Below are 57,671 nucleotides of genomic sequence, written 5' to 3' on the forward strand. Positions count from 1 at the left end.
GTTGCCCGAGCCAGTCGTCAATCTTCACGTAGAGTGCTGTGAGAAGGGTGTTGATGTCTGTCGTCACAAACAGATCATCGACACCCTTCTCCTAGTCACATGGGCTGTGGGAGTTGCTAGTTGTCGCGTGTATAGGGCCGCGAAACCAACTGAGCATCAGTTAGGACTTACTCGTCTAGGTATTCCCCGAAGCCGACGTCCGCTGCCAGCGCATCTATCAGGCGTTGATCGGGATTGTCGGAGCCGATCGTGTCTCGTTCCGCTGCGGTCAGGTGGTCGCTTACGGGCACCCGGCGCCATCCGCGGACGTACCGCAGCAGCTCTCGGCCGGCGGCTTCGATCGCGATGGTGACTGCGGAGCTGGATGCCGCGGCACGGCTTATGGCTCCGGATTGCTCAATCCGGGCAAGGACCTCGTCGCGGATGGTCGCCACGACGACGACATCGCTTCGGCCTTGCGGACAGAGCTGCTGAACGGTGGCCAGATCCACTCCGGCCGGGACGAGGTATTGTTCGAGATCATCGAGCCAGACGACGGCATCACGAACCTTGAAACCGGCGTCGAGAAGACGGCGAAGCGAGCCGGGACCGGCCGGAACCAGAACCTCATGCTGCGGCAGGACGCGTTGTACCGCTTCCAGCGCTGATCTGCTTTTGCCCGCTGCCGCCCGGCCGTGGAGCAGAACCATCCCGCCCTGCGAAAGTGCCCGGTCAAGGTCAGGATCGCAGGTCCGCGCGACATACTGCGGCAGGTCGGCGCCGTTGTTCCTCGTTCCGATGGCGGGCTTGACGCCGAGGTCAAGGGCGTCGAGGTCACTGGCACGCGGTGGGCGACCGTCGTTCAGGTGCAAAAGAAATCCGTGCAAGCTCGCCGGTCCGCCGTTCTTTTCGGTGACGGACCGGCTCGGAGGGCCGGCATCGAGTTCGTCTAGCCGGGCGATGGTTCGGGCAAGAACATCGCCCGGCGTCAGGAACTCGGAGAATCGGGCGCTGACGTTTGGATAGGCGTCTAGGTACATGGAGAGCTGATTCGCCTCCCACAGCGCCCACCCCTTGAGGCCGAGTGGACCGGCATACTCAGCGAGCAGATCCCGAATTCGATCGATACCCCCTCTGCCCGGCTTGCTGGAGAGCCTGACGTTGGTCGCGACGATCAAATACTCGGGCAGACGTCCCTTCGACACTCGTTGGCTGGCCGGATCCGACCACGCGTTCAGCTCCTGGGTGACCTGGCGGTGGAGCCAATCGACGTCTCGTTTGCCGACATCGGTCCTCCGGTATTTCGCCTGCAGCACGCCGTACCCGTTCCACAAGCCGTTCGTCGATGTCGACAGCAGCGTGGGGCCGTCGAAGGTGGCTTCCCGGCCGCCGTCCGGCCCGTCTCCGAACGCCTGCAAGCCCGGCCCAACCGCGTGAACCGCGAGGGCGCGACACAACTGTTCAAAGGGCCTTTCGCCGAGCCGGCCCCATTCATATGCCACCGAGCCATCATCCGCTACGCCCGCATCCCCAACATCGCCGCCAGCGACGCTGGGCCCAATGGCGGCACGACCGCGGTCGGCTGCGCGACTGGATCACGGCGAAACACAGCCGATGGAGTGTCTCGGATCGCGACGATGAAGCAAGGCCGCGACCGGGCTCGCCAGATTACTGTGCCTACCTCGACGGTGGCCTGGAAGACGACCTGAGGGAATACTGCTACTTCCTGGACAACGGGTTCAGCCCGCGAGTCGATGACCGCCTACTGCCCCTCTGAGACGCATACGGCTGACCGGGGCAGCACACGTTTCGGCCATGAGCGTGCGCCGCTACGCCGGCAGCCGAATCGACGAGATGGTCATCCACCGTTACCTGAGGTGCTGGATAGGATCTCCACATGAGGCCGACTGGGGCTGTCCCAATGCAGCCGGTTCGGCTCCGCTATGGCCCCGCCGCAACTCACTAACGACCCCCCACCACGAACGTCTTGCCAAAGTCCCTCGAGTGCAGAGCTGCGTACAGCGGCGAGTACACAGAAGCTATCGACACCCCTACGACCGCAGCCGCGGGTTCGCGGTGGAGCTGGCTCAGTGACGGTCGGCAACATTCGGTCATGGTGGCCGACTAGGCGGAGAGTCCGGATCTGCCGAGAAGAGTGTGTTTGAACTGGGTCGCAACCCAGCCTAAACCATACCTATGTTTCTAGCTAGCTAAGAGCCCGAGTAGCTGCCCGACGCAGGTTTTGATTATCCGAACCACTACGCCATGAAATGAATTCGATGCCTGTACCGAAACCGCCTCGGCGAATCAAGTCAACTACCTGAGTATCTAGCCGGCCGTTCGTGATACAGATCGCGTTCTCGGTTGCGGCAGCCGCCAAGACCTCACCCATGGCAGCGTAAGCATCCGACGCAGAAAAATTCCCGCTGCCCGCCTCGCGTAGAATCACGAAGGCGCTACGGTCCGACGTTGAAATCCTAAAATTGAATGGCTCACTCGCTGCCTGAACCGTTGCCCCCACCTCGGACAGGACTTCTTCAAGCGCTAAGCGGACCCGGCCTTCATAAGACGCCATCTGCACTAGGCGGACCGCACCTACTAAACTTTTGAGTAGGTAAGTCATATCGGATCGCCCGAGATCACTCTCCAGTGGCGAAGGCCCTTCCGCTAGATCTTCTGCCTGGTTAAGTGTCGCCTGACTTACGATTAGATCGTCGAAATACTCTGCTCCTCGCGAGAGGAAGCTACGCGTCGACATCATTATCAATTGAGCTCCCGCGCCCCTGAACGCCTCGTCAACAAGCTCTGGTCGCGGGCCGACATTCTGGCCCCCTACCTTCTGATACCAGTCTTCCTTGTTGTCGGACGTGACAAATACGAGGAAGTGTGGCTTCCTCTTGGATGCTTCGTCAAGGGTCTGTCGCCACACGAAGTAGTCACCGTGCCCAGGAGCATCCTTGTAGCCAGGCGGTATCTTGTCTCTGTTTCGCCTCTCAGATTCAGCTTTCGCCGCCTTCTCGCTCGCGTCATCAAACGGCTCGCCAACCCGTTGATCGAAAATGGCTTGGAGCCGTTCAAGGACGGGGTCAGCGTTGGGTTCCAACGGTTGGTGGTCATTTTGGTAGGAGGCGATGATCTCGCCGAGCGGTACTAACGACTGCGAGAGGGCGGTCAATGCTGCTTCTCGTTGCGCATCAGACAGCGCCGCCCTGTTCGCGAGATAATTAATCTTGTCACCTAGAGCCGAATGGCTACTTTCCGCCTGCGCATTGATCGATCGAATTACGTCGCCATACGGTGTCCTGTTGCTCAACAAAACTTCGTGTCGGCGCCGGTGGTACTCAAGTCCAACTTGATGCGGAAGCCACAAGTTGCTAGATACTTTGTCTAACAGCGCCAGCAGTTCCTCTCGCGCTTTCGGAGCGAACCTATAGGCATTCAAAAGAACGTTTGAGTCGACGACGATCAATCCGCTGGTTATAGCGGTCTTGATGTCTGAATCGGAAGGCAAGAGGAGGTGCTTAAACTGGTCACTGAATCCGCCGCCCGCCATTGCCCGCCCTCGCGATCCTCGCCAACTTATTGGCTCTTAGGCTAGTTGGCTTGAGTGCGGCATGCGGAAGATTCCGCTAACCCGGGAGCCTGCCGCCCAATTCCACGACGGCGATCGATGAGCCCAAGTGCAGCAGGCGACGTCAATCCAGAATCCAGCGCTGGCCGCTGGCCGCTGGCGCGCATGGTGTCACTCAACTGCCGCGGAGCGCGCGCCCGTCGTATTGCCGTCGCGAAAACGGTCGAGGCCGCAGTACGGTCCGCACGTGGACAGCACCCCGCTGCCCGTCGACCGGATCGACGTTTGGCAGACCGACAGCGAGCACACGCTGAGCCTCGCTGCTGCGGGCGTCCACGTCATGCTGATCCGGTTACGTTACGACGGCTGGGAAGATGAGGTAAGCAACGGCGCTGGCACGGTCGCGGCAGGTCCGGGTGCTTGGACCCTCATCGGCCACGAGTTGACCCTGGAGTTCGGCCCACGGGCCGCCGCAGCGCTCAGCTTCCCACGCGACTGCCGGCTGCATTTGGATGTGGACGCCGACGCGATCCGGGGAGTCCGGGCCGCGCTATTGGAATTCCCGGATGTGCGTGTCTCGTGGTGGACACCGCCGATGGCCGTCTGAGCAGCTAAATCCTCGCTCGGTCCGTCGTCCTGCGGCAACGTGCTGTCACTCTCATGCCGCCGCGAGCGAGACGCCGTAAGAGAAGAATAGAGGCCGAGCAGCGGTCATCGCGGGGAGAGATCCGCATGAAGGTGCACCGCTGCCCGGCACCTCAATAGGGTAGTCACCGCGCATCACGGACGGCCCAGACCGTCAGGGTCGGCGCCGGCCGGTCGAACCGAGCGGGATGAGTACCTCGACAGCACTCCAGCCCATCCTCCGATCCTACCGGCGATCTCCGCGCGATAAGCCTCTGAAACTCGTATGTTGATCACGCGTTGAACCTAGGACGTCACGATCGGTGTACTATCCGGCGAGCTCGTCGGACGATAGTCATCGATCTACGGGGGTCGGTCAAACGTGGGACAGCTAGCTGAGCGGCTCGAGCGGATACATGTCGAGGTTGCCTCGCCCGACGGAAGCATCCATGCTGCTGTGCACGGACGGCTGCACATGTCCTTGGAGTTCCGGCAGCGTTCGTACGGCAGCTACGACGATCCGGCGCTCGGACATCAACTGGGTCGTCTGGCGACGCTCGCCTGGGTCCGGTATCACCGGGAGTACACCGAAATCGAAACGGCCTACCTGGGCGGCTACGAACCCGATCGTGACCCGTCGGATCGACGTTTTGAGCAGGACGCCGACGAGTTGATCGTGACGGGAACCTCACCCGACGGTTGGGTTTCCATCACCAGCCGCGCGCTGGCGTCGTGGACTGTAACCGTCAGGTCCGGTGCCCAGCGGCAGTTAAGTCAGCAGCACTTCATCGGTGAGGCGCTGGCCGCCGCGGCCGCCACCGTCAGTGCGTATCGGTCCTCGCGGGCCCGGCTGCTGGATCAGTATTACGACCTGTCGGCCGGCCTGCCCGGGTGGCGGCGCGCCGACAGCCGATCTCTGGAGCGTCGATGAGTTCGCCTACCGTTTCGCCCAGTCGCCGCTGGTGGTGGATCGCGGTCGCCGCGATCGTCCTGGTCGCTGCCGGCGTGCTGTTCGCGGTGACAAATAGCGGCAGCACGGAACCCTCCGCTGACGATCCGACGCCCGCTGCTAGTTCGTCGGCGCAGCCGACCTCCAGCGGACCAGCATGTTTGCCTGTTGTCTCCGAGACTGGTTTCTCCGTCGTCCGGCAAACCGTGCAGTACGCCATCGTGGCCCGTAACGATTGTCCGGACGCTGTCATCAACGCCGCGGTGAAAGTGCGCATCCTCGACCCGTCGGGTGATCCCGTCGCCGGACGTGACGAACAACTGCCGGACGTCGTGGTCCTGCTGCCCGGTCAGGAACTTGCCGGCGCTGGCAGCTTCTTTCTCGACAAGCAGGGCAGCAAAGTCGGCAAGATCGAGGCCGCTTTCGTCGCCGCGACACCGGCCCCGGCTGACGCGTTCAGCGGCTGGCCCCGCGAGGTCCGCCTCTCCGACGTGACAGTGGGCGTCGCCGACAGTCATGGCCGTTCCGCCGTGACCGGCCGCATCGTCACCGACCCGCCCGGCGCCGCCCTGTGCTCGCCGGCGGCCAGTCTGGTCCTGCGCGACAAGAGCGGAGCAATTATCTACGGGATGACCGGGCAGATCCGCGACGACCAGGTCGCCTTCGAGCTCGCGCTACCCAAGGCCACCGACCGCAGCAATATCACGGTTGCGATCGCGCTGGGCCAGCCGGCGCTCACCCTCAATCCGGTACCGACCGCTGCCTGCACCGCCTGAGCCGCCACCGCTGACGACACGGGGAGATCAGCATGCCTGACCAGTTCACCGCAGACATCAACGACCTGTACATCATCGGCAGGATGGACCTGCCGACCCTCGGCATCACCTACGGCCAGGTCAACAACGCCGTAGCGGCGACTGCCGACAGCGAGCAGGCCGCCTTCGAGGTCACTGCGGGCGGGCCACCGAGTCAGATCACCACACTGTGGCAAGGCCTGCGCAACGACCTGCAGGACCTGCTCGGTCACAGCGCCGAAAACCTGTTCAGCGCCGGCCAGACGGTGATCCACATCGCCGAGGCGTACGAGCAGACCGACACCGAATCCGGTAAGGCCATCCTCAAGGCGTCGTGGGTCGACGGAACGCCGCCCGGCACTACAGGTCGCGAACATGTTCCCGTCGAGCAGCCGCCCGCGATCCGGCTCACCCGGTAAGGAAGGGAACGGTCATGGCCGACGGATACGTGTATCGCAGCTTCGCCGACCTGCACGCCCTGGGTCAGCGGGTGATCGACAAAGCCGCCGAAGTCGTGTTGTGGCAGGACGAGTCATACAGTCAGGCCCAGCAGGGGTCGATCGACGACTACACCAAGTCGCAGACGCCTGGCATGAATACCAGCAACCCGCACTACTCCGCGCCGAGCTCGGGTAATCCTGAGGACAACGGCAACGTGCAAGAGTACGTGCGGCAGGCACTCGCGGACGTTCCCACCTACTTCACCGCGTTCTCGGTGCCCGACCCCGACAGCATCAACGAGTCGCTGACCAGACCGCTCTACCGCACCGCCGGCACGCTGATCCCCAGCCTGAAACTCACCCGCAAAACCGGCGGGCAGCTGTCGGCAGACAGCCTGGCCGGCGACGCGCAGGCCGAATCCGTCAGCCAGCTCGTCGGTCACATCACGAACGTCCACATGAAGTATTGGACCGGCGATGCGGCCAACAAGTTCGCCGGGTATTGCGCCGCACTGACCGACGCCGCTGACCTGCAACACCAGTTCGCGACCAGTCTCGCCGAAGTGATGGACGCTCACCTGGAGCTGCGGCGCCGGCAGCTCACCGATGTCTGGAACATCGGCGAGACCACCATCAAAGTACTCGACTCACTCGACCAGTGGTGCATGAACCGCAAGAAAGGCACGCAGACCGCGCTTACCGTCGTCGGCGCGATCGCCGCGGTGGTAGTCGTCGCCGTCGCGCCCGAGACTTTGCCCGCAGGCTCGGCCGTCGCGGCAGAGACGATTCAGTCGCTGGGCGCCATCCTCGGCACGGTCCCGGACAAGAAGGAGGAAACCCTGTCGATCACCGGCGCAACCGTCCAGGCCGTGATCCAGTCGATGATCGACACCATAGGCAAGCTCAACGAGCAGGTTGACCATCAGGAACAGCTGCTGGCTCAGGCGCTCGGCGCTTTGCAGCAGGCAGTGGATCTGCACCGAGCACAACTACTGGTGCCGCCACCCGGCGAGTTCACCAAGCTGGCCGACGCGGACATCGGCACGTTGCGCGAAGTGTTCTATAACCGCTGACATCCCGACTGCTTGGCGTCACGGCGAACCTCAATAACGTCGTCGATCCATGGCACTCCTCCGGTTCACCGCATGCCAGATTGCTGCCGTTACAGCGATCCTGCACTGCGGCATACGTGGGTGATCCTGCCTGCATTGTGCTTGCGTCCTCGCCACCGACGCGTTCCTGACCAATGCCCACCTTACGACACGCGTCATTACTTGTCCATGGTTCACCATGGTTCCCCCTCAGCGACCACGGTGCTCCATGCGGTGGGACGGTCTTCATGTGATCGACCGTGAGGGGCCTACGCCGCTATATGTGCAGGTAGCGGATGCGGTTGAAGCTCGCATCAAGACGGGCGACCTTCCCGTCGACCGACCGATCCCCTCAGAGAATCAGCTCGTCCAGGAGTATGAAATTGCTCGCGGGACGGCACGTAAGACGATCCAGTTGCTGCGCGAGCGCGGGCTAGTCGTGACCATCGTCGGTCGCGGGACCTTCGTACGCCCCCACCCTGACTAGATCTTCCTCATCAGTCGCGAAGCAGCTGTTCAGCGCACCGCGAGGCGAGCGTCCAACCCGGCCGCGACAGAAGCCGTCACCTGCGCATTGGACTTGGCTGCGCTCTACGACTTCGTCGGCACGCCCAACGAGCGACCCTCCACGCTGGCCACCGCACGCCCCTGGGCGTTGCCACACCACACGCCCGCCGAATCTCCGCGATGTTTCGATCTCGCCACTTCAGCCGGCCACAGTGGTGATAACGTCTGTGCCGCCAGTCGAGGTGTCCCGTAGCGGACAACGCCAGCCTCAAGCCCATTCGGACGCGAGCAGCATGACCAACTGCGCTTCGCGAAAGGCACACCAAAGCAATCTCCGCACGGCTGAGCAACTTCGTCAGCATCGCCCCGACGACGTGGACAAGCCCGCCGTCGAGCGACGAATGACATTTCCAAACTCTTTAGTCGGTCCCACATACCGTCGACAGCACCCCGCTCTCACAGCCGCGGATCGTTATTTCCGTTCTCAGAACCATCGACAACTACGCTTGGAAAGCAGAACCACATGTCTAACCAGCCTCGAGAAAACGAATTTGACGAACTCGTCACAATCGAGGAGGTTGCCGAGATCCTCAAGGTTCCAGTGGCGACCATCAGGAAGTGGCGAAGCGAGGGCAGCGGACCCCAGGGATTCCGAGTCGGCAAATACGTCCGCTTCAGAAAATCAGCAGTCGAAGACTTCATCCGACAGAAAGAGACAGACTCGTAACAGAACAAATCTCACACAACCACCTACGCAAGAAGCGGACCACGCTTTTGCACCATGGCAGAAGAAGCAAGCCGGGCGGATGGAACGACAGATGACGTCATCGGCTGATACTAGTCACCGCAAGCTGACACTCCGCGACAGGTGAACCAATAACCTGCCGGGTCAAGTGTAGACGAGAGCAGGCGCTTTCCGGGCAGACCGACCCTTCATCGTACCTCTACTGTGGATTAGAGCTTACACCGCCCGCTGCCTGCAGACATGTCAACCTGCGCCGCCGGCCTCTTCGTTCACCCCAGCATCTGCGCATGGTTTCGCTCTAGGCGTTCCTGCAGTAGCGCCACAAAACGATTGAGCACTTCTTCGCGCCACTCGTCGTCGCCGTCTTCTCGATGCCCGTCACCGTCTTCGCTTATCGCAGCATGAGGCTGTTCCATCATTGCATCGAATGCCGCGTAGCAGGCACCTATTCCGGTAAGGCAGGCCTGCAGTAGTTCCCATGCCGGGTCCCGCGTCGGAAGCAGTAGCAAAGGTACCGTGATGTCGTCGGTGTCCGCGTTGCCGAAGTACCCCGTTACGGCCGTGTCAACACGGGTCTGAATCTCGGCCACAGTCATGAAAAGCCCGTCAGAAACGTCGAGTGCCTGCGCTACCAAATAGACGGCCGCCTCTGCCGCGCTACGGCCTTGGACTATTGACGAGACACCAGCCTGGAGTACGGCCACGCTCAGTTCTCTCTGGTCGTGTGCTCGCCAGACCGCGTCGTCGACACCGATACCCGCCGCGTCGGCAACGACATCGGCAGCGGCTTTGAACCACTGCAGTCCTGCAGCAGCGGCCGCTGACGGGTCGAGGCGGTCAAACACTCCGAGGGCGCTCAGTTCGGGAATCGCCACCGCGGTGGGCTCAGGGGTCAGGCACTTCCGTAGTAGACCGTCGGCGGTTCGGACTTGCGACATCACGATGAACGTCCTGCTGATCATCGTGGCTTGTCCTGCTCTGCCGGCGAAGAAGCCCCTGTCGGCACGGTCGACAGCGTCGGCCTCGGCTTCAACCTCGCGGATCAGTGCTTCTTGGACTTCGTCGTCGTCGAACTCCTTCAACCGGTCCGCAACCGCGCGAGCACGGTCGACGACCGCTTCGTATTCTGGAGTGAGCTGGCGTGGCGTGCCGGCCATGCTGGGCCGCACGACACCGACGACCTTGCCAAGAAGCTCGGTCAGCCGAGTCCGCCGGCCGCGCATGACGCGGCCGCTGGTCGGTATGCCGGAGCGTGCGTACGCCCGCCACAGCTGCTCGGACAGTTGGGTCAGCGCCATAACCATGGCCCGGCGCTGGTAGGCCGTGGCCTCCGCGGGGAACTGCACGACCACGCCTGCAAGACAGTCAGCACGGGTTCGCCAGGTGCGCACCAGAGAACCGTTCTCATTGTCGACGCTGTAGCTGGTCACAGGTCCCCTCGTCCGATCGTTGGCTCACCTCTGCCGGGCAAGGGTAGACAGCTCACCGACAACCGTCACGATGATGAGACGTCGATGACCCACCAGCCGACAGCCATGGCTTCATCGTCGAGGTCGCCCGGCTCGCCCGGCTAGTTGTCGCCGGTTGTCGCCGGTTGCCGCCTCCGAACTCTCCTCGATCCTTCGCCGCACAACACGGTCACACTCGACCACGCCAAACACACGAAACCGCGCCGAAGTCAACAGCAACAAAGCGCCGACACTCCTTTTGAGTGGTAAGTGTCGGCAGCCCTGGTTTGCCGACAACTACCGTCGCTACGTTGCGTCGCGTGAGCTTGACGTTGCCGCAACATGATCCTGTCGCCTCGTGGGACGAAGACATCCTGCATTTGGTGGCCAGTGGGCTGGCACGGCTGGCCGAGCGTGTCCAGGCCGACGGGATGGTCCGTATCCCGTACCCGGCTCCGCTGCAGAGGGCCGTCAACCGCATGACGGTGTCGTGCCGCGTCCGCGGCCTACGACCACCGTCAGGTGTCGCTGAACTACTCGAGCTGGCACACCAACCGCTGTCGAACTGGCCGCTGCGGCTATCCCCCGAACTCGCCGGCGACGGCGACGTATTACTGACCAGCGGCACTCCCACTCGGCTGTGCCAGGAATGGGCGCTGGACGTTGACGACGTCGAGGCGGAGCTGTCCGAACGGCGCGTGGTGCTCGACGTGCTGCACTGGTGCCGCGACATGCAGGACCAGCAGGCGTATGTGGCGTTTCGGCGGCTGATGGTCGAAGAGCCGGTCCTGACCGGCGATGAACTGCTCGATGTCCGCAGCCGCGACCGGCTTGCCCCGCTGGCAGCGTTCGTTCTGCAGGCTTATGAACGTCCCGGTCTGCATCTGGCAGCTGGTGGATTCTTCCAAGCGTGCGGCCGGTGCTGCACGTTGAGCGTGCCGACGCCGCACGGCTGGCGTTGCGTCGAGGACGACTGTGCCCGCCTGACATACCGGCCTGGCCGGCAGTTCCCGGCCGGTTCCGAGATCTGGACAGTCAGCCGCGGCCTGCGGACCTTTGTGACCGGGCCGGGACGGGCCGAGCTGCGTTTGCTGGGATGGCTGATCGACAAGAAGTACAACCCGGAGGCCTACCCTCAGTTCGATCTGTGCGACATCCGGATCCCAGTCCCGCAGCAGCCGGGCCGGTGGTGGGCCGTCGACGTCAAATCATGGCGCAATCCCGCATTGCTGGCCCGCCGATTGCGGCGACGTCTGCCACCGGTCCCGGCTTGGGCCGACAAGGTGTTCGTGGTCATCGACCGGGAACGGACCCGTGGCCGGCCCGGCTATGTGCAGCTGGTGACCAACCTGGTCCCGGAGCTCGCGGCCAACGGCATCGTCGTGCGCACCGAGAAGACGTTCCTGCGCGAAGATCTGCTCGCGTTGCGAGGTGAGCCGCAGTGAGGTCACGCACGAGTTGGCGCGCCGGGCTGGTATCCGACCTGCGCAACGCGCTCGCAGGCGACGATGACGACAAACTGGCCGAGGCTATCGCCGAAGTCGAGCTGGCGCTGGTGCTGCTCAAACGTGTAGCCCCGAGCGCACCGGTCGAGGCGGGATGGAGCCTACTCAACGGATACCCGGTGGCGCAGGCTTGCGGCGCCGACCTCAGCGACGAAGATCTGCGAGCAATATTAATTGCCCGGTTCCAGCTGACAGGCGTGAAGAGCCCCTACGACTTCACCCGGGTCCTGGCACTCTACGAGAAAGCACCATTAGAGATCCGGGGCTTTCGGATCAACTCGGACAGGTCGTTCGAACCACGTGACGTCACTATGGTCACCCGCCGGTGGAAAGACTACGACGACGCGCTGGCTCAGCCGCCCGTGCATGACCGTGACGCGATCACCGCCGCCGGAGCCGGCGAATACGTGATCGTTGCCAGCCGCAACCGCAGCAGTGTTCGCATCCCCCGCTGGCTACCGCTTGCCGCACCGGTGCGCGGCCACAACCTGGCGCTGCCCACAAGCCGCGCCCCCATCACCGTGACCCGCGATGAGTTGCTTGCCGCAGCACGCGCGATGGACGATGCCGAAGCCGATACCACGCCCGGCGAGCCCGGCAAGGACTGGGCATCGCTCATCGGCCGGCTGATCTTCGAGGTCCGGCAGTCGGACAACAGCTTCGCCGCCGGCGACGCGTTCACCATCGACGGACTGCTGCACATGGCCGGGATGCTCAGCGTCGGCAAGACCACTCTCGTCGCCGTGCTGGCTTGGCATCTCACGGTCATACAGGACAAGCGAGCCACCATCGTTGTCGGTGACGTCACGGCGGCTCTGCGGATGGTCGAGTTGTTCAACCGGCTCACCGGCACCGACCGCGACCAGGCCGCCGGCGCTGACCATGCCGCCCCGGTGCTGGGCGAATCGAACCGGCGCACCCACGTCGAGCGCATCCACCGGCTCGATGCCCGCACTGGGCACCCGCCGCTACGCCCGCAACACTCCGGCTATCGGTGGGTCAGCACCGTCTGCGCTCTCGACGGGCTACGCACCGACAGCGCGGTGCCGTGGCCGATCAATCAAGCCCCTTGCCGCAGCCTGCGTCGGCCACCCGATGAGCAGCAAGCCCAGCAGCGCACCGAAGGTGTTCGAGGATGTCCGCTGTGGGGCAACTGCCAGCGGTATGAGGCGCCGCGCGCGTTGGTCACCGCCCGCCTGTGGGTGGCCACGACCGCCAGCCTGATCCAGACCCGGGTGCCGCGGCAGCTCAACGCCGAGGGGATGCGATACCTGGAGGCCGTATGGCGTACCAGCGATCTGGTGATGGTCGACGAGGCCGACCAGGTGCAGGCACAGCTCGACTCGATGTTCAGCCCGTCGCAGACCCTCATCGGCGCCAACGAGTCCTGGCTGACCGACCTGTGGAGTCGCGTCGACCGGGAGCTGGGACGCAGCCAGCTCGCCCAACTGCAAGACAGCGCTGTGCTGGCATGGATCTCCAGCCTCAACCTGGTCCGGATCACCACCAACCTGCTGTACAACCTGCTCACCGGACGATCCGGCCCCTACCTGCGCGACTGGATGGGTGAGGACTACTTCACCGGCTTCACCCTGTCAGCGAAACTGCGCGACGAATGGAATCCCCGCCTGAGCGCCGGCACTAAAGATCAGCCTTCGCTGCTCGACGGCGGCACCGCTCTACCGGATGCGTTGCGTAAGGCGTTCGACCTATTCCTCGACGACCCACTCGGCCGGCGCAGCCGGACCACCGCCAACCGGGCTGCAGCCGCACTCGTAGAGCTCGTCAAAACCCTGCACCTGCCCGACGAAGCGACCCGGCAGCAGGCGATCCGCGCGTGGATGCGGCAAATACCGATGACCGCCCCAGACCCGCAACAGACCCCGGCCAACACCGCGACCCGCAACAAACGGACTCCTCGGCGCGCCGCCGACAGCATGCCCTCCGATATCGAAACCCGGCACGTTTTACGACTAGAGCTGCTGGTCGTCACCACGGTGCTCGCCGACCAGCTCGACACGGTCATCGAACGCTGGAGCACCGTCGAAGGACGTCTCGACCTGCGCGGCGCCAGCCCACTGATGTTCCACCGGCCGCCACAGGACTTCACCCCGGTCATCCCCGACTCCCCCATGGGCAACGTCCTCGGCTTCCGATACCGCGCCGACGACCGGTCCCAGCGGCCAGGCGAGGACAGCAGCGAATCCGGCGGTCAGCTGTCCTTCTTCCGCTACGCCGGCGTAGGCCGATTCATCCTGCTCGGCCTTCCCGACCTGTTCCGCGCCGACGGAGTACACGGCCCGAACGTGCTGCTGCTGTCAGGAACCAGCTGGGCCAAAAACTCCCCCCGCTATCACATCGACCATCCGGTCGACGTTGTCCTGCGGGGACCCAGCCGCGAAGTCGCCGCCATCGACGACAGCCGCTTCTTCACCATGCCGCTGTTCCCGCCGGACCGGCCCGGTGAACCGTACGTGGTCTCCGGAATCTCGAACCGGCAAGCCCGGCAACGCAACCTGCAAGGCATGGCCCGCGCCCTGGCCGCCCCGCGCCTGGGGGCCAGCCGGCTGGAAGCGGCGTTCAACCTCATTGATGACCCCACCCGCCGACGGGCGCTGCTGCTGGTCGGCAACTACGACGAAGCACGCGTCGTCGCCGAGATGGTCGCCCACACCAACGAACGACTACGCGCCCACGTGCGCTACCTCATCCCCGACGACCGGGACTTCGGCACCGACTGGCTCACCCCCACCGGAGCCACGGCACTACCCCGCGGCGAAGTCGAAACCTTGTACTCCACCGGCGCGACCGTGCTCGTCGCACCCTTGCTGGCCATGGAACGCGGCCACAACATCCTCACCGACGAGCACCGGGCCGCGATCGGCGCGGCATTCTTCCTCGTACGCCCCCACCCACGCCCCGACGACCTGGACTACGTCACCCAGACCATGAACGCCTGGGCGATCCGCCAGATCAACAACAACCTGCCTGCCGTCGGCGACGACAACCGCACCGACCTGGCCTGCTGTGCACGCGCGCTGCGGCACGAAGCCCAAGGCATGTGGCGAAGCTGGCTGCGCCGCCCCTTGGCCTACAGCGCTCTCAAAGGCGACACCAAGGACGCGATGACCTGGACGCAGCTCGTCGGGATCTGGCAAGTGATCGGCCGTCTCGTCCGCGGCGGCTGCCCCGCCCACGTCTACTTCTGCGACGCGAAATTCGCCCCGCAGCGGATGAAGCTCCGCCCCGACGCCGATGACGAGGCCGTCAGCCTCATCACCGGCATGCAATCCGTGCTCGCCCCGTACTTCACCGGCCCGCCCGGCACCGACCCCGACACACACCTGGTCAAGCTGCTCTACGAACCGCTGTACCAGGCACTGTCCGCCCTGGAAGAGGCCCCGCTATGACCACCTACCAGCACCTGCGCTCGACCAGTTTCCGCCTCAACCTCGACGAGGTCGAACCTGTCAGCTACCACGCCCTGCGCTACCCCGCCGCGTGGAAACAACCTCTGCTTGATGTGTTCCGCTCCAGCCAGCGCGGAGACCCGCAACGATACCGGCAGCTGCCCGTCAGATCCCTCAACGACGCCATAGCCCTACTCGCCCCGGATCTGATCCGCCCTGCCCCGGCCCGAGCCGACTGGAACGGCGAAGACTGGCTGTACGCGACAACACCGATCGACACCAACGGTATCGCCCGCATCATCCGCGCCTGGATCCACACACTCGGCAAAAACAGCGGCCACACCCCCGAGGATCACCGGTTGCTCCGCGAAGCGCTCGCCGCCGTGCAGCCCGGCGCACCCGGCTGGAACGAATTCGTCTGGGAGCCCCGCAAACTCGACATCGCCGAAGCCGCCACCACCATCGACGGCAACACCACCGCGAAACCAGCCACCATCCTGTACGACCTTCTCCCCCACCTGCTGGTCACTGAACTGTCCACCGTTACCGGCTGGGATCACGGCCCCGGCGCGCCCGTCGACTTCCGCCGGTCAGTGACCGACACCGGCGCCGACGCCGTCTCATGGCCACCCACCGCCGAAGACATCCCGTTCTCGTACAAGACGACGCTGACGGTGCAGACCGTCGCCGGCCGGCCCGACCCGGTTGTCTACGCCCATTTCGGGATCCGGCGCTGGGCATACCAGCGGGCGATGCTGCCGTCGACCAGCGACAGCAGCGTGTACCTGCTGCGCTCACACCCGCTGCTGGACGACACCGGCCGGTCCCGGGCCTTCGCCCGCATCGGCGTCCGCTGGCGCCCCGGCCGCGGAACCGACTGGACCGAGCGACTTCACCCTGTCCTCGACCACCTTGCGCTGCGGCCCGCACTACCCGACCCTGACGACCTAGCCCGGCAGCCACGCACCTACCTGTCCGCGTCCACCCGCGACAACTGCACCGCCATCGTGTTCCGCAACGACCTCGGCAGACACCAAGCCGAACCGGGCCTGTCGGTACGTGAACGGCGCGAACTGTTCGACTGGACCGCCACCACCCTTGCCCGCTGGATACGCCCCGACGAGCCGTTCCGTCGCGTCTTCGGCGTCCGAGCGTTCGCGACCTCACCGAAGATCGTCAAGAACACTCATGACCGGGCAGCGGCACAGCAACGCAAAAAGATCCGCGACGAAGCCGAAGCAACCGGCGCCGATCCGGCGCCCGCGCTGGCCGCACTCCCCGGCAAATATGCGCCGCTGATCCGAGCCGGGCTCACCAAACTCGCCGACGGCCTGTCTGGCACCACCACGATCGTCGTTGAAGTTCACCACTGGCAGGACTCACTCCTGCCAGCCAAGGTCACGGATGCGATCAGCCGCGACCTTGGCACGGCGACCAGCACAGCAACAGGCCCCACCTGGCAGATCGGCACCACAACGCTGCAGATGAGTAGCCGAACCATCATCGGCGAGCACGCCGACCGGATCGCCATCCCGGCCCAGGCAGCGGCACCGGCCGTCGAGGCGGCGCTGCTGCACCGCGCCGGGCACATCGAGCGCACCTTGACCAGCACACCGGGCACCGTTGTGGCCAGCATCGTCGAAGTTCACCACCGTGACTACTTCAAGCGCCGCCCCATCGAAGACGTCAAACCGGCTTTCCGGCTGGCACACGCCAACACCGGCCGCACCACCCAATTCGCCTACTCCCCCACCGGCGAACCCGCCGACCGGGAACGGATCAGCCGCACCTGGCATGACCTGCTGCGCCAGCTCGGTGTCCTGCTCGTGCCACCCCAGGTGAAGATCCGCCACATGTCGCTGCCGGAAAGGCTGCACTATCTGGCGATCTGGGTCGTGCGGGTCAACAAGACCCGGCGGCGAGCCATCAGCCGCAAAGTCCCCGTCATGGTGTACATCGATGCGACCGGCGAACAAGCACCCCAGCTGATCGCACCAAACTTCCCCGACTGGATGACCTACCGTGACGGCCTAGCCCAGCTAGCCCGCGACGGGCGCTTCGACATCGAGGCGCGAACCGACGAAAACCACGGCTACGTCCACAACTTCATCACCGAGCGCCTGCGTGACGTCACCGCCCTGCGCGGTGACACGCTACTGCTAACCGACACCGCCAACCTACGTCCCGACTGGCCGTTCATAGGCAACGGCAACCTAGCCTTCGACCAGATCGACGACCGCGCCGTGGCCGGCACCGGGCTACGGCACGTGCGGGTGCGTGACCTCGGGGAGCGCCTGGAAGTACCCGATGTCTGGGGAGTCGGCGCTGACGAGAAAGACGGATGGGGCCTGGCCGGCGGCCTGTGGCACATGCACGGCGACCGCGTCTTCGCCAGCACCACCGACAAACCAGCACAAGCCAGCAGCGCCCGGCACACCGTGTCCAAAGCCGACTCGACGACGTTCACGCCACGCCCTCGCAACGGCGAGCAACCCGAAACGGTGGAGGTTCCGCCGCTGCCGGGCGCCGAGGTCTGGAACGCCCGCATGATCGAAATGACCGTCGCCGCGATCCAACCCGGTGACGACCCCCGCGTCTGGGCTGGCATCGCTCATCAATTGCGCTGGGCCAACCTGCAATACGACGACGGAACCAGCCTGCCGATGCCACTGCATCTGGCCAGCCTGGCGGCCGAATACGTGCTGGGCACTCAGACACACCACGAATCGTCACCGGAGGCAGCCCGCTGAGACAGCGTCACCCCAGATGGTCCTCGGCTATACCCCGAACTGCCGTATCGTCTCGCTCCGATCGATAGTGCAGCCCCATGAAGGTGAGAACGTCTCACCTGACGCCACCCCTGCCGTTACATACAGCGAGCCCCGGCACCGCCCTGGTGCCTGGCTCCCAATCGTGAGAGGTCCGTCGACGCTGGGGCAGTAGCGGCCACGGCCTTCGCCGAGTCGGCCCTGGCGACCGTGACCCTGGTGACACGTTGCAGGGTGCCCTCGTAGGTAACGTCAGCGTCGGTAGAGGGGTAACCGGTCCTCGAATTCCTCGTCGGCGCGGCGCTCGCCGCATCCCTCGGGGGTGCTGCTTGGTGCGCGACTTCGCCGATGCGAGTGCGTCTCGCTGCGACCGCGCTGCCCCCTGTCAGGCGAGCGCCACAGCCGAGCTGTGGTGCGACACAGTGCCCGGTAGTATTCAACTTCGAAAGAGGAGGGGTCGAGCGCGTGGACGTAGTAGCCGACTCCTCTGCGGCATTGCTCAGGGCACCGAGGTTTGCGAGAGTTGGCGAACTTGTCCCTAATGATCAGGATCTCTTGACTGTATCCGTCGGCACCAAGGTGAGCGATGCCCTTGCAATCATGCAAGCGCACGATTACGACCAGTTACCGGTGGTTACGAGTCGCAACCGGGTGATTGGTGTTTTTACCTATAGGTCGTTGGCTGCTGGGCTGCCGCATCTCCGCAACCGCAGCCCCCTTACCTCGGTGGTCGAGGACCTTCTAGAGGACTTTCGCTTCTATCGAGCCTCGCAGGAGCTCGGGGAGGCGCTGGCTTTCGTCGAGTCTGGAAACTCTTTTCTGGTCGGCGACGAGGACCAACTTTTGGCGATCGTCACACCAGCCGACGTCAGTCGGTTTCTTTGGCGCAGGACCCAGCCCTTCGTCCTACTCCAGGACATCGAATTAGGTATACGTGATTTGATGCGTTCGGCTTGCACATCTGAAATATTGACGGAACTGATCGCGGCGTCATTTCCGGCAGGCGCGGACCGACCTAATGCCCGACTCGAAGATTTGACCATGGGCGAGTTGCTTTCCATTTTGCTCAACGGTGCCAATTTCGGACAGTATTTTCAGCTGCGGTTTGGCAAAAATCGCGACATCGTGCGCATCACATTCGAACCGGTACGTGAAATTAGAAACAAGGTTTTCCACTTCCGAGACGAGATATCCTCGGATGATATGGAGAAACTTGTCGGGGTCCTTGGGTGGGTTCGGCGTAGAGTAATGATCAGGGGCGGTACACAGTGATCCTCCTGCACGCATATCAACAGGAAATTCTGGACAAACTTCGCGATCCAGCGGGCCCTCGATTCGGCACCATCATCGCACCTCCAGGATCTGGCATTCGGCGCCCGCTTGAAATTTTATTGCGGGAGATCTCGGGCGAATCACTTGGACTCATTCTGGTTACGCGTCATGACCTTGCGGCGCAGTGGGCGGATCGGCTAACGGCTGCCGGAGTGAAGCCCGTGCTGGTGCTTACTGGCGCTAGTGCGGCACTAAGCCTCCTTGAGCGAGGATCCGCGCCCCCCAATGGGGTCATTGTTACTACTTACGCAGCGGCCCGGCACCGACTAAATCAGCGGGCGCTCATGGGGATAGAATTCGAATTGGTCATTCACGATCACCCGTTGAGTGCGTTCGCCGACCAGGCGGAAGAAGTAAATTTCCGGGCGCGGCGCGCCGTTGCTCTTATGGATCACCATGAAGATGCTTGGGCGGAATGGTCGACCATCTTTACTGTGCCAACGCAAAGCGACGCTGAAATCCATTCCATTCCCTTGGTGCGCTTCTATTACGAGGAGACCCGCCACGAGCGGCGGCTGCGCGACGCAGCCGTCGAAGCATTAGAGCAATACTCATCTCGCGCCGGCGCTGCTCTCGCTCTCGCAAGCGACAGCTTGCCCGTGCTGCATTCGCGACTATTGACCGCCGCGGCGCATCTTTCTGAGAAGGAAAACCTCTCTGAAGTGGTATGGAGCATTCTTGATCGCATGGACAACCTTGCCGTGTCAGACTCACGACTTGAGGCGTTAGACCAGGTCCTTGGGCGCCTTATTAAGGCAGGCAAGCGATGCGTCGTAGTTGCTGCCACTGTGACAGACGCCAACTACATAGCCGAACATCTCAGGGGCGCGGTCCAGAGCCCGGGTTCTCTAATCAGTGGATCAAATAGCTTCGAAGAACGTAAATTGACCTTAGAGGGACTAGGCAGGGGAGAGTACCTGGTGGCTACCAGTGTGCTGCTTACCGCTGATGTCCGCTGGCCGGCAAAGACGACATTAATCCTCTGGCCTTCACCGATTAACAAAAGACTGCTGACGGGCCTAGCTAACTTGGAGCCCGATATGGCGGTTATCGAGCTGACAGCGGCCCTAGATCACAATGGCCTCGGCGAATCTATCAGTTAGCGATCTATGCCCGAACGCACTCTGGTGCCGCAATCCTCGCCTTGCGGGTCAATCGCCCGGTGACACAGCGTGAAGCCAGACATCACCCCGTTCAACCGCCCTCAGCGTCGTGACAGCCGACCGGAACCGGTGTGGGCACCGCTGCGCGCCAAGAAGCGGTGGCAGTGCCGTCACCTTCGGTTCGCCACGGACGATGTTCAATCGCGCACGGACAGACTTCGTTGGCAGAACATTTGCTCGCCGACCCGGGCTCGGCCGGATCCCGCCGGGTCCGGCGATGGCGCACCGACTGCTTTAGACCAGCTCGGCCCGCGCCGCGTCGTCCGGTAGCCGGCGCACCTGATCAGCGGACGCCCGCCAGCAGGAGACCCGACACCGCGGCCCATTCAGGTGACACCATCGATCCCTCGCCCGAGGCGAGGAAGCCCGCGAACGGCATCCGACACGGTCACCCTCACGAACGGCGACCCCGATGGAGGTACACCGCGGTCAAGCACGCGAGAAACGCTCGACTCATGGCACACATGAGCAGACGTGGGAGTTCGTAGTGCCTGCGGTGGCGGTTCGCAGGGCGGCAGCCATGCTGCACGTTCCGCGGCCCCTCGGAACGCCAGGCGATGGCCGCGAAACTGTATATCGAAGCTCGGCAACATCAGGTCGACAGTGATCAGGTGTATGCAGCCATCGACCCGGACTCAGCCCGGGCGTCGGCGCGTAAGCAGACACCGCTTCTGCGGGACTGGATCGAGCGGTGGATCCGCCTCAAGATCGATCTGTCGCCGGCCACGCACGCCGAATATGCGCGGCTGCTGCGCTACCGGGTGGCACGCGACCTCGGCGATCTGCGGGTCGGGGACATCCACCCGGTACGACCACCTGGACCCGTGGAAAGCCGTCTTGGCCCGCGAGCTGGCGCCCGCGGGCGTGCGCAAGCCCTGGAAGGTGCTAAGCCAAGTGTTGCGCGATGCGGTCCCGGCATGGCGCGACGACAACCCTCTCTCGTGTCCGCACGGGCAGCGGGGCAACGGCCTGCCCCGACCGGCGCCGTATGAGGCAGCGTTCCTCACCGGCGAGCAGGCTCGCATTCTCGTCGACCACTGCGGTCCGCAGCTGCGCGGCCTGGTGCTGGCGGCACTGGGGACCGGGATGCGGCAGGGCGAGCTGCTGGGCTTACGGGCCAAAGATGTCGATCTTCATGCAGCGCGGCCAGTCGTCCGCCTGGAACGGGTGCTGCAACGCGCCGGCGGTTTCGGTGTGCCAAAGACAGCACGATCGCGGCGAACGATCGCCTTGGCGGCCTCGACACTGCGGCTGTTCGCGTGCTTGATCGAAGACAAACAGCCCGACGACCTGGTATTCGCAGCACCGCAGGGTGGGCCGTGGAACCCCAGCAATCTACGGCGGCGGTTCTGGGGGCCCGCGGTGACCGACGCACAGCGGTGTCAGGCACACCCACCGCGACCAGCACCGTCAGATCGGACCCATCGCAGGGCCGTCTCATCATGCGGATGCGCATCTCGGCTGCACACCGGGCTGCGGTTTCACGACCTGAGGCACTCACACGTGGCGTTCCTGATCACCGCGGGCTGGGACCTCTACGTGATCCAGCTGCGACTCGGGCACGCATCGATCAAAACAACGTTCGACATCTACGGACACCTGCTCGCGTACGGCGAGCAAGACCAGCTCGACAGCCTGGAACGGCTGCTACCACCGCTGGCGACGCGCCCCGACGTCCCGAGAGCACCGTTGCAAAACTGACGCGGCTGACGATCTCCCCTTCGTCGCCCGACTCCGCGTGCGAGCCTGGGCGACGAAGCGCGGATCGCCGTTTCGTCGGGCAGCCAGTGGCGAGTCGGCGGCGCATCACGGCGGCGACTCGGGCCAGCCGAAGAATAACGTCGAGCGCGTGGTATTCAGCTATGCCCACCGCAGCCGGATAACGTTCTTCCTGCGCTTGCTATGTAGACGCCCGGCCCAATTCTAGCGCCGACCTGTCAAGTGTTTGCAATCCCGGTAACTCATCGGCACAGTAGGTCGAGAAGGCCGACACTACGAACACCCATGACAGCAGAAACGTTTACTACGCTCTCAAACAGAGACGTCCAGTAAGGCCTTGACCCCCACGCTACCGAGGCCCTGACCCCCACACTGCCAGTCCCATAACGATTTGATTAAGTAAGGTCAAATTGTGTCATTCCATACACAGAACCGGACACAACGACAGCGCTATGCCGTCCGATTTCTACCAATCCCGGAGAAGCTGATCAATCCTGTGACCAGGCACGTGACCACGCTCTATCAAGTGCGGAGCCTGCCACCCCATCCAGTTTGACTCTCCAAGCCGCAAGGAGGGCCTGACCATGCAGAGCACGTGGCCATTTGCGGTTCATCGCATGGATTCGCCGAGAAAAGGATACTGGAGGCTCAATCTGAGCCACGGCGCCGGCCACTTGACAGCCCATGAGGATCGCAGCTATCCCCCGGCGGCGAAAGGCGAACCTAGCCTTAAGTCAGCTTGCCGAAAAAATCATACCGCCAGGCCTAAATTTAGGCCACGAGTCGCCCGGACGTAAAGATTTGGGAAGCCCTGCTTTGACGTTCGGCGGCGAGAATCGCGGCATCGGTGTACTTCCGCAGGGCGCGTAACTAATCTTTTCGGGCGTCAGTTCGTACTGATAGCGCTGATCACAGTTCGGACGGCCGGCTGTTCGAGGCCCTCGGGCAGGGTCCGGAACCGCAGCGGCTCGAGACGGGTGCGGCCGCCGGGTCTGCGCAGGATGGATCCGTCGGCACGTCGGTTGGGGTCGGGAAGATGTTCGATGAGGCCGAACGCGGCGAGTTGGCGGTGGCTTTCGTAGACGTCTCGGGTGACGGCGTACCAGCTGATGCGGTTGGGTTCGGTGACGAAGACGCCGCGCTTGGAGGAGTCGGGGTAACGGGTTTCAAGGTCTCGCAGCATCAGGTAGGTCAGGATTTCGGCAGCTGAGAGGACGTGAACCCAGCCCTGCAGGACGAATGATGCAGGCAGAGAGATCGTTTCGACCTGTCCGTCTTTTGCCGCTGGCGGGCGAAATGGGTCTGGTGACTCGTTGTCGTCCGTAGCGGGGACGCTGTAGCGGCCGGGTGTCCAGTCGCCGGGGTTCCAGACCTCGTAGGCGGTGCCGGCTTCGTTGCGTAGGCGAAAGCCTTCGTACCGGTCGGGAAGACCGGATTTGCCGGCCAGTTCGATGAGGTTGTGGCGGGCGAGCTGGGTTAGTGCGCGGGTGAGTTGGCGTCGCATGCCTGCCGCTGTGTTCTTGGTTGCCGTGACCGCGGGCAGTAAGTCGGCCCAGCCGCGCTGTTCTCCGGTGGTGTAGAGCGGGCGCGTGTTGCGGCTTTCAGCTCCGGTTGCGGTGCGGGTTTGGGCTTCGAAGATGGCGATGAGGTACAGGTGCAGCGCCCAGCCCTTCTGGGTGATGAGGGCCGACGCCGGCGACGCTGTTGGGCCGTGGGCGGTCTCCCAGCCGACGGCGCGCCTGACGAGGCTGCGGCGAATCAGGAGGCGGGCTCGTTGCCTGCGGCCTTCGCTGTAGACCTGGCGTAGCGCCAGTGTTGCGTCTCGGTATCGGTCGGCGTTGCGTTGGAGGTTGTTCGCTCGGGCTCGTTGGCGTTCGGTGTCTCGTGTGCTCACTGTCCCGCCTTGTCGAAGCTGCGAACTTTGTTGTCCAAAAAGATTGTGACCGATCGGCCCGCACAAGAAGTTCACTACCTGGGGAGGCAAAGGAGTCTTGCCTGGTAGGCGCAGGTTGAAGGCTTGCTTCGTTGGCTTCCTGTGCGGGTTGATCGGTCACGTGACGGTCTGACCATGGGGGGAAGGGCGTGTGAAGGTTCTCTGCGCTGAGGGCATTGGGCTCTGGGCGATCTGGTGAGAAAGGCTTCGTGGTGGGTTCGCACGAGTTAGTTGCCCTGTGGATCGTCGTCGTCGCTATCGGGGTGGTCTTCGTCGGAACGGTGGCGGGGTTGTTGTCTTGGCTCGAGGATCGCCGGCTTCCCCGAGCGGTGCTCGTGGGTGGTTCGGCTGCCGGGGGTGCGGTGGCCCTCGCGGTCGGTATCGCGTCGATTTTTTCCTGACGAGCCCATCGTCGCGCGCGGCGGGTCGCTCGCGGTCAGTGGCCGAGGGTTGCAGAGTGACTACGCGTTGTAGCGGGCATGGTGCGGCTCGGAAGGTGGCCGAGCTGCTCTGCCGTTGAGGTTCGGCACTGCCGCCGTGAGGTCTTCGCATCCCGTTTCCGGACGGGTTTGGAGTCTGAGTACCTCCTTTGCGGCTCGGCCGGGTCAACGGTCTGCATTCTGTGCCGTTCGGTTGATCGGCCCGGGTGGTAATCGCATCGCTATTGCTGTTGCGGGGTGCGATCCTGGGGCGGTGAAGCCGCGTCGCCTTGCAGCCATCCTCGAGATGCCGTACTCGCGGCGCCTCGACATCATCGCCGAGGGCCTTGAGCTGCTCGCAATCAACGTGCGGCGGTTGGCTGCCGACGCGAAGTATCTTGAGGATCTTGATCGACCGCGGGGTGCCAAGGTCATTGGCACCTTCGCGATCGAGGAGGCGGCGAAGGTGCTCATTCTTCTGGACCTCGTGCGGTTGGATGACAACGACCATGCGGGCCAGTCGAAGCAGGTCAAGCGGTTCTACCAGCATTTGGCGCGGTGTCTTTACGCGACGGCGTACAGCGGTAGTCCTGCCTCGCTGGGGGAGGTCCGTGTTCGGGTTGATCAGGCTCGCCGGTCGCACTATTTAGACGGGCCGAATGATGTGGACTGGATCTTCCGGAACGAGGTGCTCGCTGAGCGCGAGGACGCCTTGTACGTCGACCTGGTGGACGGCGAGGATGGTTTGATGTGGAGTAGTCCGTCAACTGACGGGGAGATTGCTTTCCTGTCGCCTCGGTTGCCGACGCTGGTTGCTTCCCTTCGGGCTACTGGGATCACGAGCCGCCAGGGTCTTAGCGCTGTGCGTGACGTGTGGTCGGGTGCATCGCTGCTAGATGACCCGCGCTGGGGCGATCTTGCCGCCCTCAATCATCGGGTGCTGAACAGGGCGTGGGAGCTTGAACTTCCGTCAGCGGATGTTACCCAGGATGATGTCAACGCGGTGTATAACTATTGGATTTTTCCTCTTACCTCGTTGGACATGAGCGAGGTAAAGGTAGACATCGTCGAATTGCAGACAACACGGCAAGCCGTGCTTGACGGCATAGCATTGGACTACTTCTGGTGACGTAGGTCGTTTCGATCCGCCCGACGGAATATCGTCTCGCTCACCCGTTTATTTTGAGCCGTTAGCCGACGCAGGACGCCACGCCTTGGCAGGTAATTCGCGAGCCTCGATTCCGGGCGTGAGCACCAAGGTTGCCGTTGATGCGGGTCCGGAATAGCATCAGGAATGCGGGACATGCGGCGGGTCCGTCATTTGGTAGCTCATGCGGTGCATGCTCCGTGCCAATGACCTCCATGCAGCGCTTTAACCGCTTAGAAATCACTGAGTTGCAGCGTTTGGCGTTAGCGCGCGCCAGGGAGCATCTGCGCCAGCCGGAGTGAGGATCATGAGATTTTGTGCCGCTCGTGACATTGCGACGTATATGATTCGTTTGGCTTCGCAGGTGGTCATTGGGTGCTGGAAAATCTTTCGCCAGGCCGCCGCAGATTCGGGGCAACCGCATGATCCTGCCGTTTTCTTCGTGACGAGTAGTACTGCATCGTGAGTCTCGCCCTTCGACGCATGGGCCGTGGCGAATGCTAATTGGACGTCAGAGTGGTGCTCGTGGCGCTTCCAATGGCGCGCTTCGCGGACACCAAATAGCGCCGATAGAAGCCTATCTTCTTTCGTCTTCGCCTCGCTTTTGAAGTCAGCACAGTCTCGCTTGAATTCCGCGACATGAGCGACGGTCACTGCCTTGAGATGAAGGTCGAGGATTTGTACGCAGTCCGAGATCCTGCCGAAGGGCCGGTCGAGCATTCTCTGCTTGATTTTTTCAAGGTCTTCGAAGAGCGCGATCCGGTATTCGGTGCTCGCGTCGTCGGCGATGTTCCATTCGGTGCGCACTGCGTTTCGCATCTCGCTGATTGTCGTGTGGCCGCCGATCTTTCGTAGTAGGTTTTCGTAGGCATCGAATGCGGCGTATTGATTGTGGAGGGAGAGATGGTAGATGACTTTCAAGAAGTCGCGGGTGAGTGGCTGCTTCCAGACGGTGCGATGTGATGGCGTGGTTGTTATGCCCGAGTAGTTGGCTTCGAGCTGGCGTGCGTGCTGTGATCCGCGGGTGAGGATCAGAAGGGATTTGACATTGTCGTGGTTGCCGTCGTGCGGGGTCTTGCCGGCGAGATTGGAGACTAATTGATCGATGGCCGCATTAACCTCCGCAGCTTCGTCGGTAGTTGTCATTGCCTGGATGATGACGGGTGCGGGATAGGTTTTGTTTTTCCCGTCGGAGGAGGGCACGAGTGATGATCCGTCTCCGGCGAGGGTGGTTATGGTTTCGCATATAGCGGGACTGCAACGGTAGCTCTGGGTGAGCGATGCGGACGTCCAGGGTGGTGTTGGCGTGGCTTTGGTGGTGAAGAGTTCGGGGCGGGCGGTGTTCCATTCGTAGATGGCTTGGTTTTCGTCGCCGACGAGGATGACGTGTCCGAGGCCGGCTGCGACGAGGAGGTCGACGATGGCGTGCTGGATTTCGGTGAGGTCCTGGGCTTCGTCGATGATGAGGACGGGGAAGCGTCGAGTGATGGCCCGGGCGAGCGCTGGTGAGGAGCTCAAGGTCTGGTAGGCGAGGTAGTTTGCGTCCGATTGGAGTGCGAGGCCGCGCTTCCAGACGTGTTGCTTCATGGCGAGGATTCGAGCGGTGCTAGTGGTGGTGACTTCTTTGGCGGGTCCGACGCCTGGGCGGGGTTCTTTGTCGATTCGGAAGGGTTGGCCGTGGAGTCCGACTGAGTAGCAGTCGAACCACATGGTCTTGTATGCGTTGTCGGGTCGGTTGTTGTCCAGGCCGGTTGGGCTCTTCCATTGCTGGTAGGGCTCGCCGACCAGTGTGGGGCGGTTGCTGTCCGTCGAGCTCATCGCTTTGGTGCCGTGGGGCAGGAAGATGTGTTGGTTGATGAAGGCGTCGACGGTGCCGACGAAGTGCGGGTTTTGCAGGAGCGTCGCGGCTTTGCCGATTTTGCGGATCTTGTCTTGCAATTCGTCTTTGGCGACGTTGGTGTAGGACAGCATGGCGATGCCTTGCCATGGCTGGTGGTGCGTGCCCCATCGTTGGGCGAGGTCGACGCAGTAGCTGGTCAGAGTTGTGGTTTTGCCGGTGCCTGGGCGTGCGGACAGGATGCGGTGTCCACCGATCGGATGTCCGTTGCGGTCCCAGAGTGCTGCGCGCTGTTCGTTGTTGAGCGGCATCATTGTGCCGTCGGCGTGGTGTTGGCGGTGGGTTGTCCGGTGACATATGCGATGGCGTCGCGGATGTAGCGGGGGACGGTAAAGGAGCGTGCTGCCTCGTTGTCGGGCAGGGCGGCTAGGGCTTCATACAGGTGGAAGGCGAACTCGGATTTGACCTTTTTGAAATAGGCGTTCGTCCGCCAGGTCGCGCGCCAGTCTTGCGGAGGGATGTCATTTTCGGCGCTGTTCGCCTTCATCTTCCGGTAGGCAAGTGATGGGCGGTCGGCGTCGAGGAAATCGTCGAGGTAGGCCTCCATATTTGTCGTGACGCTGCTGGGGGCGGCTTTTCTGAGTGCGTTTCGCAGCAGCGTGTGCATGGCGGTGTTTGGGCTGCCGGCGATGGCGGTGCGTAGTAGGCCGAACTCGAGGGTTCCGTATCCGCGGGCGATGGCGGTTTGACCGTCTGTGTCCAGGCCTTGGTCGAGGGAGGCGGTGGTGTCACTGAAGAAGTGGTGGTCGGCGGGAACGGTCTGGGGGTCTTCGTCGCCGTCGGTGATGAAGACGGCGCGGTGGTACGGGCCTTCCGTGCCGGCGAACAGGGGGCGGAAGTGGTCGAATCCCCATGCGGATCCGAGGACGACGATCTCGATGCCGCGGTCGCGGAGGTTGAGGTCGATCAGCTCGGAGAAGCGCTGCATGAGCATGGCTTCGGTGACGCCTTCGACGAAGACGGCGCCGGTGGCGAACAGCAGTTGGGAGCGGGAGACGTCGAGGAACTTGTGAAGGTAGCGCTTGTCGATGTCGCGGTTACGGAATTGGTCGGCGAGGTGTAGGGGTGTGGCGGGTCCGTTGTCGGTGCTGCGGCGCATCACGATGATCCGGTCGAGGTCGGTCTTTGCCGTGATGGTTGGCGAGTGGGAGGTGACGAAGATTTGGTGATCGGTGATCTTGTTGAGTGCGTGGAAGAAGGAGTCTTGGAGTTGGGGGTGTAGGTGAGCTTCGGGTTCTTCGATCAGGAAGAAGCGGTGCAGGTGTTTGTCGACGGGGGCGTCTCCGCGGCGTGACAGGACGATGCTGGCGTAGATCAGCTGGTTGATACCGAGGCCGTTGCTGCTGAGGGGTAGGCCGCTGTCGCCGTGTAGGGAGTGCGCGAAGACGGGTGCCATGGTGCGGAAGAGCTCGTCGGAGATGCCTTGGGGTTCAAAGGTCAGGCTGTCGTCGCCTAGTTGGTAGGGCTTGGCGTAGTCGGCGAGGTTTCGGCTGGCGGCGGCGTGGTGCTTGCCGTCGGTGACTTCCCCGACGAGTTGTTTGAGTAGCGTGCGGAGCTCGTCCGGGATGCCTTTGCGTTTGTCGACTTTTTCGTCGGTGGTGTGGCTGATGATGAGTCGTTCGATTTCGGCACCGACGCGGCTTCGGTCGTTGATCAGGTCGCGCAGTGGCGCCAGGTAGACGGCCTTCAGGGAGTCCATGACGTCGTACGGCACTGGGTTCATCAGGGTGGGTCCGCCGCGTAGCTCGCCGCGGCCGGGTTCGTACCGGCCTCGGATCGTGTTGTATTCGAAGGTCACCCGGTACAGGAGTTTGAAGGTGGTGTACTCGGTTGGCGGGCTTCCGAGCTTGATGGTCTCGTCGGGGGAGGCCATCTCGAGGAACTGGGCGGGCAGGTCGGAGTCACTGCGGCCGTAGAAGGCGGCGGTGAGGGTGACTTGGCGTGGTGCCGTGTCAGCGCTGCCGTCGAGGCATACGTCGGTTGAGCGTAGCCGGATGGTGTCTTCTCGCTTCTCGAAGCTGCCCAGGCCGAGCAGCAGGCGGAGCGCGTCGATGGCGGCGGTCTTGGCGGCGTTATTCGCGCCGATGATGACGTTGAGGCCCGGCTGGAAGGTGAATGTCGCGTCGCGGATCGCGCGGAAGTTGTTTATTCGCAGCGATCCGAGGAAGAAGGCCGGCGCCGAGTTGGGGGCGCTGCTGGCACTTTTATTCAGGCCATCTATGAGCGCGTCAGCTGGCACGTTCGTGGAGTTAGATGGTCCAGGCATGGGCCCTCGTCACTTCCATGCGCAAGCGCACCGATCTTCCGCCTTCCCCGCCTCGTTAGGAACTGATCTTCAGCGTGCGCCCTAGCCAGCGTGACCGTCAGACACCGAGTGCGATGGTTGCAGGGGTGACGGTCCGCTGGGCGCGTTTCGGGTGGATCGCTACCGAATCATACGGACGGCAGTGCCGGAAGCAGTCGTCCGGGAAGGTCAACGTCGCTCTCTGATCGGCTGATCGCGGCTGGTGGGGGCCGCTGCGCTGTCCCGGGTGTTGGTCTTCGAGGCCAGAACAGTTGAGCATCGATATGCGCATTGTCTGACAGGACGTTTGCGCCGATCTGGCTCATCAGTCTTGACCAAGCGGCCACCGGTACGTGAAGGCCGGAGGCCCGGCGGGCTGGCTGGTTCGACACGCAGCCCAAGTGAAGGAATCCTGCGATCAACTAAAGTGTCAGTGGTATGCTGCCGATCGTCTGTGAAGTGACCTTTGGAGGCGACAGTGGAGCGTGCGATCGGCGGCTGGGCTCAGCAGCGTTTCGGTGACCGTGCCCAGCATGTTCGCGAGGCTGTGGTCCAGGCATTGCGCTCGACGGTGACGGACGCGCAGGACGCACACAGGGAAGGCAAGAGCGACAAGCTGTACACGTTCGGCTGGACGCTCGCGGTGCGCAAATACGAGCGCCTTGTCGAGGCGCTGCGCGACATGGACGATGTTGAGCTGGTGCGTCCGCCGGGGTCGCCTCACAATCTCGTGCTGTTCGGCGAGAACTTGTTCTATCCGTTCCGGTACGCCAAGGACGGCGCTACGCCGCTCCGCGAGGCCCGCGTTACCGACGGCAGGGTCAGCGCGATGGTCGCGGAGTTGTTCCAGCGCTTCGGTCCGGAGCCCACCAATCAGGAAGTTACCTTCCCGCTGTTCGAGCCTGAAGCGAGCCCGGACGACGACGCGTTCCGGTCGGCGTTGGACCGTGTTCCGACACAGACGAAGCTGGTTTTGGTCGCTTTCGCTTGCAACGAGCGCAGTGGCCTGATCGATGCGGCGTGGGGTGAGGGAGAGCTGGTCGACAGCACCGGCCATCTGCGCTGGATTCCCGGTTGCTACGAGCCGCTGCCGATCGGCGCGGCGGCAGTCGAGTTGCGTGGTTCGATCCCCCAGCCTCGCGCGGCCGGGGCTGCTCCGGGCGAGGCCCGGTTCGACGAGGGAGCCATGCCGAGCGTTCCGCTGACGACGCGACCTCCGATCGAGCGGGCTAACAGCGACGCGTTCCCGCCGAGCATCGAGGCAACTCCAGAAACTCCGAAGGTCGATGAAGAGGACCGGTAGTCGCCAGCTGTCACTGCTGCCTGGCGCCGAGGCGAGCCTTGCCCCCACGCCGGGTGCAGTTGCCAAAGTGTTCGATCCGGCGAGGTTGACCCAGGCCCGTCATCTCGCCGGTAAGACAAAGAAGGAGGTCGCCGAGGCCGTCGGCGTCACGCCGGCCGCGGTGGGCCAGTACGAGGCCGGTGTCACCAGACCGCGTCCGGAACTGTTGCCCAGGCTCGCCGACGAACTCAATGTGCCGATCGCCTTTTTCGTCGCCGGTCGCCCGCACGCGCGTATCGACGCCTCGGGCGCGCACTTTCGCAGCTTGCGTACGGCTCGCGCCTGGCAGCGAGACAAGGCGATCGCTCATGTCACCCAGGTGGGTGAGCTGACGCTTGCGCTGGAGAAGCGGGTGCAGTTACCACTGGTAGATTTGCCAGGGTTTGCCGGAGGGGAAATGCATTCCGGCGTTGAGCTGCCTCAGTCCCCGGTCGAAGCCGCCCGGGCGCTCCGTTTGCACTGGGGCTTGGGGACGGGCCCGATTCCTCACCTGGTTAGGCACCTGGAGGCGCGCGGGCTTGTCGTCGATGCGCCCCCTCCGGACCACGCCGACCGGGAGGTCGACGCGTTCTCGATCGCCTATCTGCGGCCGATCATGGTGCTGACCGCGAACCGCACCGATGATGTCTACCGGTACAGGTTCACCGGCGCCCATGAGCTCGGCCACCTGGTGCTGCATGGCGATACCGCACCCGGTGACACGCAGCACGAACGAGAGGCGGACGCATTCGCGGCCGAGTTCCTGACTCCCCGCGACAGCATCCTGCCCGAGCTGCCGGCCCGAGCCGATTTTCGTCGCTTGGCCGAGCTGCAGCAGGTATGGGGCGTCTCGATCGACTCGTTGTTGTACCGCTGCCGAGAAGTCGGCCTTCTGTCTGATCAAGCCGCCGGCCGGGCATGGCGCCGCTTGGCGCAGCTGCGCCAAGAGACCGGTTTCGCCACGGAGTCCGTCGACCGGTATCCCGGGGAACAGCCCATCATGTTGCGCCAGGCGTTCGAACTGGCCGTCCGAGAAACTGGTCTCACTGACCACGCGCTGGCTCAAGAACTCGGCTGGTCAGTGGGTAGGACCCGCGAACTGCTCGGCCTGGCCCATCAGCGGCCAGTGCTACGGCTTGTTCCTTAGATGTTGGCGATGCAGGCGTGGCGGCTTACTTCTGCGGGCGGTTAATCCGCTCGGGGTTCCAGGTTTCGCATGCATACGGGCAACGGGGAACGCGTGGGCGTACCGGAGACTTTGACCTCGACCTGTCGCTGGGCGGTGAGGTTCGCTGGGCGGTTCGGGGCCGGTCGTCCCTGCGCAGCATGACGGTCCGAGGCCTGTCCGGTGTCCGCTTCGTGCTCTCTGACGCCCGCCGCGGGTTCTTCATGCGATCGGCGCGGGCGGTGTTTTGGTCAGGAAAGTTCTTTGATCATGTCGAGTGAGATCCATACGTCGGCAGCGTTCTGACGATTGTGTACCTGTGGAGGTGCCTGGCCTCGGCTGCCCAGCGATCATCGAATGCCGTCCGGGTGCCTGCGCAGTCGCCTGAGGCAGGGCAGATCCGCTTAAAAGTGACAGAAGTCGATTCATTCACGGTGTAGACATTGCGATCAGTAGCGAGTCAAATGCAGGCTGTTATGCCGGTGCTCGTTGAGGGGGTCGCATGTCCGATACGACGCTGCCGTCGGACCTTGATGCCAAGACTCTGACCGTCGGCCTCGTCTCGTATCTGCAGGAGTACCTTTCCACGCTGCGGCAGAACAAGGTCCGTGACGGCGTTGCGGACGCCGAGGTTGTCTGGCTTGCCGACGGCCGCAGCGACTTCGGTGATGCCGGGCTGGAGATTCCGCGGCCGCCGTCGGAGGCAGCGCCCGTGCCGCCGACCGAAGTGCGCACGCTGTTGACCGACGATGGCTGGCGCAGTCCGGACGAGCCGGGTCCGCGGTTGGTCGCCGACGCCGACGATCGCGTTCGTGAGCTGTATGACCGGTGGATTCAGCGGTGGCACGCGTGGGCTGCCGAGGAGAACGACAACGCTCAGGTGCGGGCTCAGTACGCGAAGCTGGACATGCTGCGTCGTGAGGCTGCGCATCGCAGCGACACTCACGAGCTGGTTCTGGGCGCTGGGCTGCTGACGCTTGCGGCGCAGGACCGGTGGGTCGTGCGCCGCCATCTGCTGGTCTGTGAAGTGACTGTCACCCTCGACACTGCGACCGAGACGTTGCACGTGGCGCTGCCGGGTACGCCGAGCTGGCGGCTGGAGGATCGGGACTTTCTCACGGCGAACGATGGGTTCGTCGCCGACCGGTCCAGCTTGGCGCCGCCGGAGGTACTGGCCCCGGACATGAGCATGCAGCAGTGGCTGGTGCGCTGGCGACAGCGCAGCTGGGGTACGGAGCTGGTGCGGGAGGAGAGCCGATGGGACCCGCCGCAGCAGCAGGCGGGCGGCGATGTCGCCGTGCTTCGGCTGGCACCTGCGGTGATGCTGCGTCCGCGTAGCCAAACAGGGGTGCTGCGCATGTATGAGGCCATCGCTGCGGATCTCAACCGTGCCGGGCGTCCGGTTCCTGTCGGCCTGGCGAATCTGGTTGTGGCAGCAGAGCCGGCCGGTGATCAGGATTTGCCGTCCAGTGGCTTGTTCCCGTTGGAGTCCAATCCGGAACAGCGGCGGGTGCTGGAGAAGCTGCGGACTGACCGTACGGTCGTCGTGCAGGGGCCGCCCGGGACCGGTAAGACCCACACGATCGCGAACCTCATCTGCGCGTTGCTGGCCGACGGTCAGCGGGTGTTGATCACCAGCCAGAAGGATCAGGCGCTGAAGGTTCTGCGGGACAAGATTCCGGAGAACATCCGGCAGCTGTGCGTGTTGATGACCGGCATGCAGCGCACCGGAACCGATGAGCTGACCGATAGTCTGGTAGCGCTGTCGGAGCTGCTGGCGACCGTTGACGAGTCCACGCTCGAGCAGCAGATCGACGCCCTGCGGCGCCAGCGGCGGGATCTGGCTGGCCAGATCCGCAACCTCACTGCGGAATTGCGGGCTGTCCGCGCCCGAGAATACCTACGTCATCCGGTGTTCGGGGCGGATCAGCCAGGGCTCACGCTCGCCGAGACAGCGCAGATGCTGGTCGACGGGCGTGACGAGCACGCATGGATCGAGGAGTTGCCGTTCGGGGCGTCCGCTCAGCCGCCGCTGACCGATGAGCAGGCGCTGGAGCTTCTACGGCTGTTGCGCAGCGACACTGCCGAACGTGCGCAAAGGCGCGAGCAGCAGATACCCGGTACTGATGAGCTGCCTGCTGCCGCACGAGTGGCGGCGGCCGTCGCCGCGTCGGCCGAGGGCTATCGCGTCCTGGGTGTTGATGCCGACGACCCTGTGTGGGCGGTGACCGAGATGGGGGACGCCGACCTTGCGGAGATTTGCCGGCAGGTTGATGTCGTCTCGCGGGCCATGGCCGGGTGCGGGCTGTCGGCGAGTGTCGCGGAATGGGACACCGACGATTGGCGCACGCGTGCGGTTGAGGCACTGGTGCGGCGCCGGGACGCGGCGTACTGGAACACCCTGTTCGACGATGCGGTCGCGGTAACCCGGCACGAGGCTGCGCTGGCCGCCATTGCTGATCGCGGCGTTGTGGTGCAGACAGGTCCGGGGATCACGGTGACGCCACGCCGGCTACTGCCGCAGGCGTTGCAGCTACGCCGATATCTGTCGACCGGCGGCCGGATCGCCCGCTTGATCCGGCCCCGGGCGGTGGCGCAGGCCGCCGACCTGCTGGCGGTCTGCACGGTCGAGGGTCTGCCGCCGGAGACCCGCGAGGACGTGGACGCCGTGATAATCACCTTGCGTGCTGAGATCGCGGTGGAGGAAGCGTTCCAGGCGTGGGCCGAGGTCGGTGCGCGGCTGGCGCCAGGGGCGCTACGGCGCCGGGTCGCGCAGCTGCATGACATCGCTGCCACGGTGACGGCCCTGCGCCAGATGCTGGCAGCAAGAGACATCATCGACGACCTGTTGCGCCGGCGAGGTGTCCGGTACGGGATCGGCGATGTCGGCCGGTGGGACCTCATCGTGCGCCTCGCCCGGGCCGTCGCCCAGTTGCGGCAGGCCCGGACTGCCAACCGGCTGCTCGCCGAATTCGAGGACACTGTTGCAGGGTGGGCGGCGCGGTTTCGGGCGGCGCCGGAGCTTGCGCGGCTGTCCAGGGCGCTACGGGAGCGGAACGTCGACGCGTTCACGGCCGTGTCCGGGGAACTTGAGCAGGCCCGCGGTGAGCAGGATGCCGGGCAGAGGTTGCTGGAGTTGATGCAGCAGCTGGAGAAGGCGCACCCGGGTCTTACCGAGCAGTTGCGATGCGACCCGCATGCCGAGCATTGGCCGACCAGGCTCGGCGATCTCAGCCGGGCCTGGCGGTGGGTTTACGCCCGACAGCTTTTCGACGAGAACCGCGACAACGGTACGGATCGGGAGCTGGAACGGCGGCTCGATGAGGCCGAACGGCGGCTGCTGATGGTGACCCGTGACCTCGGCGGCCGTCAGGCGGCGCTGCTGTGTAAGCGGCGGACCCAGCCTCATCAGCGCATCGCCTTGCAGGAGTTCCGGGCGGCGACCAATCGTCTCGGTAAGGGAACCAGTGACTACAAGGCCCGCTACCAGCAGGCCGTGCGTGAAGCGATGGACAAGGCCCGCGACGCTGTGCCGGCCTGGGTCATGCCGCTGAGCGAGGTCGCCGACAAGGTTCCGGCGCGGCCGGATGTGTTCGACGTGGTGATCGTCGACGAGGCCAGTCAGGTGCCGGTCGAGGCGTTGTATCTGGGCTGGCTGGCGCCGCGAATCGTGGTCGTCGGCGACGAGGAGCAATGCACGCCGCGGCCGAGCACCGCGACCGATCATCAGAGCACGTTCCGGATCCTGGACCGGCACCTCGGGGTCCTGGACATCGCCCACCGTAACGTGCTGGGCCCGAACTCGAACCTGTACGAGCTGATGTCGGCGAGGACACCGGAGACGATCCGGCTCACCGAGCATTTCCGGTCGATGCCGGAGATCATCGGCTGGTCGTCGAAGCTGTGCTACCAGCAGCGGCTGGTTCCGCTGCGGCAGTTCGGCGCCCAACGCCCGAAGCCGTTGCAGGTCGTGCACGTGCCGGATGCCGTCGAGGAGTCCAAGGAAACCGCGCTGCGCAACGAGGCAGAGGCCGATGCCATCGTCGACACCGTCGCGAAACTGATCGCTGACCCAGACAACCATCGTCGTTCCATCGGTGTGGTGGTCATGCAGGACTGCCGCCAGACCAAAATGATCGACGACAAGCTTCGCGACCGCATCGACGACAGCGAGTACGAGCGGCGCAAACTGCGGGTGGGAACAGCGCCGGACTTCCAAGGCGAGGAACGCGACATCATGCTGCTGTCACTGGTAGCCACGCACCGGCGAACCATCCTCCGGGCCCCCAGAGATAAGCGGCACTACAACGTGGCGGCCAGCCGCGCACGGGATCAGATGTGGCTGTTCACGTCGATGGACATGAGCACCCTAGATGCCACCGACCTGCGATCGCGGCTCTACCGGCACATGCTGGACCCGCGCATTCAGGACCGCACCGATCCAGCACACGACGCTGTCAACCGCTACGACCTGCGCGAGCCGTTCGAGTCGATCACCCAGCAGCGGATCTTCCGCGAGCTGCGTGACCGCGGCTACGAGGTGATCGCTCAGTACGAGCTCGATCAGCGGCGCATCGACCTGCTGATCGTCGGCGACCAAGGCCGCCTCGCCGTCGAATGCGACGGCCCCTCGGTACGCCACACCCCAGACGAACTGGCCGCGGACATCGGCCGGGACAAGGAGCTGCGCCGCTGCGATTGGCGCATCGTCCGGATCCGGGAAAGCGAATTCGTCTTCGACCCAGACGCTGCGCTCGCACCGCTATGGGAGCAACTCCAGCAGCGCGGCATTCATCCACACAGCGACGCCAAAGGAGCCAACGCATGACACAAGTCGGGAACCGGCCGCTCGGACAGCAATTGGCCAACGCCGTCGCCCAGCTCTGGAACGGCGGCGGCGGGCCTCCGCACTCGGCCATCGACGCCTCCCTGTCAGTCGTTGGCATCGACCCCGAGCACTTCAGCGGCTTCAACAAGGAACGCAAAGTCCGTGAAGCTCTGGCCACGGCCGACGACGCCACCGCTCGCTATCTGGTCACCGAACTCGTCGACCTGCTACGCACCGAAGGCGCCTTCGAGAATCAGGCCGACGATGCCTACCGCAAACTCACGCGGCTACGACAAGCACTCACCCCAGCGGGAGCGCACCTGGACTCGTCCGGCGTCCTGACGTGGGACGCCGCAGCGGCGGCCTCTGCCAGCGCTCCTGCACCGACTGCTGCAGGCGGTGGCCCCAGCCTCGGCTTCCTCATCGAAGTGCTGCGCCGGCTACCGGCAGCATCACGGCCCCTGGTCGGGACCCGACGCAAGGGCCGACCTTCAATCCCGGTCGACGACGAGTACGACGTCCAGGACCTGGTTCACCAAGCGTTGAAGTTGCTGTACGCCGACACTCGCGCCGAAGACCCGATGCCCAGCTACGCCGGCAAGTCGTCGCGAACCGACTTTTTCATCAAAGCGGAAAGCATCGTCATCGAGGTCAAGGTCACCCGGGCAGGTCGAGGTGAACGGGAAATTCGCGATGAGATCATCGTCGATCAGCGCGCCTATCAGACTCATTCCGGCGCGAAGCGGCTCATTGCGGTCGTCTACGATCTGGCCAACAACTTCACCAATTCCGCCGGTTTCGAGGATGATCTGTCGCAGCACAGCGCAGGCCTACACAGCACCGTCATCGTGGTTCCATGGCCGTCCTTTAGCTAGCCCGCGCCAAGCGGTGTGATTGCATCGAACCGGTGTGCCCGCGTTTTTTACGATCTGCTGAAGCAGACCGTCATCAGATTTAGCAGATCTAATGATAAATCGCGGATCTGCTTGATCGCTGCCACGGGGCGCGTAGTTTATCGACCGGGTGGTGGGAACGTATGCGGACGGCGCGCGGGATTGGCTACGGCGGTTGTTTTAGGTTCTGGCCCACTTTCCGTGGTCTTGAGTGTCGTCGAATCTTTTCACCGCTTCGCCGCGCTCCCGGTCGATGTCGCAGCCGAGCCCGAGCAGGATGGTGACGGGGTCCGCGCCCTTAGACCAGCCTGCTCATACATATGACCCGGTGAAGACGTATGACACGCCAGGCGAAATATGGTCAGAATCTTTACGGCGAGCGCAGCTTGTCGCCGACGTCGAAGGTCAGTCGGCCGGGAACAGGGCAGGAGCACCGTAGTGGATGCCGTGGAAGCGCTAGCTGCAGCGGCCGGTATTGAGCTAGGTGCCGGTCCAGGGCCGGACTGGGAAACCGTTGAGCGTTCGCTCGACGGGCTGAGCTTGCCGAAGGACTACAAGCGGTTGGTGGACGGTTTCCCTCACGGGCGGTTTAAAGAGTTGGTCATGGTGATCCGGCCCGGCATCCAGGGCGGATCATGGGACGACTACCTCGGCTACTACGCTTCGTCGTTGGACACGATCCGAGCTTGGCGTGCGGGCGGCTTCGGCACCTACCCATACCCTCTCTATCCGGAGGAAGGCGGTCTGCTGCCGTGGGGTGCCTCGCCGAGAGCATCGCTGTTTTTTTGGCTGACCGAGGGTGCCGATCCGGATGCCTGGACGGTGGTTTGGGCGGACGAAGCCTACGAGAAGTGGGGCGCCTTTCCGGGAACCATGTCGGAGTTTCTGCTCAAGGTCGTCAACGACTCGCCTGCTGGGATGGCGGAGTTGGCGGCGGGTGACTTGACGACAAATCCCGTGTTCCGGGCGTTCGGGCCCGGTTATGTAGTCGAACGGCCAAGAGAGTAAGCCAACACGATCATCAGGCACAGGCGGGTTCGTGAACTATCTAATGGGGAGAGTAGCGCTCTGTGAGACGTCCAGGTTCGCTTTGCCGATTCCGTTCCGTCGGCCGCTGGCGAGGGTTTTCGGGCGGGCGGTTCTCACACGGGTTCGTCGGTGTCGGGGTCGAAGCCGAATCGGCGCAGATAGTTTGCTTCCGTGATGCGGCCCTGTGCTTGCAGAGCCTCGGCCAGCCGGTCGACTGCCGTGTAGGTGCCGGCATCGACTTCAGTACGCAACTGGGCTAACTGTCCCTGTGTTGCCAGTGTGGTCGTCAGCAACTCGGCGGCGAACTCGTCGCCGTCGTAGGCGAGTCTGCGGATGGCGTCGAGTTGGCCATGCCGTGCGCTGAACGTGAGTATCCGCTGGTGGTGTTGTTCAGAGGCCAGCCACTGATCTGCGGGTTCCGGTATCGCGTTCAGCAGTGCTGAGGCTTCGTTGAGCCGGCCGGCGCATGCCAGTAGTTCAGCATGGTGCCACGGGTCGGTTCCGCCGTGGGCGACGTATAGGGCCAGGGCGTCGACGGGGTTGCCGCGATCGGCAAGAAGGAGGCTGTATCGCAGCAGGGCGGCATGATCGCCGTTGACGGCTCGTTGTCGCAGTTGCTCCTCTCGGGCCGTCGTTGCGAGGTGTTCTGCCAGGGCACCTGCGGCGTCGAGGTCGCCCTCGTCTGCGTAGAGGCACAGCAGGTCGATGCGACCGTGGTCGGCCAACAATTGAGCGGTCACTGGCGGTGAGACCGACCACGACAGATCCTCGTAGCGGGACTCCTCGGGTACGTCGAACCGGTGGATGGCGGCGACCTCGTCGAGACGTCCGGCTTCGGCCAGTACACGCACCAGGTCATCGGCCCAGGTTTCCTCGCGTTTGACGAGGTCATGAAGCAGGTCAAGGGCTTCGTCGCACTGGTCGGTGTCCCGGTAGTAGCGCACGAGCCGGTGGACCGCGCACCAGTCGTCCCCGTGGCTGCCGGTGGCTCTTGCTCGCAGGTCATCGATGCGGCCGGCGGTGACCAGCAGATCGGCGCGTAGCGTGTCGGCGCGCATGTCCGGGTCGTCGTCGGAATCGGTCATTACCGACTCCAGAAGGTCCAAGGCCTGGTCGATGTCGCCGACGCTCGCGTGGACTTCGGCGAGCCGCCATCGCACATACATGTTGTCGCGGTCGCACTGCTGAAGTCGCTGGAGCGCGGTGTCTGGTCGGCCGGCGCGTTGCAGGATCTCGCTGATCGCGATCTCGCCGATCCAGGATCCCAGCGAGTCAGCGAACGCGACGATCTCGTCGATGCGGCCTTGGCGTTCGTAGATGTCGGCGAGCCGGTCAGCGGGGTGCTGCCAGGAGCGTGACCGGGAAGCGGTGTAGCGGTATAGCGGTTCGGCGTGGCGGTAAAGACCGCGGTCGTAGGCGCTGTCGGCAAGGCGTTCGGCGTCTTCACGATCGTGGATGTGGGTGGTCAGTGCCTGCCATGCGGCGGTGGGTAGCCGCTCGGTGCGGCGTGTTCGACGGCCGTGTTGCAGCACGTAGTCGGTGACGGTGTAGCCGGTTACGGCGCTCATGTGTTCGGCGACAGCGTCCAGTACCGCGGTGGCGCCCAACAGCACGGTGGTGGCGTAGGTCAGTGATCGGTCGAGCCAGTCCGGTGGGGCTGCGGCACGTTCGCGGGGGCTCAGGTAGGCCGGCACCAGGTCAGTGAGGAGGTTGCGGGGAAGAGGCGATGTCCAGCCGAGGCGGCGGGCGTCGACGGCTGCGGTGATCAGTGCCCGGCTATAGGTGTCGGGCGGGTGCAGCCAGGCACGTACGAGGGCAGGGCCGGCGGCCAGGATCTGGGTGATGCCGTGGTCTGGGGTGTCCACGGCGATCTGGATGCGCGCGTCGCGGCGAGCGAGTTCGGTGGCGTTGCGCCGCTCGCGTGGCGAGAAGCTGCTGGGTACTTCTTCGACGTGGGCGAGTTCGAGTAGTTCTCGGTGGGTTGCTGAGGTGTTGTCTCGGTCGCTGTGTGTGCGTGCCAGCCTGGGGTGGTACTCGTCGGGCCAGAGCGTCGCGACGATGATCGCCGCGTGGTCGAGAGCGTCGCGGATGACGTCGGCGGTGAGTCGCTGCGGGCCGGTCAGGAATCGCTGAAGTTCGTCGAGCCAGATGACCGTCTGCGGCGGTGGTGACGAGAGCCGTGCACGGAGATCGCCGTCGGGTGCGGGCCGCAGCAGGGACCACTGCGGTACGACGGCCCGGACGGCTTCGTAGAGGGTGCGGGTCTTGCCGACGCAGGATCCGCCCAGTAGGAGGATGAAGCCGCCCCGGCCGGCGGCGTCGGTGAGCCGATCACGGAGTTGCCGGTCGATGTCGCGGCTAATGTAGGGCGGCGGGTCGGTGGAGTCGGCGCTGGTGATCGCGGCGTGGACTCCGAGCCGTCGGGGGTCGACGTCAGCAACGCGCACCAACGGGAGTGTTCTGTCCGCCGGTGCCGGGCCTGCTGGCGGAAAGTAGCGCTGACGTAGTGCTGCGGCGTCGTCGCGTATTAACAGGTGCCGCAGATGGACGGCCGACCACAACCTGATGTTCAAGTGGTGCTGGTGTTCTTGTGCCATGGCCCAGGTGTCGAACCATCGGCGTTCGGCTGGCGGCAGCACGCATGGCACGCACAATGTCCACGCGGTGACGGTGAAGCCCTCGGTGGTGGCCTGGGTGATCAGCCGTTGGAAGGAAGAGCGGACCTTGTTGCGCTGGCTTTCGCCGCTCCATTCGAGGAAGAACTTCGACTGCCAGACCATGATCGAGGTATCGAGCCGTCCGACGTAGGTGTCGATGCCCCAGTCACTACCGCTGGGCCCGGCGACTTCGTCGGCCTGCGGGAACTGCACCGTGACCAGTTCGGTGATGAACTGTTGAAAGGTGGCTCGCGCGCCGGCGTCGCTGCTGGCGTTCCAAAGCAATGTCCTGAACAGCACGGTGGCCTGCGGCAGCATCGCCACCTCCTCATCAGTCAGGACGGTTTCCGGCGGGAGTTCCGGCTGGCTACGACGCTTTGCGGTGGCTGTCGTTGCCCGTGCATGACCCGGTTGCTCCGTTCCTCATCGCCAATGGTGAGCGGTGCGGTGCGGAAGCGCTACGACGAGAGGGCAGACGGGGGTATTCGCCCGCCTGCACGTCAAAGCCGAAGCGATGGTGCGAACGTTGGTCGGCCGTGCAGTCGGCGTAGAGACGCGGTTGAGATGTCGCTATCAGCGGCCGACGCTGCTTCCGGCCGCGCGTCAAGCATCTCCGTGCATGAGCACGCCTCTAATGCACTGATGATCCGAGCTTCACGGTGCGGCGCTTGAACGGCACGGGACCGCCTTCGAGGTGGTACAGCGTCAGAGCGTTGAGGTCATGTCGTTCCAACGACCCCGTTGCTTCGACGACGCCGTTCTTGGCATCCGAGGTCAGGGTGACGATCATCTCGGCGTCGGCGGAAACGACGAGACCCGGGCTTCGAGTGGCGAAAATGTACTGCCGGCCACCGCGCAGATCACGAAGTTTGGCCACGAGGTACTCCTCGATCCATGGTGCGTGAAGCGCGTCTTCGGGTTGATCGATGATGAGCGGATCGTTGCCGTCGGCCAGTGCGATGATCAGGATGGCAGTGCATTTCTGGCCGTGGGCAAGCCTCTCGATGGGCACATACCCGTCGTTGATGTGCTTGCGGAACTCGACTGACAGGCCGTCGTGGAGGTCGAGCGTCTGCAGCCGCAGAAAGTCCTCGATGACGCCCTTCTCGGTGACGTGCTCGAACAAGGTCTCGATGTGCCTACGTTCCGCGCCGGTGGCGGTACAGACACCGTCGATGTCGCCGTCGAGGAACGATCGGACGAGTTTCACCGGCGTGGAGTTCTCGCACACCTGCTGAAGGACCGGGCCGCGCAGCCGCGATCCTCTGGCTATGGCTGTCAGATCGTTGAGATAGATTGCGTCGTCGTTTTCGGCGAGCATCTTGATCCGTACGATGCCGCCCATCAGCTTGTTGAGCGCGTCGATCCGGGCGTCGCGGCGCCGGCGTCGCTGCTTGCGCTCCCCCAACAGCTCTGCGATCAGCTCTTCTCGATAGGCCTTTGCCGTGGTCAGGTTCGGCAGGAGTTCCTCGTCCAGTCGGGTCTGCTGGGTGTCGAGCTTGGCTTTCTCCGTTTGCAGTTCCACCAGGCGGGTGCGCAGCGCAGCGAGCCCTCTGTTGTCAACGTCGATGCGGCTGACGGCCTCGGCGAGCTCGCGGTCGAAGCGCCGGTATCGCTCGGTCCATTCCTGGCGGATAGCCGCCAGTTCTTTGTTGACTGTCAACAGGACCTGCGACAGCTGGGCGTTCGCGGCCTCGACGGTGTCGCTCAACTGGGTGAGCGCTGTCTGTGTTCGCTCGTAGAGGTCACGGTTATCGGCGACGGCTGCCGTCGGGCTGCGGAACTTGTCCCAGCCGTCGGTCCGGATGGGGACCTTCAGTTCGGGGATGCCGACCAGGGTTTCGAACAGTGCCTTCTCTGCGCTCCAACTGCCCTGCATCGCGACGGTTCCTCCGTCGAACAAGCCCGACAACTCGTCCAGCCGTTTCTCCACTTCCGGGAGGGTCTGAAGCGTCTTACGGGTTTGGGCGATCTTCGCCTCGAGGGAGCTGATGAACCGGCCGTTGTCGTTGAGCCGGCCGATCGTCTCCGCCTCGCGAATCTCGAACTCGTTCAGGTCGAGGCCGGCGTCGATGAGTGCCATCCGGCCGACTGGTGTCCGGGCGTACTCGATCACTTCACTCTGTGAGAAGCCGGTGATCGCGATCCTTCCGGACAGGCCGGTCATCTGCTCGGTGTCACCGATGAACTCCGGCTCGGTGGATCCATCCTCGAAGTACGCACGCCGGACGAGGCATCGAGCGTGCCCGCGGGTGAGCACGACTTCGACGGTGGCTCCCGACGTCAGCGCGTACTTGAGCCGAGACTCGACTTCCGTGCGCACCTGCGGGAAGTCCGTGGCATCAGTTTGCTGGTCCAGCGCGAACCGGATCAGCTCGATGAGCAGCGACTTACCTGCTCCTGTCCCGCCGAGCAGGCAATTGAGGTCGCCGGAGAATTCGAACTGCTGACCGTCGAGGAACCCACCGGTTACTGTCACGGACTCAATCACCGTATGCGTGGGCTGCGCCGGTTCGACAAGGCTGACTCGCAGTGACGGGTCCGCCAAGGCATGCCGGAGGCCGCAAAGGTCAGGTTTCGAGGCTTTGATCCACGTGCGACGGTTGCCAATGCCGTGAAGGACGTGAGTGCTGGCGCCCGATGCGGTCGTATCCGAGCTGCGGACGATCGCGATGTCGCGCTTGCCTTGCAGGCGTGTCTTGACCCGTTCCGCCTCGGTGAGCTCGACGATCTCGACGGCAGAAATGGCCGGATCCAGCAAGGTTTGGTTGACGTGGTCCGCCACTGGAATTCTGAGCAGGCCCTTTTCGCGGTCGGCGTGTGCGGTGATCGCCAGACCGCCCCGCGTGGCGATGATCTTGGCGGTGTCGGCGAAGCCCGTACGCAACGCTTTGTGAAGGTCGCCGTGGTCGGCACGAAGAACCTTCAGTTCCACGAGCACGTCCTCGATGAAGTGCGCTGGTGTCCCCTGCTCCCAGATGGCGAGCAGGTGCCCCTCGGCGGTGCTCAGTTCCACACCGGGCAGCACCACGAGCGGTGTGCCCTTGGCTGCTTCGGCCATCGCGTCACACCAGCCGGCGGTGTTGTGATCGGTGACGGCGATCGCATGCAGCCCCACGGCGAGGGCCGCGTCGACGATCTGCCGAGCTTCGCTGGCGCCGTACGTATCGACATCAACGTCGCCTGATGCCGGGGTGTGTACGTGAAGGTCAATGGCCCAGAACCGCGCGGGCCCGTGCTTGGCGCCACCCGGAGCCGCCGCCTGGGCGCCGTCGGTGTGCGGTGTCCCTACCGTCAAAGCACTTGCTCCGTGTTCCCTCACCATCGACCGAGCATCCGGATGGACACATTAACGATCCGCGACCACATTGGTGACGCGACACTCGAGAACCGCTGTGCGAACAGGTTGCCGCGGACAGGAGTCAGGGATGTTGATGTTGCCGCGACTGCGGGGGCACTTGGATCGATCAATGTCGCAAGCCACCATGATCGACATTCCGTAACGATCGCATCGGTAACCTCGACGCTTATGACGCAGTTGAGGCGATGGCTGGAACGGCCCGGCAGTGACCACCTCGATCATCTTGCGGAGCTGGACGACCTCGTTCACGCCTTCGAACGTCAGCAGCCTCAGATCACACACGTGGATCTGCTGGTGGCGTTGCTGAGGCGCCCCGAGCCCACGCCTGTCCTGGTGCAGGCATTGACTCGCTGCTGGGCGGGCCTACAGGCAGACGTCGTTGCCTTCCAGCAGGGAGAGAAGCGTTTCGCAGAACGTCGTCTCGCCACACGGCTGAGCACCGAAGCCGATGGCTTCCTGCACCAGTGGCTCGCTCTCGAGCTTGCTCGAGATGTGGTGCGGCCCCGCGACCCTGCAGAGCTGAACGCGCTGCTGTTCTTGGCCGACACGGATGCGCGCATGTTCAGGCATCTGCTCGCGCCGGCCATCTCGGACGCCCATACGACGCCGCCGTGGAGCTTCGACCGGATCCTGTCCGGCGCCCGTACCGTCCTGGCCCGCGACTACGGGCTGGCGCGTGTGCCCGACGTCAACGCCTTGAACGCGATGGCGGGCCGGGCAGCGGTCTCCCTCAGCCATGCTTCGTTCCTCAAGGTTCTGGAGGAGACGCCGCACGGAGGCGACCTGCGGGTGCTGGCGGAGGTCGCTCGATTCGACAGGGGTCTGGCGCTTCACTTGGGAGGCGCGGCATCGATGACGTCGGACAGATCGCTGCTCGTGGCCAGCCTGCAGCATCCGCTCCTGAGCGACGATGCCGTCGACGCGCTCCGCCTGCTCTCCATGGATTTGCACCAGCAGTATGTTGCCGACACTGGTAAGGCTGTTGGGCTGCTACTAAAACAGCGAGATCTGCCTCGAACGGCAGACTCCGTCGCCGGAATTCTCCAGCGGGAGCTCGCTGAAGTCGCCGACCACCCGGTTGTCGCCGTAGCGACGCTGTGGGCCGAGCTGGCGCAGTTGGCCGAGTACGGCAGGAACCGCTCCGGTCGCGCCTATGACGACGAGGTGCGTGGTGTGCTCGATCAGCTGGCTGAACATGCGAGCCGCTTCCCTGCGGCTTGGGAAGTGAGCATGCAAGACCTACTTCACGAGGTCACGTACCTGGGTAAGAACGCCGCCGATCTGATCGCCTACGCGGCCACCAGAAGCGACCGTGTCCGCGCTGCTGTCGAAACAATCGCAGGAGCACCAGCAACACCGGTGACGGTCGGTCACCGGGCCCGAGGCATCGTTGCCCGCATCGGCGGATCCATGCCACCGGACCACCATTTCCAAAATTGGCTCGCGGCGACGTCGGCTCAGGCCTTCGACGGGATCCCGGTGACACCGCGACCGCTGTCGTCGCTGTCCCGGACATGGCTTGCCTCGCTGGATCTCGAGGACGCCCTGTCTGCGACGCTGCGTGAAGCATTACGACGATTTGGGGACTGGGTGCGGTCGCAAGGCGCCGCGCTGGAGGAGACCGGGACTGGAGTGCTGCTGAGCAGAATCGAAGCTGCCTTCGAGGCTGCTCGCCTACGTGTGGAAGCCGGCGGCCGCGACGCTACCGGCCGACAGGTCTCGGTCAGCCACCGCCCCGTCACCAAGAAGGAGGAACAAACGTGGGGTTGCGATATCGCGCTAGTGCTGGACGTGGAACTTCCGACCACGATCACGATGTACGCCGCTGCCCTGGTGCAGGTCAAGAAGTCTGAGGCGATCAAAGAGCGGGCTGCGACGCATCCGCGGACCCATGAACGCTGGAAGATCGACCTCGCTCAACTCACCGACCTTCAGAACATGTCCGAGGCATCGTTCTACTGGTTACTGACCAGCGACGGAGACGTGCTCTGCGTCCGCGCCCAATGGGTCAACGGTATGGCTGCCGGCAGTGGGGCCCTCGAGACGACTCAGCGCACCTTCACACTCGGATACGACAAGGTCCGACACGCTTGCGTAGGATTGGACCAGTTCCTGCCCGAACTTTTCCTCGGTGCCTGGGTCGGCGACACCCGACAGGTCACGCTGGACTTCGCCCGCGGCAGGACTGGGCTCGTGCCCCGGCATTTGTTTGAAGTCGCCATCCATATCTCAGCGGAGCAAGGTTGATCTTCCTTGGGGCTGGTTCGTATGGGCGGGAGAGCGGCGTCCAGGGCTGGGACCGAACGTTCGCGGGGAGCTACTTATCGGGTGGTTTTTGCATTTTAGTCCCAGGAAGCCATGGCTGTCGTTGGAGCTCTTGACTCCTAAGGCTTCCGCGGGTGCCCCTCTGCGGGCTATAGTCCACGCGCCAGGGTTGCTGACCGTATCAGCGACACCAGCATTATTTCTTCCTCGTCAGGGGTTGCGGTCGTACCGCGTCCACCAGCGGGTCGTCAAACAGCAACATCGGCCGGGCTGTCGGTCACCCTCTTGGAGTTGCGCTAATGCTCGCTCATGAAGACAATTCAGACACCATCGTCCCTGTGAAGTTTTTTTGCGAACACTCTTCCTCGAAGAGCCGGGTGTTCGTGTTGCTGAAACGCCACCGTCATGCGCAATCCTTGCATGCAGTCCTCAGCTGTACTGATCGAGTCTTGGCGCACCGCGTGGCGCGGATTCTCAATCGGGCCGCCGAATCGGGACGCGGCAAGAGAATTGCAACTGAGGGGGAACGTATTGCTGCTCTCCTCCCAGTGGCGCCCGCCTCATCTTTTCGCCAAGCACTGGACAGGGCTTTTTCCCAGTCATGGCCTGAGGACAGGGTAATTTCTGTAGGCCTGGGAGAACTACTCGACAGCAGCCAGGGAGGCAGTGAGGAATCAGATTCCCCGGACTTCAGGAGACTGTTCCTCATCGATGAGGACGACGAGGATTGGCAGCTCACCCCACGGACGGCCTACGTCCTGCACGCCGCGCTGAGCACGCTATCCGACTGGGCTTATGACGACGTCAACGAACACGGCGACGAGCCCGTCAAAGAGCGCGATAGCGGCGATTGGTACATGCTGGATCGTTTACCGAGATTGTCGTGGCGGCAAGACGCTCAGTGGCGACGCCAGATCGCCCGCGCGGCGGACGACCTTTGCCAGGATCTTGAGTCAGGCCAATGGCCGATCCCCCGCTGCAACGCCGAGGAATTGTGTCTTCACCTTGCCATCGAAGACGCCCAGGGGATTGCCGAGATTTACGAAGATGATCCGGCTCTGACGGAGGACCTTCCGGCGCATCCTGACGATTTTGACTGGGAGACCTGCTCCGAGGACTTCTTTCAGGATCACGACGTACTTCTCCTGGATGAACGATGGGCCGATGGCATTGAGGATCCGGATGGCGACTTGAACATGTCCGCGGGAATAGGTGATCTGCGCCCTCAGAACTGGTTCCGTTGGTTCGACAACGTCAGCCCGAGAGATCGGCACCGCGGCTTCCGTCGCTGACCGGTCCTCCCTGCCACGTCGTGCCTGACTGTCCGCTAGACGCGACCGCCTCGGTGCGCGGGCGACAGGGCCGTCAGCAGGTCATGTGATCACGCACGTCGCACCCGGATACCCCTCGACTGGTCTACGAGACGGCACTCGTCTCGTAGACCAGCAAGATCACCATTAGCGACCTGAGAATCCGATCGGCCATATCTGCGCCGGCGGCAGAACGACGAAGGTGCAAGCCTGGAGGGCCGGATGAATCAGGGTGACCTACTTACGCCGTCCGAGCGTGTCCAGTACATCCGTGACGTCCGGCGCGAGCTTCGGCTTGGCGATGTAGTAGGCCTTGGTCACCTCTTCGCTGGCGTGTCCGAGCTGGCGTGAGGCTTCCTGGGTTTTGCCGGCATCGCCAAGCGCGGTGGCTACGGTCTTGCGGAACACGTGCAGGGTCACCCAGTCGAGGCCAGCTTGGTTTCGTACCTCGCGCCATTGCCGGCCGACGTTGTAGGGCGAGAGCCAGGTGTTGTTGCGGCTCTTGAAGACCGCATCGATGGTCGCGACGTCCCGGACGGGGTGCTCACGGTCGTTGTAGCGGCGCCAGAACACGTTGGTCACGAAACTCGGCAAGATCACCGTGCGGAAACCAGCGTCGGTCTTCGTGCGGTCCTGCCGCGAGAAGCCCTGTCCTTTGATGAAGATGATCGTCCCGCAGATCGTCGCGGTCGGGCGGTCGTCGTCGAGGTCGATGTCTTGCCAGCGCAGGGCCAGGACTTCGCCGATGCGGGCGCCGGTGGCGATCAGTACCTCGACGATGTCAGCGAGGTTGCCGTTGCGCCGGGGGCCAGCGCTGCGTCGGCGCTGCCGGGTCTCGATGGCCGTACGGATGATGCTGAGTTCGTCCGATGTGAGGGCGCTGATCAGTTTCTTGGGTCGGGGTAGTTGCCCGACTTCGCGGATGGGGTTGGTCGCGATGGCGCCGTGTCTCACTGCCACCGACAGCATCTGTTTCAGGACGACTTTGGCATTGCGTGCCTGCGACGGCTTGGCCTTGGCCAGCGCTTTGAGGAACCGGTCCAGCCGACCCACCGTCAGGTCGTTGATCAAGAGGTCACCGAATGCCGGCAGCACCGTTTGACGCAGGCAGCCGGTGTAGCGATCAACGGTCTGGGCAACGACCCGGGCTTCGAGCCGGAGTTCTTCCAGCCATAGATCGGCGAGGCTGCTCACTCGCGTCGTAGCGCTCAGTTCGCGCTGGGCGCGGTCGCCGAGCTTGGTGATCAGCCTGATTTCCGCCCGTTGGCGGCTACTTTCGTAGGCTTCGACGACGCGAGTGACGTCGTCGATGTCCCGGAAGCTAGCCCACGCCCGCCATCTGCCTTGGCTCTGCTCGACGTGGCGGATAGGACCCCAGCTTCCGACGGGGATGCGCTGTCTTGGCATCTACATGCCAGCTGTCTCGCGTAGGGCACGGGACTGCTCAAGGCATCCGCCTTGGGATCCTGCTGTTCTTGCGAGGGTCAATGTTCGCGGCGGTCTGTCGGCGGTTCCGGAGCCGAACCGGCTGGCTGGCTCGCCGGGAAGCACCCCGGTACGCGGCGTCCGGCCAGACTCCTGGTGCTTGGTGGTCACTGCTTCAGTGTGCCGGGCGGCTTGGCCGCGCAGAACGATCCGTAGAGATCTGGCCAGTTATTTCCCGGCCTAGCGTCCTGAGTCGTTAAGTCGATGTCGGTGGGTACACAGGATGCCTTCTCCGGTAGCCGTTCCGATCGTGCTCACCGACGACGAGCGTGAGCAGCGGCTCGCGTGGTCGCGCAGGCCGTCGTCGGCGCAGGCTCTTGCTGCCCGGTCGCGAGTCGTTCTGGCCTGCGCCGAGGCTGGTACCAGCACGAACACGGAGATCGCAGTGCAGTTGGGATCTCGCGCAACGTGGTGCACAAGTGGCGTAACTGGTTCGCCGTCGATCGCCTCGATGGCCTGCCCGACGAGCCGCGGCCGGGGCCGGCCAGCATGATCGCCGACACGGACTCGAACGGGTTATCACCACCACCTTGGAAGCCACGCCGAGGGGCGCCCCCCATTGGTCGACCGGTCAATGGCAGCCCACGTCCGGCTGTCCCAGCCCCCGGTCACCCGGATATGGCGGGCCTTCGGCCTGCGATCTCAAACCGCCCTCTAAAAGTCTTCTGAGTTGCCTCATGGTTGCCAAAGCAGCGCCGATAGCTTCCTCCGCACTGTCCGCTCGTCGAACATTGTCTGGAGTTCACAGCATGTTGGGAAGTTCTGACCACCCTCCTCATCATTCGCACGCTGGGCGAAGTTTGCGGTCTTGGGTGTCTGCTTCGCTACCCCTCGCTTTGGCAGCGGGCGTTTTCAGCGTACCGGCACCAGCTGCTGCCGCGGTGCCTGGTGATGGTTGGCATACACCGAAGGCGTCCGGACCTGGCGATGACGTTGCTTCGGCGTTTGCGGCTGCGCGTTCGAACAGGCTGAAGACGGAGGTCGTGTCGCAGCGAACTGAGGCGTCAACGACTTGGGCGAACCCGGACGGCACACTGAGCACCCAAATGGACGCCGGGCCGATTCGGTTCAAGCGCGACGGCGCCTGGGTAGACATTGATTCTCACCTGGTTCGCGACGCTAACGGGGAAGCGCGTCCCGCGGCACACCCCCAAGGCTTGAAGATGTTTTCCGGCGATCTTCCGACGTTGCGCGGCAAACAGGGCGACCGGGATCTGCTGACGTCATCGGAGGGCACCTCTGCGGGCTTGAGCCTTGCATGGCGCGGCTGGCTGCCAGCTCCCGAGATCGCCGGCGACACCGCCACCTACCGCGATGTAACGTCCGGGACCGACGTCAAAATCACGACAACGGCCACGGGCTTCCTGCAACACACGGTGATCAAGTCACGACCCACCGGACCGGTGTCGTTCACGATGCCGCTGAAACTCGACGGTCTGAGCCCGCGAATGAAGGATGGCGCTGGGGTCGACTTCCTCCGGGCCGACGGCACCGTGGTCGCCACCATGCCCGCGCCACAAATGTGGGCGGCAAACCTAGATCCGGTGTCACAGGCGCCAAGCAAACTTTCTCCCGTCGCGTACACCTTGACATCTAAGCCGTATGGGGTCGACGTCACCCTCACGCCTGACCTGGCCTTCTTGACGGACCCGAAGGTGCAATACCCGGTGATTGTCGACCCGGACATCAACTTCAAGGGCACCCTAGACACGTTCGTCAAAGACGGGGTCACCTCTGATCAGTCCGCGTCCCTGGATCTCCAGATCGGAACCGACAACACCGGGAAGCCTGCACGGGCTTTCCTGAACTGGGACCCGGCATCGATCCGCGGCAAGCAAATTGTTGAGGCGCATCTGGGGTTGTGGAACTCCTATTCCGCCACCTGCGGCAGCCGCGCCATCGATGTCTACTCTGCTGGGCTCGCCACCACTGCCACTCGATGGGCCTACAGCGGATCGGGCACGACCGGACAGCCAGCTATTGGGGCTACTAAGGCCGGATCGACATCTGGATCGAAGGGGCAGGCGTCCTGCGAGGCCGGTTACATCAACACCGACCCGCATCTGCTTGACGCGCTTGTGCAAACCTGGGCCAACACAGCTTCTGGTCAGGTTGGCATGGCGCTGAAGGCTCCGTCGGAAACCGATGTCTCGTACTTCAAAAGGGTCCGGTCCGGCGAGAACACATCCGGAAAACCCTACATGTACGTCACCTACAACAGCCTTCCTCAGATGTTGTATCGGTCCACGACTCCATCGACGGCCCCTGCCGGTTTCGATGGCACGGGCCTAAGTCCGTGTACCGTTGGCGCCAGTCGGCCGGTCATCGGAACGAGCACTCCGGTCTTGAACGCCACCTTCACTGATGAAGTCGCCCTTTCTACAAACGTCACCTTTGAATGGTGGCGAGTGGGCGCCAGCCAGGCCACCGGGACAGCCTCCAACACCGCTGTGCCGGTGGATGAACCGACCATGGTGGCGGTCCCGGCTCTCAGCAACGGTGACTACATGTGGCGCGTGAAAGCCAGCAGCGATGTCGCCACCTCAGCGTGGTCTCCGTGGTGCGAGTTTTCGGTCAACAGGGCAGTTCCGACAGTTACGTCGATCGACTACGTGAGCGAGTCGTCCTCGGGACCGGCGGGGACCCCGGGCGTCTTCACCCTCAACGCGCCAGAAGCCGTCGACGCCGCGGCTTTCCTGTATGGGCTGGACACGACCACTCCAGGCACCGAAGTTGCGCCGGACAGCGGAACCACCTCCGCCACGGTCACCATCACGCCGCCCACCAACGGCGCGCACACCCTTTATGTACGCTCCCGGAGTGCCGCGGGGACCCTGTCACCCACTGCTCAATACCATTTCTACGTGGCCAGCTCGGTAACTCCTCCCGGGGCCGAGATCGCGAACGACCAGGACACGTCTCTCTCGGACTCGACCACGACATCGTCACAGCCGGGAACAGTTGGCGCGCAGGCGGTTAACATGGAGGTCAGCCCCTCGGGATGTGTCGGATCGACCCAAAATCCGCACAGGTCTGGTCACGTGCCCGGAACGATCAACGTAACCGGCAGCACCAAGTGCGCGGTGGCCGTGCAGCAGCTCAAGCTCTGGATCAAACTGTACCGATCGCGCTATTACGGCTGGGAGAAGCGGGGCGACAGCGGCCTCCTCTCTACCTATAAGGGCGTGGCCCCTTCCTGGACCAAGGCCTTTAAGCAGAATGCTGGCTCGCCCCGCTGCGTCGGCGATACTCACGACTGGAAGGGCACATCCTACCATGAGAGCCTTGAGGCCAACGGAAAGTCGTATTACATGAGGACGTCTAAGCAGCAAAACGCTATAACCTGCTAGTGGACTCCAGATCTTCCGTTTCATTGGTCCGGCCGGCGTCGAGCGTCTCGCTCGACGCCGGCCGGTCGGCGTTGAAGCAACCACTGACGAGCAGGGTGCTCACGACGGCGGCGATCCTGTTAACGGCTGTAGGTGTCGGCGGCTGCGGGGATGCGCAACCAAACCGTCCGGCTCCCTTGATGAGTTCGTCATCGGCGGCGGTCGCGGTCTTCGGGGCAAACGCCACCACAACCCCTCCGGTGACGCCGACAGACGGTCAGCTCAGAGCTGTCGGGCCGGGACCTACCCGGATTCCGCCGGTAGCGCTGCTGCGGCAGGGAAACAGTCAGGTGAAAGGCCAGATAGTCTACCGGGATTGGCTCGACCCACATGGCCCCACCGAGGCACAATCAATATCCCGCGAGAAGACGGCCGTTATTACCACCGGGTCCTCGCTGGCCATTCATCTGGCCATCACTGCAGAGCCCGTCCAAATACAGGTTCTGGCTCATGCTGCAGTCGGCGACAACGGCCTTCCCGTTTCCGAGACTCCGCAATATACTTGCGAGCCGAAAAGTGGCGATGGAAACAACCCATGCAACTACTCGATCGGGACCGAGTTGGTTGTCAGGTTTATTCCGGAGAGCTCGTTCAAGCTGATTATCTTGAATGTTGCCTGGTTCGTGCCCGCCGGCATGCGCGTGAACGACGAGCCGGAAGCAGCAGCCGCATGGGCGTTCCCTGTCAGTTGACGAGGCGTTCTCTCGGCGCAAGGCCTCGAAGGGTGGAACCACCGTGATGGGGATGGTGTTCCTTACGGAGCCTCGGCAGCATTGAGGGTATCGCTGTTTCGCGTGACGCTGTCGCGCGCGGCTATCGGCAAGGCTTCGAGATGATCATCAGCGGTCAGCGCTTCGACGCACTCCCGGCCGCCGCCGACGTAGGTGCTGTCGAGATCCGGGTCAGTGGCGACGCACCACGCGTGGTCCTCCGGCCACCATAGGCTCGGAGACTGGAAGTGACCAGGCTCGGACAAGGTTGTGGCCGCCTCTATCGGCCCGGACAGCAATACCATGTCCCGATTGCCGATTCGCACTACTGGGGCTGCCCGGTCGCTTGTTCGCAGGTCTGCACCGGTCCATATGGCGAAATAGCATCGGTTCGGGGTCGAGGTGTGCGCCCCGAGCGTCGCTATCAGCCTGATCACCTGATTGCGGGTCAGTGAGCCCTGCCAAGGGTCGGTGCTCCACAGCGGGGAGTTGCCGTGGGCAAGGGAGCCGGCGATCGACTCCCACTGCATTGAGGCATGCGCCGTCCGGCCGGTGATCTTACAGACATAGCTCCACGTAAGCTCCTCCTCTTTATCCTCCTCTCCGTTGACCTTATTTACGCGTATGACTGGATGAAATACTCGTGCATATGCGGGGAAATCGTAGGTCACGAGTGATCCGACGTCATATCGGGACTCGCGGACGGCGGCAGTGATCCACTGCGCCGGGGCACCGTCATCTGCGGGTACTGCTGTGATCACGGTGAGGCCCCCATCAGCACGCATGATTTGATTTCGTTCGTCGACGACTTTCAGCCATACTCATAATAGTTTTGACCGCCTTCCAGCGCTCCCGGTTTCGCATGAGCGACCGCCCGACTTCTCCTTGCCGATCCTGCGGGCCGGTCGGGATGTCGTCCCGCTTGACGCACTGCTCGCCGACGCTTAAAGCTCCTAACACGATCTCTTTGATTGACGTCGGTGAGATCAGCGCTACCTGGTGAGGGGCAGTCTCGTTCTGCTCAGGCGTGAGCAAGGCGTGGATCGTTGATGACCAGTTGTGGGCGGTGATCGAGCCGTTGCTGCCGCCCTGGCCGGACAAGGCGCCGGGACCGCGGCCGGTCCCGGACCGGCAGTGTTTGCAGGGGATCCTGTTCGTGCTGCACACCGGGATCGGCTGGGAGGACCTGCCGCAGGAACTCGGGTTCGGCTCCGGAATGACCTGCTGGCGGCGGCTGAAGCGGTGGACCGAGGCAGGCGTATTCGACCAGTTGCACCAAGTGTTGCTGGACCGGCTGAACGCCGCGAACCGCATCGACTTCGAACAGAACTGCCAGGTGGCCCACATCTACGGGGTCAAACCCGGAGCACGCCGTTACCGGCCCGACCTGCCGGCCGAGAAGCGCGACTCCTTCTCAAACCTGCTGCTGCTCTGCTATGCCCACCACCGGGAGGTCGACGGCCGGGACGGGGAGCGCCTGTACCCGGCCGAAGTGCTGCTGGAGTGGAAAAAGCAGCATGAAGGTCCCCACAATGCAGTTCTGGACCGGCTCCGCATTCCCAGCACCGAGTCGCTGATGACGGCGCTGTCCGAGATCGCCGAGCCACCGCTCAAGCGGCTCGAGGCCATCACCGAGAAACTCGAGAAGACCGGGATCGCCAACGCGGACACCGTCAAGGAGCTTCAGGCGATCATCGCCGCGCTGTCCGACTCCGGCATCGGCGAGGATACCGCCGGGGCGTTGGTGTACGCCGCCGAGGTGCTCGGCACCTCGGCGTTCCAGACCTCCGCCGCCCAGCTCTCGTACGCAGCGGAAAGTCTGCCGCACGTCGTGAGCCGGCTGGAAAGCGCCGCGCAGCAGGCCACCCAGTTCATGTAGGTCCTCCCCCGGTGGTCGGCCCCGCCCCGCAGGCAGGGCCGACCAGGGTTCCTCGGCTCACCGGTCGATAAGCAGGCTGTCGATCGCGGTCTGCTAGTCCTCGTCGGTGGGCAGGCTGTAGAGCCGGGTGGTGTCGAGCCGAGCATGGCCCATGAGTTCGGCGACCAGGACCAGGTCGTGGCCTTCGCGGACGAGGCGGGTGCCGAAGGTGTGCCGGAGCGTGTGGCCGCCGTCGAAGACGTCGTCGGGGATGCCGGCGTCCTCGGCGATCGCCTTGAGGATGTCGTGGGCGCCGCGGTAGGACAGCCGGGCGCCGCGGTGGTTGAGCAGCAGCGCCTTACTGTCGGCGGTGCCGGGCAGGCCGGGGCGGACCTCGGTGAGGTACCGGACGAGCGGGCCGCGTAGCGCCGGGTGCACGGGGACCTCGCGGTAGCGGCCGCCCTTGCCGGAACGCACGATGATCAGGCCTTTGCGGGCGGAGATCTGGACGTCGTCGACGTCGAGGGCGACCTCCTCCCCGATCCGCACGCCGGCGTAGAACGGCAACAGCCCGATCAGCTGATCACGCAGGTTCTCCCGGCGTTCCACGGCGCGTAGCCACCGCTTGCTGTCCCGTTCGTTCAGTGCCCGGGGCGCCCGGGGCGGCAGGTCGAGTCTGGTGGCGCTCGGCACGCCCAGGCCGCAGCGTAGGTAGAAGTCGCCGATCGCGGCGAGCGCCCCGTTGATGGTGGCCGGCTTGCGCTTCAGGACCGTCTGCAGGTGGCTCTTGTAGTCGCGGACCGCGCCGTCGCGGGCGGCCGGATCGGTCAGCGGGTCGCCGTCGACGTCGGCCCCGTCGAGCCAGGCCAGGTAGGTGCGCACGCGGGAGGCGTAGGCGCGGCGGGTGTCCTCGTCGAGCATGGTCGCCTTGCCCAGCGCGGTGACGTAGCCGGCGTGCACGATCTGCAGCCGCGGGGGTAACACGGCCGGGGCGCGGCCGCGCCGGGGCGGTCCGAGTTCGCCGGCAGCGACCGCGGCCAGGACGTCGGCGTGGCATTCGGCGCCGGGAGCGCACCAGCAGGCCAGGGTCTGCCCGGCCAGCTCGGCGCGCACGTCGGTGACGGTGACCGGCGGGTGCTCGCCGATGCCGGGCAGCTCCCCGGCGAGGAGCGCCTGCTGGAAGCGGTCGACGGCCTCGGCACGGCCGAGCTCGTCGACGTTGTACGGGTTGCCCCAGCGGGTGCTGCGGTCGACGATGACCGCGTCGGGGTGTTCGGTTCGCCAGGGGTGCTGGCGGCTCATCTGGATCCGGCGCACCGTCCCATCCGACGCGATCACTGGTCGCCTCCCGCGTCGAGGGCGGCGTACTGCTCGCGGCAGGCGTGCAGCCAGCATCGTAGGTCGGCCGGCACGTCGGCGGCGGGCAGCGCGACATGCCGGAGCAGCATCGTGGTCGTCACCCGTCCGCATGCCGGCGGCTTCCCGGCGGCGGCGCAGTAGTGGAAGGCGGCTCCGGAGCGGGTCGGGGCGCCTACCGGCTCGGGGCCGGCGGAGCTCTCGTCGCGCATGGGGACCTGGTGCACGTCCGCGGCGCTCACCGGCTGGCTCCGGTGGCGCGCTCGCGGTCGCGGTGCCAGTCCAGCGCCTGATAGGCCGCCCGGGGCGGGACTTCGGC

At 64.0% G+C, this 57,671-nt stretch carries 36 protein-coding genes and 1 pseudogene (1 of these 37 running past the window's edge); 25 read left to right on the forward strand and 12 right to left on the reverse strand.

Annotation, left to right across the window (positions count from 1 at the left end; genetic code table 11):
- Positions 1 to 167 precede the first annotated feature (167 nt).
- A complete protein-coding gene (locus ACH442_RS43915) occupies positions 168 to 1,481 on the reverse strand; it encodes a hypothetical protein (RefSeq protein ID WP_396344118.1) in 1,314 nt (437 codons plus the stop codon).
- Between the two features lie 704 nt (positions 1,482 to 2,185).
- Positions 2,186 to 3,448 carry a PIN-like domain-containing protein gene (locus tag ACH442_RS43920; RefSeq protein ID WP_396344119.1) on the reverse strand — a complete coding sequence of 421 codons (1,263 nt, stop codon included), beginning with the start codon at positions 3,446 to 3,448 and terminating at the stop codon, positions 2,186 to 2,188.
- Between the two features lie 349 nt (positions 3,449 to 3,797).
- Between ACH442_RS43920 and ACH442_RS43925 the strand changes: the two genes are divergently transcribed.
- The 7 genes from ACH442_RS43925 to ACH442_RS43955 all read left to right on the forward strand — a co-directional run bounded on the left by ACH442_RS43925 (position 3,798) and on the right by ACH442_RS43955 (position 8,682).
- Positions 3,798 to 4,157, forward strand: coding sequence for a hypothetical protein (locus ACH442_RS43925; RefSeq protein ID WP_396344120.1), 360 nt, complete (start codon positions 3,798 to 3,800; stop codon positions 4,155 to 4,157).
- A gap of 399 nt (positions 4,158 to 4,556) precedes the next feature.
- On the forward strand, positions 4,557 to 5,105 hold the full coding sequence (locus ACH442_RS43930; RefSeq protein ID WP_396344121.1) for a hypothetical protein: 549 nt from the start codon (positions 4,557 to 4,559) through the stop codon (positions 5,103 to 5,105).
- 74 nt (positions 5,106 to 5,179) lie between these two features.
- The gene (locus tag ACH442_RS43935) at positions 5,180 to 5,899 is read left to right on the forward strand and encodes a hypothetical protein (protein WP_396344122.1); all 720 of its coding nucleotides are present in this window, start codon (positions 5,180 to 5,182) and stop codon (positions 5,897 to 5,899) included.
- Positions 5,900 to 5,931: 32 nt separating this feature from the next.
- Entirely contained in the window at positions 5,932 to 6,336 is a 405-nt protein-coding gene (locus tag ACH442_RS43940; RefSeq protein WP_396344123.1) for a hypothetical protein, read from the forward strand.
- Between the two features lie 14 nt (positions 6,337 to 6,350).
- Positions 6,351 to 7,430 (forward strand): hypothetical protein, encoded by a 1,080-nt coding sequence (locus ACH442_RS43945; protein ID WP_396344124.1) that lies wholly within the window; start codon positions 6,351 to 6,353, stop codon positions 7,428 to 7,430.
- 247 nt (positions 7,431 to 7,677) lie between these two features.
- A complete protein-coding gene (locus ACH442_RS43950) occupies positions 7,678 to 7,935 on the forward strand; it encodes a GntR family transcriptional regulator (protein WP_396344125.1) in 258 nt (85 codons plus the stop codon).
- 543 nt (positions 7,936 to 8,478) lie between these two features.
- A complete protein-coding gene (locus ACH442_RS43955; RefSeq protein ID WP_396344127.1) occupies positions 8,479 to 8,682 on the forward strand; it encodes a helix-turn-helix transcriptional regulator in 204 nt (67 codons plus the stop codon).
- Between the two features lie 287 nt (positions 8,683 to 8,969).
- Here the strand turns inward: ACH442_RS43955 and ACH442_RS43960 are convergent, their stop codons facing one another.
- Entirely contained in the window at positions 8,970 to 10,130 is a 1,161-nt protein-coding gene (locus tag ACH442_RS43960; protein WP_396344128.1) for a hypothetical protein, read from the reverse strand.
- A 338-nt stretch (positions 10,131 to 10,468) separates the two neighbouring features.
- Between ACH442_RS43960 and ACH442_RS43965 the strand changes: the two genes are divergently transcribed.
- The 6 genes from ACH442_RS43965 to ACH442_RS43990 all read left to right on the forward strand — a co-directional run bounded on the left by ACH442_RS43965 (position 10,469) and on the right by ACH442_RS43990 (position 22,027).
- A complete protein-coding gene (locus ACH442_RS43965) occupies positions 10,469 to 11,593 on the forward strand; it encodes a hypothetical protein (RefSeq protein WP_396344129.1) in 1,125 nt (374 codons plus the stop codon).
- Positions 11,590 to 15,063, forward strand: coding sequence for a hypothetical protein (locus tag ACH442_RS43970; protein WP_396344130.1), 3,474 nt, complete (start codon positions 11,590 to 11,592; stop codon positions 15,061 to 15,063). The genes ACH442_RS43965 and ACH442_RS43970 overlap by 4 nt, the downstream gene beginning before the upstream one ends.
- Positions 15,060 to 17,813: a pPIWI_RE module domain-containing protein gene (locus ACH442_RS43975; RefSeq protein WP_396344131.1), complete on the forward strand. Its 2,754-nt coding sequence runs from the start codon at positions 15,060 to 15,062 to the stop codon at positions 17,811 to 17,813. Before ACH442_RS43970 ends, ACH442_RS43975 begins: the two co-directional genes overlap by 4 nt.
- Before the next feature lie 483 nt (positions 17,814 to 18,296).
- Entirely contained in the window at positions 18,297 to 19,103 is an 807-nt protein-coding gene (locus ACH442_RS43980; RefSeq protein WP_396344132.1) for a CBS domain-containing protein, read from the forward strand.
- Complete coding sequence (locus ACH442_RS43985) at positions 19,100 to 20,266, forward strand: hypothetical protein (RefSeq protein ID WP_396344133.1); 1,167 nt, start codon at positions 19,100 to 19,102, stop codon at positions 20,264 to 20,266. Before ACH442_RS43980 ends, ACH442_RS43985 begins: the two co-directional genes overlap by 4 nt.
- A gap of 897 nt (positions 20,267 to 21,163) precedes the next feature.
- Positions 21,164 to 22,027: a tyrosine-type recombinase/integrase gene (locus ACH442_RS43990; protein ID WP_396344134.1), complete on the forward strand. Its 864-nt coding sequence runs from the start codon at positions 21,164 to 21,166 to the stop codon at positions 22,025 to 22,027.
- Between the two features lie 904 nt (positions 22,028 to 22,931).
- Here the strand turns inward: ACH442_RS43990 and ACH442_RS43995 are convergent.
- Positions 22,932 to 23,939, reverse strand: a complete 1,008-nt coding sequence (locus ACH442_RS43995; protein ID WP_396344135.1) for a hypothetical protein — start codon at positions 23,937 to 23,939, stop codon at positions 22,932 to 22,934.
- A 251-nt stretch (positions 23,940 to 24,190) separates the two neighbouring features.
- Here ACH442_RS43995 and ACH442_RS44000 point away from each other — a divergent pair, with 251 nt between their 5' ends.
- Complete coding sequence (locus tag ACH442_RS44000; protein WP_396344136.1) at positions 24,191 to 24,379, forward strand: hypothetical protein; 189 nt, start codon at positions 24,191 to 24,193, stop codon at positions 24,377 to 24,379.
- A 292-nt stretch (positions 24,380 to 24,671) separates the two neighbouring features.
- Entirely contained in the window at positions 24,672 to 25,526 is an 855-nt protein-coding gene (locus ACH442_RS44005; protein WP_396344137.1) for an AbiV family abortive infection protein, read from the forward strand.
- A gap of 258 nt (positions 25,527 to 25,784) precedes the next feature.
- Here the strand turns inward: ACH442_RS44005 and ACH442_RS44010 are convergent, their stop codons facing one another.
- Positions 25,785 to 27,695 carry a UvrD-helicase domain-containing protein gene (locus ACH442_RS44010; protein ID WP_396344138.1) on the reverse strand — a complete coding sequence of 637 codons (1,911 nt, stop codon included), beginning with the start codon at positions 27,693 to 27,695 and terminating at the stop codon, positions 25,785 to 25,787.
- Positions 27,692 to 29,680, reverse strand: a complete 1,989-nt coding sequence (locus tag ACH442_RS44015; protein ID WP_396344140.1) for an AAA family ATPase — start codon at positions 29,678 to 29,680, stop codon at positions 27,692 to 27,694. Before ACH442_RS44015 ends, ACH442_RS44010 begins: the two co-directional genes overlap by 4 nt.
- 523 nt (positions 29,681 to 30,203) lie before the next feature.
- On the opposite strand from ACH442_RS44015, the gene ACH442_RS44020 reads away from it, so the two are divergent.
- The 5 genes from ACH442_RS44020 (at position 30,204) to ACH442_RS44040 (ending at position 38,940) form a co-directional block, all read left to right on the forward strand.
- Positions 30,204 to 31,028 carry a hypothetical protein gene (locus ACH442_RS44020; RefSeq protein WP_396344141.1) on the forward strand — a complete coding sequence of 275 codons (825 nt, stop codon included), beginning with the start codon at positions 30,204 to 30,206 and terminating at the stop codon, positions 31,026 to 31,028.
- 67 nt (positions 31,029 to 31,095) lie between these two features.
- Positions 31,096 to 32,193, forward strand: a complete 1,098-nt coding sequence (locus tag ACH442_RS44025; RefSeq protein WP_396344142.1) for a helix-turn-helix domain-containing protein — start codon at positions 31,096 to 31,098, stop codon at positions 32,191 to 32,193.
- Positions 32,194 to 32,713: 520 nt separating this feature from the next.
- Entirely contained in the window at positions 32,714 to 37,039 is a 4,326-nt protein-coding gene (locus ACH442_RS44030) for an AAA domain-containing protein (RefSeq protein ID WP_396344143.1), read from the forward strand.
- Entirely contained in the window at positions 37,036 to 37,914 is an 879-nt protein-coding gene (locus ACH442_RS44035; RefSeq protein ID WP_396344144.1) for a hypothetical protein, read from the forward strand. Before ACH442_RS44030 ends, ACH442_RS44035 begins: the two co-directional genes overlap by 4 nt.
- 456 nt (positions 37,915 to 38,370) lie before the next feature.
- On the forward strand, positions 38,371 to 38,940 hold the full coding sequence (locus ACH442_RS44040) for a hypothetical protein (RefSeq protein WP_396344145.1): 570 nt from the start codon (positions 38,371 to 38,373) through the stop codon (positions 38,938 to 38,940).
- Between the two features lie 134 nt (positions 38,941 to 39,074).
- On the opposite strand, the gene ACH442_RS44045 is transcribed toward ACH442_RS44040, so the two are convergent.
- A complete protein-coding gene (locus tag ACH442_RS44045; protein ID WP_396344146.1) occupies positions 39,075 to 41,936 on the reverse strand; it encodes a tetratricopeptide repeat protein in 2,862 nt (953 codons plus the stop codon).
- Positions 41,937 to 42,249: 313 nt separating this feature from the next.
- Positions 42,250 to 44,943, reverse strand: a complete 2,694-nt coding sequence (locus ACH442_RS44050) for an AAA family ATPase (RefSeq protein WP_396344147.1) — start codon at positions 44,941 to 44,943, stop codon at positions 42,250 to 42,252.
- A 204-nt stretch (positions 44,944 to 45,147) separates the two neighbouring features.
- Between ACH442_RS44050 and ACH442_RS44055 the strand changes: the two genes are divergently transcribed.
- A complete protein-coding gene (locus tag ACH442_RS44055; protein ID WP_396344148.1) occupies positions 45,148 to 47,226 on the forward strand; it encodes a hypothetical protein in 2,079 nt (692 codons plus the stop codon).
- 317 nt (positions 47,227 to 47,543) lie between these two features.
- Positions 47,544 to 48,536, forward strand: coding sequence for a hypothetical protein (locus ACH442_RS44060; protein WP_396344149.1), 993 nt, complete (start codon positions 47,544 to 47,546; stop codon positions 48,534 to 48,536).
- 255 nt (positions 48,537 to 48,791) lie between these two features.
- Here ACH442_RS44060 and ACH442_RS44065 read toward each other — a convergent pair whose 3' ends face one another.
- The gene (locus tag ACH442_RS44065) at positions 48,792 to 49,961 is read right to left on the reverse strand and encodes a tyrosine-type recombinase/integrase (RefSeq protein ID WP_396344150.1); all 1,170 of its coding nucleotides are present in this window, start codon (positions 49,959 to 49,961) and stop codon (positions 48,792 to 48,794) included.
- Positions 49,962 to 51,085: 1,124 nt separating this feature from the next.
- Between ACH442_RS44065 and ACH442_RS44070 the strand changes: the two genes are divergently transcribed.
- Positions 51,086 to 53,389 carry a DNRLRE domain-containing protein gene (locus ACH442_RS44070; RefSeq protein WP_396344151.1) on the forward strand — a complete coding sequence of 768 codons (2,304 nt, stop codon included), beginning with the start codon at positions 51,086 to 51,088 and terminating at the stop codon, positions 53,387 to 53,389.
- Positions 53,389 to 54,120: a hypothetical protein gene (locus ACH442_RS44075; protein ID WP_396344152.1), complete on the forward strand. Its 732-nt coding sequence runs from the start codon at positions 53,389 to 53,391 to the stop codon at positions 54,118 to 54,120. Before ACH442_RS44070 ends, ACH442_RS44075 begins: the two co-directional genes overlap by 1 nt.
- Positions 54,121 to 54,182: 62 nt before the next feature.
- On the opposite strand, the gene ACH442_RS44080 is transcribed toward ACH442_RS44075, so the two are convergent.
- Positions 54,183 to 54,809: a hypothetical protein gene (locus ACH442_RS44080; RefSeq protein WP_396344153.1), complete on the reverse strand. Its 627-nt coding sequence runs from the start codon at positions 54,807 to 54,809 to the stop codon at positions 54,183 to 54,185.
- Positions 54,810 to 55,165: 356 nt separating this feature from the next.
- Between ACH442_RS44080 and ACH442_RS44085 the strand changes: the two are divergent.
- Positions 55,166 to 55,456: pseudogene (locus ACH442_RS44085) on the forward strand (transposase); the annotation flags it as partial.
- 654 nt (positions 55,457 to 56,110) lie between these two features.
- On the opposite strand, the gene ACH442_RS44090 reads toward ACH442_RS44085, so the two are convergent.
- Both ACH442_RS44090 and ACH442_RS44095 read right to left on the reverse strand, forming a co-directional pair.
- Positions 56,111 to 57,334 carry a tyrosine-type recombinase/integrase gene (locus ACH442_RS44090; RefSeq protein ID WP_396344154.1) on the reverse strand — a complete coding sequence of 408 codons (1,224 nt, stop codon included), beginning with the start codon at positions 57,332 to 57,334 and terminating at the stop codon, positions 56,111 to 56,113.
- A protein-coding gene (locus ACH442_RS44095) for a hypothetical protein (RefSeq protein ID WP_396344155.1) crosses the window boundary here: on the reverse strand, positions 57,331 to 57,671 show its 3' end. It continues 946 nt past the right edge of the window; only the last 341 of its 1,287 coding nucleotides appear in the window; the start codon falls outside the window, past its right edge; its stop codon occupies positions 57,331 to 57,333. Before ACH442_RS44095 ends, ACH442_RS44090 begins: the two co-directional genes overlap by 4 nt.

This window comes from Actinoplanes sp. NPDC020271 (genome assembly GCF_044388125.1).
Taxonomy (GTDB): domain Bacteria; phylum Actinomycetota; class Actinomycetes; order Mycobacteriales; family Micromonosporaceae; genus Actinoplanes.

Bases quoted from the DNA above. Each gene is read 5' to 3' on its own strand.
- ACH442_RS43940 (WP_396344123.1), top strand. From the start codon at position 5,932: ATGCCTGACCAGTTCACCGCAGACATCAACGACCTGTACATCATCGGC.
- ACH442_RS43945 (WP_396344124.1), top strand. From the start codon at position 6,351: ATGGCCGACGGATACGTGTATCGCAGCTTCGCCGACCTGCACGCCCTG.
- ACH442_RS43950 (WP_396344125.1), top strand. From the start codon at position 7,678: ATGCGGTGGGACGGTCTTCATGTGATCGACCGTGAGGGGCCTACGCCG.
- ACH442_RS43955 (WP_396344127.1), top strand. From the start codon at position 8,479: ATGTCTAACCAGCCTCGAGAAAACGAATTTGACGAACTCGTCACAATC.
- ACH442_RS43975 (WP_396344131.1), top strand. From the start codon at position 15,060: ATGACCACCTACCAGCACCTGCGCTCGACCAGTTTCCGCCTCAACCTC.
- ACH442_RS44010 (WP_396344138.1), bottom strand. From the start codon at position 27,695: ATGATGCCGCTCAACAACGAACAGCGCGCAGCACTCTGGGACCGCAAC.
- ACH442_RS44030 (WP_396344143.1), top strand. From the start codon at position 32,714: ATGTCCGATACGACGCTGCCGTCGGACCTTGATGCCAAGACTCTGACC.
- ACH442_RS44035 (WP_396344144.1), top strand. From the start codon at position 37,036: ATGACACAAGTCGGGAACCGGCCGCTCGGACAGCAATTGGCCAACGCC.
- ACH442_RS44045 (WP_396344146.1), bottom strand. From the start codon at position 41,936: ATGCTGCCGCAGGCCACCGTGCTGTTCAGGACATTGCTTTGGAACGCC.
- ACH442_RS44050 (WP_396344147.1), bottom strand. From the start codon at position 44,943: ATGGTGAGGGAACACGGAGCAAGTGCTTTGACGGTAGGGACACCGCAC.
- ACH442_RS44055 (WP_396344148.1), top strand. From the start codon at position 45,148: ATGACGCAGTTGAGGCGATGGCTGGAACGGCCCGGCAGTGACCACCTC.
- ACH442_RS44060 (WP_396344149.1), top strand. From the start codon at position 47,544: ATGCTCGCTCATGAAGACAATTCAGACACCATCGTCCCTGTGAAGTTT.
- ACH442_RS44065 (WP_396344150.1), bottom strand. From the start codon at position 49,961: ATGCCAAGACAGCGCATCCCCGTCGGAAGCTGGGGTCCTATCCGCCAC.
- ACH442_RS44070 (WP_396344151.1), top strand. From the start codon at position 51,086: ATGGACGCCGGGCCGATTCGGTTCAAGCGCGACGGCGCCTGGGTAGAC.